Annotated in this window: 56 protein-coding genes (1 of these 56 running past the window's edge); 10 read left to right on the top strand and 46 right to left on the bottom strand. The window is 62.6% G+C overall.

Annotated elements, in window-relative coordinates; genetic code table 11:
- The 13 genes from WC739_RS02390 to WC739_RS02330 form a co-directional block, all read right to left on the bottom strand.
- A protein-coding gene (locus tag WC739_RS02390; RefSeq protein ID WP_372951408.1) for a DUF1349 domain-containing protein crosses the window boundary here: on the bottom strand, positions 1-153 show its beginning. It extends 423 nt beyond the left edge of the window; 153 of the gene's 576 nt are visible here — the first part of the coding sequence; it begins with the start codon at positions 151-153; its stop codon lies beyond the left edge, outside the window.
- A 76-nt stretch (positions 154-229) separates the two neighbouring features.
- Positions 230-1,258, bottom strand: a complete 1,029-nt coding sequence (locus WC739_RS02385) for a proline racemase family protein (protein ID WP_372951407.1) — start codon at positions 1,256-1,258, stop codon at positions 230-232.
- A gap of 90 nt (positions 1,259-1,348) precedes the next feature.
- A complete protein-coding gene (locus tag WC739_RS02380) occupies positions 1,349-2,032 on the bottom strand; it encodes a GntR family transcriptional regulator (RefSeq protein WP_372951406.1) in 684 nt (227 codons plus the stop codon).
- Between the two features lie 99 nt (positions 2,033-2,131).
- Positions 2,132-3,229, bottom strand: coding sequence for an ABC transporter ATP-binding protein (locus WC739_RS02375; protein WP_372951405.1), 1,098 nt, complete (start codon positions 3,227-3,229; stop codon positions 2,132-2,134).
- Between the two features lie 7 nt (positions 3,230-3,236).
- Complete coding sequence (locus WC739_RS02370; protein ID WP_372951404.1) at positions 3,237-4,028, bottom strand: ABC transporter permease; 792 nt, start codon at positions 4,026-4,028, stop codon at positions 3,237-3,239.
- Positions 4,025-4,906: an ABC transporter permease gene (locus WC739_RS02365; protein ID WP_372951403.1), complete on the bottom strand. Its 882-nt coding sequence runs from the start codon at positions 4,904-4,906 to the stop codon at positions 4,025-4,027. Before WC739_RS02365 ends, WC739_RS02370 begins: the two co-directional genes overlap by 4 nt.
- A 72-nt stretch (positions 4,907-4,978) precedes the next feature.
- Entirely contained in the window at positions 4,979-6,127 is a 1,149-nt protein-coding gene (locus WC739_RS02360; RefSeq protein WP_372951402.1) for a PotD/PotF family extracellular solute-binding protein, read from the bottom strand.
- 143 nt (positions 6,128-6,270) lie between these two features.
- Positions 6,271-7,917, bottom strand: a complete 1,647-nt coding sequence (locus WC739_RS02355) for a choline dehydrogenase (RefSeq protein ID WP_372951401.1) — start codon at positions 7,915-7,917, stop codon at positions 6,271-6,273.
- 88 nt (positions 7,918-8,005) lie between these two features.
- Positions 8,006-8,917: a dihydrodipicolinate synthase family protein gene (locus WC739_RS02350; RefSeq protein ID WP_372951400.1), complete on the bottom strand. Its 912-nt coding sequence runs from the start codon at positions 8,915-8,917 to the stop codon at positions 8,006-8,008.
- Between the two features lie 144 nt (positions 8,918-9,061).
- Complete coding sequence (locus WC739_RS02345; protein ID WP_372951399.1) at positions 9,062-11,212, bottom strand: N,N-dimethylformamidase beta subunit family domain-containing protein; 2,151 nt, start codon at positions 11,210-11,212, stop codon at positions 9,062-9,064.
- A 73-nt stretch (positions 11,213-11,285) separates the two neighbouring features.
- Positions 11,286-12,524: a sugar ABC transporter permease gene (locus WC739_RS02340; RefSeq protein ID WP_372951398.1), complete on the bottom strand. Its 1,239-nt coding sequence runs from the start codon at positions 12,522-12,524 to the stop codon at positions 11,286-11,288.
- Positions 12,525-12,534: 10 nt separating this feature from the next.
- A complete protein-coding gene (locus tag WC739_RS02335; protein WP_372951397.1) occupies positions 12,535-13,308 on the bottom strand; it encodes an ATP-binding cassette domain-containing protein in 774 nt (257 codons plus the stop codon).
- Between the two features lie 13 nt (positions 13,309-13,321).
- The gene (locus tag WC739_RS02330; protein ID WP_372951396.1) at positions 13,322-14,428 is read right to left on the bottom strand and encodes a sugar ABC transporter substrate-binding protein; all 1,107 of its coding nucleotides are present in this window, start codon (positions 14,426-14,428) and stop codon (positions 13,322-13,324) included.
- A 330-nt stretch (positions 14,429-14,758) separates the two neighbouring features.
- Between WC739_RS02330 and WC739_RS02325 the strand changes: the two genes are divergently transcribed.
- Positions 14,759-15,982, top strand: coding sequence for an ROK family transcriptional regulator (locus WC739_RS02325; RefSeq protein ID WP_372951395.1), 1,224 nt, complete (start codon positions 14,759-14,761; stop codon positions 15,980-15,982).
- A gap of 1 nt (position 15,983) precedes the next feature.
- Here the strand turns inward: WC739_RS02325 and WC739_RS02320 are convergent, their stop codons facing one another.
- The 10 genes from WC739_RS02320 to WC739_RS02275 form a co-directional block, all read right to left on the bottom strand.
- The gene (locus WC739_RS02320; RefSeq protein WP_372951394.1) at positions 15,984-17,279 is read right to left on the bottom strand and encodes a class II D-tagatose-bisphosphate aldolase non-catalytic subunit; all 1,296 of its coding nucleotides are present in this window, start codon (positions 17,277-17,279) and stop codon (positions 15,984-15,986) included.
- A gap of 17 nt (positions 17,280-17,296) precedes the next feature.
- Positions 17,297-18,124 (bottom strand): carbohydrate ABC transporter permease, encoded by an 828-nt coding sequence (locus tag WC739_RS02315; RefSeq protein WP_372951393.1) that lies wholly within the window; start codon positions 18,122-18,124, stop codon positions 17,297-17,299.
- A gap of 10 nt (positions 18,125-18,134) precedes the next feature.
- Entirely contained in the window at positions 18,135-19,010 is an 876-nt protein-coding gene (locus tag WC739_RS02310) for a carbohydrate ABC transporter permease (RefSeq protein WP_372951392.1), read from the bottom strand.
- A 10-nt stretch (positions 19,011-19,020) separates the two neighbouring features.
- Positions 19,021-20,259: a sugar ABC transporter substrate-binding protein gene (locus WC739_RS02305; RefSeq protein WP_372951391.1), complete on the bottom strand. Its 1,239-nt coding sequence runs from the start codon at positions 20,257-20,259 to the stop codon at positions 19,021-19,023.
- A gap of 41 nt (positions 20,260-20,300) precedes the next feature.
- Positions 20,301-21,383 (bottom strand): SIS domain-containing protein, encoded by a 1,083-nt coding sequence (locus WC739_RS02300; protein WP_372951390.1) that lies wholly within the window; start codon positions 21,381-21,383, stop codon positions 20,301-20,303.
- A gap of 1 nt (position 21,384) precedes the next feature.
- Entirely contained in the window at positions 21,385-22,302 is a 918-nt protein-coding gene (locus WC739_RS02295) for an ROK family protein (RefSeq protein WP_372951389.1), read from the bottom strand.
- A complete protein-coding gene (locus WC739_RS02290; protein ID WP_372951388.1) occupies positions 22,299-23,357 on the bottom strand; it encodes an ABC transporter ATP-binding protein in 1,059 nt (352 codons plus the stop codon). The genes WC739_RS02295 and WC739_RS02290 overlap by 4 nt, the downstream gene beginning before the upstream one ends.
- 234 nt (positions 23,358-23,591) lie before the next feature.
- Positions 23,592-24,437, bottom strand: coding sequence for a carbohydrate ABC transporter permease (locus WC739_RS02285; protein WP_372951387.1), 846 nt, complete (start codon positions 24,435-24,437; stop codon positions 23,592-23,594).
- Positions 24,438-25,319, bottom strand: a complete 882-nt coding sequence (locus WC739_RS02280) for a carbohydrate ABC transporter permease (RefSeq protein WP_372951386.1) — start codon at positions 25,317-25,319, stop codon at positions 24,438-24,440. It abuts the gene before it with no gap.
- 93 nt (positions 25,320-25,412) lie between these two features.
- Positions 25,413-26,681: an ABC transporter substrate-binding protein gene (locus WC739_RS02275; protein ID WP_372951385.1), complete on the bottom strand. Its 1,269-nt coding sequence runs from the start codon at positions 26,679-26,681 to the stop codon at positions 25,413-25,415.
- A gap of 297 nt (positions 26,682-26,978) precedes the next feature.
- Here WC739_RS02275 and WC739_RS02270 point away from each other — a divergent pair, with 297 nt between their 5' ends.
- From WC739_RS02270 to WC739_RS02250, 5 genes are all read left to right on the top strand, one after another.
- Entirely contained in the window at positions 26,979-28,067 is a 1,089-nt protein-coding gene (locus WC739_RS02270; RefSeq protein ID WP_372951384.1) for an ABC transporter ATP-binding protein, read from the top strand.
- Positions 28,068-28,135: 68 nt separating this feature from the next.
- Entirely contained in the window at positions 28,136-29,020 is an 885-nt protein-coding gene (locus WC739_RS02265; RefSeq protein WP_372951383.1) for a hypothetical protein, read from the top strand.
- Entirely contained in the window at positions 29,017-30,156 is a 1,140-nt protein-coding gene (locus WC739_RS02260) for a phosphosugar isomerase (RefSeq protein ID WP_372951382.1), read from the top strand. Before WC739_RS02265 ends, WC739_RS02260 begins: the two co-directional genes overlap by 4 nt.
- A 1-nt stretch (position 30,157) precedes the next feature.
- Complete coding sequence (locus WC739_RS02255) at positions 30,158-31,081, top strand: ROK family protein (RefSeq protein WP_372951381.1); 924 nt, start codon at positions 30,158-30,160, stop codon at positions 31,079-31,081.
- Between the two features lie 59 nt (positions 31,082-31,140).
- Positions 31,141-32,265: an N-acetylglucosamine-6-phosphate deacetylase gene (locus tag WC739_RS02250; protein WP_372951380.1), complete on the top strand. Its 1,125-nt coding sequence runs from the start codon at positions 31,141-31,143 to the stop codon at positions 32,263-32,265.
- Between the two features lie 107 nt (positions 32,266-32,372).
- Here the strand turns inward: WC739_RS02250 and ssuD are convergent, their stop codons facing one another.
- The 8 genes from ssuD to WC739_RS02210 form a co-directional block, all read right to left on the bottom strand.
- Positions 32,373-33,530, bottom strand: coding sequence for an FMNH2-dependent alkanesulfonate monooxygenase (gene ssuD, locus WC739_RS02245; protein WP_372951379.1), 1,158 nt, complete (start codon positions 33,528-33,530; stop codon positions 32,373-32,375).
- 41 nt (positions 33,531-33,571) lie between these two features.
- Positions 33,572-34,420 (bottom strand): ABC transporter permease subunit, encoded by an 849-nt coding sequence (locus WC739_RS02240; protein ID WP_372951378.1) that lies wholly within the window; start codon positions 34,418-34,420, stop codon positions 33,572-33,574.
- Entirely contained in the window at positions 34,417-35,229 is an 813-nt protein-coding gene (locus tag WC739_RS02235; protein ID WP_372951377.1) for a taurine ABC transporter ATP-binding protein, read from the bottom strand. The genes WC739_RS02240 and WC739_RS02235 overlap by 4 nt, the downstream gene beginning before the upstream one ends.
- Before the next feature lie 64 nt (positions 35,230-35,293).
- Entirely contained in the window at positions 35,294-36,301 is a 1,008-nt protein-coding gene (tauA, locus tag WC739_RS02230; protein ID WP_372951376.1) for a taurine ABC transporter substrate-binding protein, read from the bottom strand.
- A 323-nt stretch (positions 36,302-36,624) separates the two neighbouring features.
- The gene (locus tag WC739_RS02225) at positions 36,625-37,509 is read right to left on the bottom strand and encodes an MBL fold metallo-hydrolase (RefSeq protein WP_372951375.1); all 885 of its coding nucleotides are present in this window, start codon (positions 37,507-37,509) and stop codon (positions 36,625-36,627) included.
- Positions 37,510-37,580: 71 nt separating this feature from the next.
- A complete protein-coding gene (locus WC739_RS02220) occupies positions 37,581-38,084 on the bottom strand; it encodes a hypothetical protein (RefSeq protein WP_372951374.1) in 504 nt (167 codons plus the stop codon).
- 233 nt (positions 38,085-38,317) lie between these two features.
- A complete protein-coding gene (locus WC739_RS02215) occupies positions 38,318-38,671 on the bottom strand; it encodes a cupin domain-containing protein (RefSeq protein ID WP_372951373.1) in 354 nt (117 codons plus the stop codon).
- A gap of 88 nt (positions 38,672-38,759) precedes the next feature.
- Positions 38,760-39,779, bottom strand: coding sequence for a sugar-binding transcriptional regulator (locus WC739_RS02210; RefSeq protein WP_372951372.1), 1,020 nt, complete (start codon positions 39,777-39,779; stop codon positions 38,760-38,762).
- A gap of 157 nt (positions 39,780-39,936) precedes the next feature.
- Here WC739_RS02210 and WC739_RS02205 point away from each other — a divergent pair, with 157 nt between their 5' ends.
- Positions 39,937-40,740: a hypothetical protein gene (locus WC739_RS02205; RefSeq protein ID WP_372951371.1), complete on the top strand. Its 804-nt coding sequence runs from the start codon at positions 39,937-39,939 to the stop codon at positions 40,738-40,740.
- Positions 40,741-40,752: 12 nt separating this feature from the next.
- On the opposite strand, the gene ptsP is transcribed toward WC739_RS02205, so the two are convergent.
- The 5 genes from ptsP to WC739_RS02180 all read right to left on the bottom strand — a co-directional run bounded on the left by ptsP (position 40,753) and on the right by WC739_RS02180 (position 45,568).
- Complete coding sequence (gene ptsP, locus WC739_RS02200; RefSeq protein ID WP_372951370.1) at positions 40,753-42,723, bottom strand: phosphoenolpyruvate--protein phosphotransferase; 1,971 nt, start codon at positions 42,721-42,723, stop codon at positions 40,753-40,755.
- A gap of 56 nt (positions 42,724-42,779) precedes the next feature.
- Positions 42,780-43,160, bottom strand: a complete 381-nt coding sequence (locus WC739_RS02195) for a PTS glucitol/sorbitol transporter subunit IIA (protein WP_372951368.1) — start codon at positions 43,158-43,160, stop codon at positions 42,780-42,782.
- Positions 43,161-43,187: 27 nt separating this feature from the next.
- Positions 43,188-44,186: a PTS glucitol/sorbitol transporter subunit IIB gene (locus tag WC739_RS02190; protein WP_372951367.1), complete on the bottom strand. Its 999-nt coding sequence runs from the start codon at positions 44,184-44,186 to the stop codon at positions 43,188-43,190.
- A gap of 16 nt (positions 44,187-44,202) precedes the next feature.
- On the bottom strand, positions 44,203-44,964 hold the full coding sequence (locus WC739_RS02185) for a PTS glucitol/sorbitol transporter subunit IIC (RefSeq protein ID WP_372951366.1): 762 nt from the start codon (positions 44,962-44,964) through the stop codon (positions 44,203-44,205).
- A 166-nt stretch (positions 44,965-45,130) separates the two neighbouring features.
- Positions 45,131-45,568 carry a transcriptional regulator GutM gene (locus WC739_RS02180; RefSeq protein WP_372951365.1) on the bottom strand — a complete coding sequence of 146 codons (438 nt, stop codon included), beginning with the start codon at positions 45,566-45,568 and terminating at the stop codon, positions 45,131-45,133.
- Positions 45,569-45,759: 191 nt separating this feature from the next.
- On the opposite strand from WC739_RS02180, the gene WC739_RS02175 reads away from it, so the two are divergent.
- Entirely contained in the window at positions 45,760-46,401 is a 642-nt protein-coding gene (locus tag WC739_RS02175; protein ID WP_372951364.1) for a hypothetical protein, read from the top strand.
- 96 nt (positions 46,402-46,497) lie between these two features.
- Positions 46,498-47,172, top strand: coding sequence for an HAD family hydrolase (locus WC739_RS02170; protein ID WP_372951363.1), 675 nt, complete (start codon positions 46,498-46,500; stop codon positions 47,170-47,172).
- Here WC739_RS02170 and WC739_RS02165 read toward each other — a convergent pair.
- The 6 genes from WC739_RS02165 to WC739_RS02140 form a co-directional block, all read right to left on the bottom strand.
- On the bottom strand, positions 47,169-48,320 hold the full coding sequence (locus tag WC739_RS02165; protein WP_372951418.1) for a DUF930 domain-containing protein: 1,152 nt from the start codon (positions 48,318-48,320) through the stop codon (positions 47,169-47,171). The two genes, WC739_RS02170 and WC739_RS02165, sit on opposite strands and share 4 nt — an antisense overlap.
- A gap of 123 nt (positions 48,321-48,443) precedes the next feature.
- Entirely contained in the window at positions 48,444-49,202 is a 759-nt protein-coding gene (locus WC739_RS02160) for a 5'/3'-nucleotidase SurE (RefSeq protein ID WP_372951362.1), read from the bottom strand.
- Positions 49,202-50,365 (bottom strand): MBL fold metallo-hydrolase, encoded by a 1,164-nt coding sequence (locus WC739_RS02155; RefSeq protein WP_372951361.1) that lies wholly within the window; start codon positions 50,363-50,365, stop codon positions 49,202-49,204. The genes WC739_RS02160 and WC739_RS02155 overlap by 1 nt, the downstream gene beginning before the upstream one ends.
- On the bottom strand, positions 50,362-51,441 hold the full coding sequence (locus WC739_RS02150; RefSeq protein WP_372951360.1) for an ABC transporter ATP-binding protein: 1,080 nt from the start codon (positions 51,439-51,441) through the stop codon (positions 50,362-50,364). The genes WC739_RS02155 and WC739_RS02150 overlap by 4 nt, the downstream gene beginning before the upstream one ends.
- Positions 51,429-53,132 carry an ABC transporter permease gene (locus WC739_RS02145; RefSeq protein ID WP_372951359.1) on the bottom strand — a complete coding sequence of 568 codons (1,704 nt, stop codon included), beginning with the start codon at positions 53,130-53,132 and terminating at the stop codon, positions 51,429-51,431. The genes WC739_RS02150 and WC739_RS02145 overlap by 13 nt, the downstream gene beginning before the upstream one ends.
- A gap of 57 nt (positions 53,133-53,189) precedes the next feature.
- On the bottom strand, positions 53,190-54,176 hold the full coding sequence (locus tag WC739_RS02140) for an ABC transporter substrate-binding protein (protein ID WP_372951358.1): 987 nt from the start codon (positions 54,174-54,176) through the stop codon (positions 53,190-53,192).
- A 260-nt stretch (positions 54,177-54,436) separates the two neighbouring features.
- Between WC739_RS02140 and WC739_RS02135 the strand changes: the two genes are divergently transcribed.
- Positions 54,437-55,414, top strand: coding sequence for a sugar-binding transcriptional regulator (locus tag WC739_RS02135; protein ID WP_372951357.1), 978 nt, complete (start codon positions 54,437-54,439; stop codon positions 55,412-55,414).
- Between the two features lie 18 nt (positions 55,415-55,432).
- Here WC739_RS02135 and WC739_RS02130 read toward each other — a convergent pair whose 3' ends face one another.
- The 4 genes from WC739_RS02130 to WC739_RS02115 form a co-directional block, all read right to left on the bottom strand.
- Positions 55,433-55,801: a hypothetical protein gene (locus WC739_RS02130; RefSeq protein WP_372951356.1), complete on the bottom strand. Its 369-nt coding sequence runs from the start codon at positions 55,799-55,801 to the stop codon at positions 55,433-55,435.
- Positions 55,802-55,910: 109 nt separating this feature from the next.
- The gene (locus tag WC739_RS02125; RefSeq protein WP_372951355.1) at positions 55,911-56,354 is read right to left on the bottom strand and encodes a type II toxin-antitoxin system VapC family toxin; all 444 of its coding nucleotides are present in this window, start codon (positions 56,352-56,354) and stop codon (positions 55,911-55,913) included.
- A 2-nt stretch (positions 56,355-56,356) separates the two neighbouring features.
- Positions 56,357-56,608 carry a type II toxin-antitoxin system Phd/YefM family antitoxin gene (locus tag WC739_RS02120; RefSeq protein WP_372951354.1) on the bottom strand — a complete coding sequence of 84 codons (252 nt, stop codon included), beginning with the start codon at positions 56,606-56,608 and terminating at the stop codon, positions 56,357-56,359.
- A gap of 80 nt (positions 56,609-56,688) precedes the next feature.
- Positions 56,689-57,083: 2-oxo acid dehydrogenase subunit E2 (locus tag WC739_RS02115; RefSeq protein WP_372951353.1), on the bottom strand; the 395-nt coding region annotated here is incomplete at its 5' end.

Genomic DNA, 57,083 nt, shown 5'->3' with positions numbered 1-57,083 from the left:
ACTCCTGTGGAAAAAATGGCCATTGTCGCGCCAGAAACCGTAAAATGTCTCTCGCCAGAAATCCGTCTCGTGGCCCGTCACGACACGAAGCACGCCGCCATGGTTTGTGTATTTCGGTGGCTCGTTGAGCCATTTCAACTGTTCTTCCGCCATGTCCACCTTCCGTTCATGTGCGCCGTTGCATTGAGGCACCAAATCATGTGCCTGGGGCTCTAAAGATGTCTGTCGATCAATTGAACCACGTGTCGGATAGACGGTAGCCTTCCGGGAACGGATCCTCGGGATCCACGCCGTAATGGCTCACGCCCGTGAGCCAGGCACGACCAGAAACCTGCGGAATGACGGCGGGCACCTTGCCTGCCTTTGCTTCGGCGATGATCTCGCAATCGAAAACCGTATCGAGAATGGAGAGGTGTCTGAACTTCTCGCCGATCGCGAGTTCGCCACGCGCATGAAGAAGCGCCATGCGCGCCGACGTGCCAGTCCCGCACGGGCAGCGATCGAGGCGGCCCGGCGACACGACGACTGCATTTTTCGAGGTCTTGACCCCGTCGACGATTTCGACCGGGCCGGCAAATTCGGTCTGGTTTATTGTGTGGATGAGCGGATTCTCAGGATGGACCGAAGGCAGTTGGACGGAAGCCGCCGCCTTGATCCGCTCGCCGATTTCGACAAGCTGCCTGGCCTCGCTGCGTGCAAGCGTCAGGCCGAGATCCATTGAATTCACGATACAGTAGATCATGCCGCCATACGCGACATCGACCCGCAACGCGCCGAGCCCGGGGACGTCGATCATGCTGTCACGATGCATGACGAAGGAGGGGATGTTGCGGAAGGTGATGCTCCGGCACTTGCCTGCACGGCACTCGGCAACCACGTCGACCAATCCTGCGGGCGTGTCGACTCGGACGATCGTCCGCGGTTCCGTCATCGGAATCATGCCCGCCTCCAGCGCGACGGTCACCGTGCAGATAAGGTTCGAGCCCGACATCGGCACAAAGTAGTCCGACTCCATGACGATCATGCCGATATCCGCATCGGGATGGATGGGTGGCGTGATCAAGTTGACGGCCGCGTTCACGCTGCCTCGGGGATCGAACAGGAGCATGTTTCTGAGCCAGGGACTGTCGCGTTCCAGGTTCTCCATCCTCTCGAACATCGTCGCACCTCGCGGAGGGAGGACGCCGCCGGTGATGACGCGCCCGACTTCGCCTTCGGCGTGTGCTCCCACGACGGTAATGACCCGATCCAGCTGCATCTACGACTCCAACTGCCTTCTATATCCAATATCCAATATTTCCGTACGACAAGCAATCGCCATTGTCGGCTCGGAGCCGAAAACAATCGATCAGGTGTTTTCGAAGTCGGGGCTGGCCTGCAGGCCGGCCATCACATCGTCGCGCGCATCGGCGATATGCTTGCGCAGCAGCTTCTGCGCCAGGGTCTGGTTGCCGTCGGCGAACGCTGCCGCCAGCGCCTTGTGGTCGTCCAGGGCTTTGGCCTGCGCCGAGCGGGCATCGATCTGCAAGCGGAGATATCTGTCGGCTGAATTGTAAAGCGACGACAGCAAGGCCAGCGAGCGCGGACGCCTGGCGGGACGCGACAAAGCCTTGTGAAAAGACCAGTTCAATTCGCTGAGCTTGGCCGGGGATTCCTTAGCCTCGACCCCCCTCGTATAGTCGCCCAGGGCACGCAGCACATGCTCGACATCGGTCTCGGTTGCCTGTTCGATCGCTTTCTTCAAGATGAATGGTTCAAGCGCCAGACGCGCCTCGAATATATCGATGGCGTCATCCACCGTCAGCGTGGCGACGAGCGCTCCCTTGTGGGTGTGGATGACGACGAGGCCTTCTGCTTCCAGTTGAAGCAGCGCCTCGCGGATCGGGATGCGGCTGACACCGGCTTCCTCGGCGATCGCTTCCTGCTTGATCTGCTGACCGCCCTTGTAGAAGCCCGATATGATCCGGTCGCGGATGAGGTCAACGACAGACGATGTGACGGTTCGGCGCTTGATGGCGACAGAGGGATCCATTTACGACCTATCAGGGAGCATTCTTGGCATTTTGAATATAGGATATGAAATCGCCGCGCTAGTGCAGTGCATTGTCGAGACCGTCGTGCGGACCAGCCGTCAAGGCTGCAGAATGATCGCGCTGTCCTTGCGCCAGCAGACATGGACCATGTCGCCGGTTCCAGGAAGTTCAGCGCCTGGCAGGTTTTGAACCTGAACGCGGAATTTCTGGCCGCCACGGCTGACAAGATGGAAAAAAGAGCGGCTGCCGGAGAAGATCACGTCGTCGATCTCGGCCTCCAGCTCATGGTCGTCTTGCGACGCGCACCGCCGGAATGACATTGCCTCGGGGCGAACGGACATTACAGCCGTGTGGGCGCCGCCCATGGGCACCGCCCCGGCAGTGATGTCGAACGGTCCATCCGGGGTCTGCAACAAGATCTGTCCATCGCTGGATGCACCGGCTTTGCCCTCGAAGAGGTTGGTTTCGCCGAGAAACTTCGCCGCAAAAAGTGTCCTTGGACGAAAATACATGTCTTGAGGTTTGTCGACCTGCACGATCCGGCCGCGATCGATGAGAACGACCCGGTCGGACAGGATCATGGCTTCATCCTGATCGTGCGTGACATAGACGAATGTCGCTCCGGTTTCCATTTGGATCCGTTTCATCTCGGCAAGCATGTGCTGGCGGATCTTGAGGTCGAGCGCAGCCAGGGGCTCGTCGAGCAAGAGCACCCGCGGGCCATTCACCAAGGCCCTTGCCAAGGCGACGCGTTGGCATTGGCCGCCGCTCAATTCGCCGATGAACCGGTGCGCAAGGCTTTCCATCTGCACCGTCTTCAGCATTGCCTGGACGCGGCTGCGGCGCTCTTCCCTGGCGACGCCCTTGACCTTGAGGCCGTAGGCGACATTGTCGAAGACGTCGAGGTGCGGGAACAAGGCGTAGCGCTGGAAAACCATGTTCACGGGCCGCTTTTCGGGAGGCAATGCAGCAACATCCTTGCCGTCGATCTTCAGGCTCCCCGACGACAGCGCTTCGAAGCCGGCGATGATCCGCATCAACGTGGTCTTGCCGCAGCCGCTCGGGCCGAGCAGGGTCACGATCTCCCCCTCGTTGATGGTGAGGTCGATATTCGTGAGCGCTTGAAAGAGACCGAACTTTTTCTGGCCGTTGGACATTTCGATCAACGGCGTCTCGGAGGAAATTCCACGGTTCATTTGAGCCTCACGAGGATGCACGGTCTGAGAGGGCGGATGCGCGTTTGAACCGTCCGACGACAAAACCGATCGCCATGATCATCACCGAGAACAAAAGGGCGAGCGTCGAGATCGAATTGATCAGCGGCGTCACGGTGCGGCGCATCATCGACCAGATATACATGGGCAAGGTGGTCTCGGTGCCGGCGACGAATGACGTGACGACGAATTCGTCGAACGACAGGGCAAAACTCAGGATCGCGCAGGAGATCAATGTCGGCGCGATCAACGGTAGCGTTATCCTCCTGAATGTCCCGATCTGTGAGGCTCCAAGATCGCGGGATGCCTCCTCCAGCGTTCGATCGAAAAGCGCAAGCCGTGCCCGCATCGCAATCATGAGCATCGGAACCGACAAGACGACGTGGGAAACGACGATCGTAACCATCGACAGCCGGACGCCGAGTTGCGCGGCCAGGACCAGCAATGAAACGCCGAGGAACAGGCCCGGCAGGGCGATCGGCGTGATGCACAGGATTTCGAGAACGCTCCTGCCAAATCTCCCAAGCCGCAGCCAGGCGAGCGATGCAGCCGTGCCAAGGACAAGAGTGACGATCGCCGTCGCAGTGGCGATCATCAGGCTTTTGACGAGAGCCTGGCCGAGCTGCGGATCCTGGAAGATCAGCGCATACCAGCGGAAGCTGTAGCCGTTGATTGGAAAAGAAAACGACTGCTCGGCGTTGAAGCTGAACAAGACGATGACGACGAGCGGAATCAGCAGATAAGCCAGCACGGCATAGACGACAGCTTTGAGCAGCATCATGCCACCTCGCCGACGGGCTTGGCTTTGCGCCGTGCCGGAATGAGCCCCGTGAGGCGGCCCAGGGCGAGCACCAGCGCATAGATGAGCAGCGACACGAGAAACATGAGGAAGGCCTGGGCGGCACCAAGCGGCCAATTGCCGGTCTTGCGGAATTGGTCGGCGATCAGGAGGCCCGTCGTTTGACCTGAGGATCCGCCGACCATCTGCGGCGTGACATAGTCCCCCGCGACCAGGATGAAGGTCAGCATGAAGGCGCCGACAAGTCCCTGCGCGGCGTTGGGTGCGACAACCCGGAAGAAGGCCCCCAGAGCGGAAGTGCCGAGATCCCGCGACGCCTCGATAAGCTCGGCCTTGATCTCGCTCATCGCTGAAACGACCATCAATATCGCGAATGGCAAATAGATATGGGTCAGCGTTATGGCGACCGCGAAAGGACTGAACAGAAACGCCTGCACGGGTGTGTCGACGATGCGGAGCTGGAGCAGGACCGCGTTGAGCAGTCCGTTTGTGCCGAGCAAGGTGCGCCACGCGTAGATGCGCACGAGATAACTGGAGAACCAGGTGATGAGAATGAGATAGAAGATGATTTTGGATCGGGCAACATAGGTGAGGTAGTACCCGACGGGGATGGCCAGGCAGAGCGTAACGGCAGCTGTGATCAGGCCGATCACTATCGCATTGGTGGTCACCCGCAGGAACAGTGGCGATCTGATCGCCGAGAGATAATTCGTCAGCACGAAATCGGGGACGATGCGGAACCCCGTCGATGTCCAGAAACTGTAGGAAAACAGCAATATGGCGGGCATCACGAAGAAAAGCAGCATGTAGGCTGCCGTCGGCGCTGCCAGAATGCCTCCGGTCCTCTGTGATGATGTCATCCCATTTCCTTTGCCGAACGGCCGCAGGAAGAGAAGGCCTTGCCGGCCGCCCCTTCCCGCTGTCCCCGCAGATTAAAGGCCTGCCTTGAATTCCTGCCAGGCCTGGACCCAGTCCGCATAGGTCGCGTGCTCGCCATCCTCATCGACCGGGGGAATGCCCGGCAGGCCGGAGGCGAAAATCTCGTTGATCTTCGCGTAGTCGATCCGCTTGCGCGCATCCTCGTCGAGCAGTTCGACGGCCTTCTTGGAAACCGGCGCCTGCACCACCGCCGTCGCGACCTTGGCCTGGACCTGGGGATCGAGGGACTGGTTGATGAATGCGTGCGCGGTCTCGATATTGTCTGCGGATATGGGAATGAACCAGGCGTCGACCCACAGGACAGGGCCTTCTTCGGGAATAGCCATTTCGAGCGGCACGCCTTGCGTTCGGACCTGCGTGATGATCGACGGATCGGCCACCAGGACCGCCGCGACTTCCTTCGACGCGACGAAATTGGCGACGTCCCCCTGGTTGATCGAAATCAGACGGGCCTGGTTGCGGTACAACACGTAGTTCTCGAACGCCTTGGCCAGTTCGTCGCGCGTCAGCAGGGGATATTTGTCACCCAGGCCTACCAGACGCGCAATCAAAGGCCAATTGCCCGTTGCGTCGTCCATGATCGCGATCTTGCCTTTCAGGCTCGGATCCAGAAGGTCCTTGTAGGATGTCGGCTTCTTCATCATGTCGGAGTTGTAGAGAAGGGTGTTGAAGCCCCAGATGTAAGGCGATCCCCAATGCTTGCCGTCAGAGAACCATGTCGGCTTGTCGAAAAAGACATCGAACAGATTGTCTGCGTTGTAGTTCGGAATCTTGGACATATCGAGCGGCGAGACGATCTTCATGTCCTTGATGTAAAGCTTGCTGTAGGCCTGGTTGTACTCGGCAAGATCGATGGGGGGAGGATTGCCGGCAATAAACTTTGCCTGGACATCGTCCTGGGAAGCGATCGAGGAGGTTTCCACAGTGACACCATTCGCCGCCCGCCAGTCCTGCAGTTCATTCGTCATGTCGTAGCCTTCCCACGCCATGATCTGCAATGAGCCGCCTGAAGCCGCGCGGGCCGGTGTCACGAACAGTCGTCCTGTCGACACTCCAATGCCGGCGCCCGCCAGGCTGAGCAGCGCGGCACGTCGGGTGAGCTGTATTGCTTCAAGCATAGACGTCTTCGGTTCTTTCGCCATGTGATTTCCCCTTTTTGTTGCTTTACTCACGCTTCATAATGGATATTGGATATAATAAATCGACTGTCGAAGTGTTTGTGGTCAGGTCATCCCCGCGGTTCGCGTGGTGTCGGTCAGATTGCGGGCGGTCGGCCCTTTTGATTTCAGCCCGGACGTCCTTCGTCGGCGTAGTGAGCGATTTGCGGCGGCAGGGCCTGGCGACCGCGCACGCGATCGACCATTTTTTCGGCGATCATCATCGTAGGGCAGTGGAGGTTGCCATTCGGGATGCGCGGCATGACCGAAGCATCGATCACCCGAAGCCGCTCGACGCCATGAACCCGACCTTCGTCGTCAACGACAGCCATGTCGTCATTGCCCATCCGGCAGCTCGAGCATGGATGGTATTGGGTTCCCATATTCTCCTTGAGCCAGGAGAAAACCTCGTCGTCGGATTGCTTGCGCAAGCCGGGAACGATGGCTTCGCCACGGATGCTGTCCCAACCCTTTTGTTGGATGATCTCGTCGGTATGGCGAACGCCGTCGATCAGATTTCGCCTGTCTTGCTGCTGCTGGAGATAGTTCAACACGATTGATGGGTGCAGTCTGGGGTCCGCCGACTTGAGCGTCACCGCCCCCCGGCTCTCCGGCCGGCCCAGGCAAACCTGATACTGGAACCCTTCTTCGATATTGACCTTTCCGTGCATCAGTTCGCCGAGCATCGGCAGGAACTCGTGCTGGATGTTGGCATAGTCGACGGCATCGCTGCTTTTGAAGAACGAACCGACTTCCCAGAGATTGGTTATGCCCAGGCCCTTCCTGAAGAACAGCCATTGCGCACCGATGAACGCCATCTTGATGAGGTTCATGTCGACCGCGGGCGACACGCCTTTATGCGAGGCACGATATTTGATGGAGACGGCGACGTGGTCCTGCAGCCCCTTCCCCACGCCGGGAACATCCGCCACGCTCTTGATGCCATTGGCGGCGAGTTCGGCCGCTGGACCGATACCCGACAGCAGAAGCACTTGCGGCGAGTTGAAGGCGCCACCGCACAGGATGACCTCGCGCTCGGCTTCAACCGACTGGACGGCGCCGTTCTTCTCGAAGGTGACGCCGACGGCTTTCTTTCCGCTGAAATCCACCTTGTGAACCAGGGCATTCAAAACGAGCTCGACATTGCCCCGCTTGATGGCGGGGCGGAGATAGGCCCTGCCACCGCTGGCCCGGATACCGTTATCGATGTTGGCCTGATAGGCGTGGACGCCTTCCTGACGGTAGGCGTTGTAGTCTTCGTTGAGCGGGTGTCCTGCCTGCTGCCCGGCTTCCAGGAACGCACGGAAGGGTTCGAGTTCGGCCTTTAGCGTCGTGATCCGGATCGGCCCCTGACCGCCCCGATATTCATTGCTTCCCCTGTCATACGATTCCAGTTTCTTGAAGTATGGAAGGCAATGGGCATAGGACCAGTTGGTAAGACCATCTTCCGCCCAGCGGTCGAAGTCGCGCGGATTTCCCCGCACATAGACCATGCCATTCAGGGATCCCGAGCCGCCAAGCATCTTGCCGCGAAGATGGGTGACCATGCGGCCATCGAGGGCCGCCTCGGGCCCGGTTTCAAATTCCCATGTCCGCTTCTTGTCGGTCAGCGGATAGGACATCGCGGCCGGCATGCGAACATAGATCGAACTGTCGTGCGGCCCCGCCTCGAGGACCAGAACGCTGACATTGCGGTCCTCGCCGAGCCGGGCGGCAACAATGGAGCCTGCCGCCCCGGATCCCACGACGATGTAATCGTATTTCTTGGAACGCACCCTGCCCACTCCCGGTTCAAACTTCGGCGGCGAAGACGGCGGACATTTTTGGTGCAAACTGTCCGCTATCCTCATCACTATGGCGATCTCATGCGGCTTTCGGCAACGCGTAGTTTTCAAGCTTCTGGATCGCATCCTTGATGATACGCGTCACGAATTCCCGCTCTTCGCCAACGAGCGGCAGGCGCGGACCACGCACCCATTCGGGCGCGCCATAGACCAGGCTTTCGGAAAGCTTGATGTACTGGACGAGCTTCACATGCGTGTCGAGATGGAAAGCAGGCGTGAGCAATCTGTAGAGCTGCAGCGCCTCTTCCTTGCGCCCCTGGACGCACAGGTTGAACAGCGTGATGCATTCCTTGGGCCAGACATTCGTCATGCCCGACACCCAGCCGACCGCGCCGAGTGCGACGCTCTCGACGATCTGATCGTCAACACCGCAGAAGATCTGATACCGATTGCCGAGCGCGACATACATGTCGGTCACGCGACGGACATCACCGGTTTCTTCCTTGACGGCAACGATAGTCGGGGAGTCGGCCAGTTCCTGCAGTATCCGGGGCGTGACGTCGACGCCATAGGCGATCGGGTTGTTGTAGATCATGATCGGTAGCCCGCTGGCCTTGGCGAGACTCCTGTACCATTCGGTGGTCTCTCGGGCATCGGACTTGTAGCCCAGAGTGGGAAACGCCATCAGGCCTTCCACGCCAAGCTTCTCGAATTCACGAGCGCGCGAATTGGCGTCGGACTGGGTGATCTCGGCAAGCCCGGACAGCACTGGCACCCGGCCCGCGGCCGCTTCCTGGGCACTGCGGATAACCAGTTCTTTCTCGGAAGGAGTGAGGCAGGCATTCTCGCCGAGCATCGGCAGGACGATCACGCCCGAAACCCCATTGGTGATCAGCCTGTCGATGGCGGACTGATTGGCCTGCACATTGATCGAGCCATCCTGATTGAGTTTGGTGGTAACGGCGGGAAACACCCCAGTCCAGTTAGTCATGTCTTCCTCTTGCGTTCGATGATGCACTCTACATTCATCATTATATCCAATCTACAATATCCAATTTCCCAAGTCCAGCCCCGGCCCCGCCAATCTGACACCTCAGGACAAACAAACTTGGCTCCCGCCCACGACCGTGGCTGGCTAAACTTGCCGCAGAAAGTGCCGAAGTATGTTGCCTGTCAGCGTCGCGACGTTGTTGTCGTAGTTGTTATAGGCCAGCGATCCTGCCCAGCAGATCGACCCGACGGAGAAGATGCCGCCACCCGCACCGGTGTCGATGAAGACGACGTCGGACCTGACATTGGGATTGTTCGGTCCGCTGACATCCGGCTCGACCTGGGTGACGGATTCCAGGAAGGGGTAATAGGTGTCATTGTGCCGCGAACTCAGGATCACGCGGGCATTGCTGGGCGTGCCCGCCCCGAAGTCCGCGCTGTCCAGTTCATCGCCCGCGGCGCCGCCAAGGACATAGCCAAAGTCGCCGATCATTTCATCGCCGATGGCCTCGAAGATGAAGGCAAGGTCGGGGCTGTAGGAGTCCCGGGTGCGAGAATAGCCCGAGGCGTTGCCCCAGCCGACGCCGGCCGATGCGACGCCGAAAAACAGGCGGCTGCTTTGACCTCGGTGCGAATAGAGGCCTCCGATTTCTCCCGTCGTGGCATGCATCAGTTCAGCGGGATGAGACGTCCAGTTGCGCTCGCCCGAATAGCCGCGCCGGCACTCCAGCGTCCTGGTGTCGTCGCCATCATAGCTCGTCACCCAATACCAGCCATTGCCCCCGAGATACATGATGCTCCCGCCTTGCCCGGCATAGGCCTTCAGCGCGTCCATCTCCGACGAGGTTGGATATTCCGGGTGAGTGCCGGAGACGACGACGTCGTAGCGGGCAAGAAGCTCGCTGCCCATGCGATGCAGGTCTTCGTCAGTCGCCACATCGAAACCGACGCCAGATCTCTCCAGCCAGCCGGTGATGTAGAAGTCGGCCGCGAAATGGCGTCGGGCGGCATTGAGCCAGGTGATGTAGTTCGGCGAATAATTGACGACAGGCCGCTTCCATGAGGAATGCATGACGCCGCTGCCATCCGCATGCCGGTCGTAGATCGAAAGACCGAGCTCGGGATGCGTATGAACGAAAATGTCCGTCTCGTTCAGTTGGATCTTGTCGCGCATCCGCTTCTGGTGCGCCTCACCACGTTCACCATACCCCAGGTGCTCGTTGGCATAGGCGAGATAAGTGTTGGTGGGAGCCAGAAACAGGACCTTGTGTTTGGAATGCTCGGTCGGCTGGACATAGAACGGCAGATGTTCAACCTGATCGCCTTGCGTGAGCTTGGCGGCATAGATTCCGCTCGGCGTCGTCTCCGGAAAAATGGCGCTGAAATCCGTCTCCCATCCGGCATCGTTCAGATCGTCCTCATGGAAATGGATGGCGGACCACTCCGATGGATTTTCTTGATAGCGGACTTTCGTCCCCTTCCACAGATGACCCCGCACCCCACGGGCCGGCCGGTTGACGAGCGTCCCATGCAGGTCGTTGCCGGAAACATCGGTGATGATGAGCGTGTCGATCCCTGTCGCAAAATCCCATGAGGCGATCGGCCTTTGCCTGTCTCCGGGAGCCGACAGCACGGAAGGGTTGTCGATCCGGCCGTTGAAGCGGTCGACCGGATGGCCGTTCCCGTCAAGATTGGAACCGATGAGAATGCGTTCGACCCGAGCGGAGCCAGGCGCATCAGGCAGTGCGAGAAACGCCGCTTCCTCGAAACGCTGGGACGGCCACAGTCCATCGACGGCAAACTCAAGCGCGATGCCACGATCGGTCCGCCCGCCCGTGATATGGATCCACTTCCCCTCATGGTCATGGAGGCCCATGGAAAGAACCTTGGTGTCGTCTCCGGAGCCGATGCGCAGTTCCAACTGGTCCCTGGCAATGACGAGCGACCAGCAAGCCGCGGCCCGATCGGCGGCGACAGCCAGAATTGTCTGGCAGTCGCGATCCCCGAGGGTTGGCTGAACCCAAACGTCAAAGCCAAAAGTCGAGATCTCCGGGGATATCCTGGGAGCCACGATCGCATAGGAACCCGGGCAAAGGTCCTGCACTCGACCGTCGTAGCGACCGGCGGCGGCGTTGACGATGCTTTCCTCTCTAACGGCCTGCTCATCGCCATCGATTTCGACGCCATGCAGCCGGACGAACTCGACATGGTATGGCGCCTGCGCCGCGCTGATCTTGAAATCGATCGTATCGCCCGGGCGGATGCTCACATCACTTGCATAACCGAGAATCTTCACTGTGTGTCCTCGAAATAAACTGCCGAAAACTTGGCTGACGCCGCGGCCGAACCGCGTTGCACCGGCGAACCGCTCAGGATTTTGCATCCCGCGAGAGCAGCCCATCCGCGGTGACGGCAAGCACCAGGATCAAACCCTGAACCAGGTACTTGATCTCGGTGGGAGCGCTGAGCAGTGAAAGCCCGTTGGTGATGCTGCCGATGAGCAAGGCTCCCAGAAGAGCCGCCCAGACCGAACCACGGCCGCCGAACAGGCTGGCGCCGCCGATCACAGCGGCGGCCACCGCCTCGAGCAAGAGCGTGCCGCTGCCGGACTGCGCGGAAACACCCAGTGTGCGTGACGCGGAGATGATGCCGGCAATGCCGGCCAGCGCGCCGGCAATCATGAACGTGTAGATGCGGATCAGGCCAACATTGATCGCGGCGCGCCGGCTTGCCTCCACGTTGCCGCCAATGGCGTAGAGATAGGTGCCGAACTTCGTTTGGGTCGTGACATAGGCCATGATGGAGAGGAGAACGATCAGGATGGCCACGGGCGTTGGAACGCCCCGATCAAGGCTGAGAATGGCGACGAAGACACCGCCTGCGAGGCTCAAGGTCGCGATCGGAAGCAAGACATTGCTTGCGATCGACTGGGCGATGCCAAGCCGCCTCTTGTGGTTTGACGATTGCACAAGGAGGGCGGCAACCACCCCGATACCAACGGCCAGCAGTAGGTAGCCCGCCATCGGAGGCAGGAAGCTGTTGGCGATCCACTGGATGTCGGTTCCCGACAGGGGAATCGATCCGCTCCTCGGCAAGAGCATCAGCAACACGCCTTGCATGGCCAGCGAGGTGCCAAGCGTGACAATGAAAGCGGGCGCCCGGAACCTCGAGATGATCAGGCCCTGGACCAGCCCGACGACCGCTCCAGTGACAATTGCGGCCAACAGGCACAGCCACGACGGAAGCCCGAGCGTGACCAGCAGATAACCCATGACGGCGGATGTCACCGCACTGAGGGCGGCAACCGAAAGATCGATTTCCTTTACGATGAGGACGAGCACGAGCCCCAACGCCAATATGGCCGTCACCACGATCTGAACAGCGAGGTTCGTCAGGTTTCGCGGCGAGAGGAAGCGGTCGTTCATTGCATAGAAGAAAACCCAGATGAGCGCGATTGCGACAAGGACTGGGATAAACCGATACTTGCCGCTTATCCCGTTCAGGATCCGCCTCTGCAAGTCCTGGGAGCTTGCACGATCGTTCGGCACGTTGGCCCCCTTGGTCATCCGCAGGCCTCTTGGATTGTTCATCCCTCTTGGATTGTTCATCGGGGTTTTCCTAGGCGGCGGACGCGGACAGACCGGTGATGGCCGAGACCAGATCGTCGCGCGAGAAGGTTCCACGGCTGAATTCAGCCACTTTGCGACCAAGCCGCAGCACGACGACCGTGTCGGCCATCTCCTGCACATCGGCCAGGTCATGCGAAATGACGATAACACCATGATTGGTCTGACGAAGCCGAATGATCAACGCCATGACTTCCTTGCGTTGGGCAACCCCCAGCGCCGCCGTCGGCTCGTCGAGCAAGACGACTTTCGGCTCCCATAGCACCGAGCGGCAGATGGCGACCGACTGGCGTTGCCCTCCGGAGAGACTGCCCACCGGCACTGTGAGATCGCGCAGGGTCGTCACACCCAGCTCGCGCAGCACCTTGCGCGCCCGGCTCTCCATGTCGGCACGCCGCAGGCGGCCGGCAGCCAGGACCCCGCCCTGCAGTTCGCGCCCCAGAAACAGGTTCTGGACCGTATCGAGATTGTCGCACAGAGCGAGGTCCTGATAGACGGTCTGGATGCCAAGCCGCATTGCATCATGCGGCGCACTGATCCTGACTTTAGCGCCATCAACACGTATTTCCCCGGTATCGGGTATGTTGATGCCGGCAATGGTCTTGACCAAGGTCGACTTTCCGGCGCCGTTGTCGCCCACCAGCGCGACGACTTCCCCGGGACGAACCGCCAGGGACACGCCTTCGAGAGCGTGGACGCCCCCGAAGTGCTTGCTGATGTTCATGAGTTCAAGAACGGGCGGGCTTTCTGTATCTGCGGAACTCATGGCGCTGTCCGTGTCACTTGGTGCACAAGGCGCTCTTGACGGCGGGACCCGCGCAGACTTCTTCGCGCGTCAGGATTCCCTTATCGATCAGTTCCGCCTGCACATTGTCGCGGGTGATGAAGACGTTTTCGTTGAAGATCGCGGGCACTTCCTTCATGCCATTGTTGTAGGTCCCGTTCACCATCTTCTTTTCGTCGCCGCTCTTTTCGAGAAGCGCGACCACCAACTTGACGGCGCTGTCGGCCATCGCTTGGTATGGCGGCACCATGTCGTTCTCGATGTTGCCCGCCAGAAGATGCTGGATCGTTCCGGCCTGACTGTCGTAGCCGCCGAATACCTTGACTTTTCCAAGCAGGTTCTGTGCTGCCAGGGCGGCTATGGTGCCGTTCGCGGAACTGTCGTTGTGAACAAGAATTGCATCGATATCGCCACCGGCTTGCTGCAGGCAGCCGTCAGTCGCTACACGGGCATTTTCTTCCGAGAGCTGCAGGTTATCGCTCTTGCAGACGATCTCCACCTTGCCTTGCTGCACGAGCGGATTGAGTACCTTCTCGGTGCCAGCGACGATCTCGCGGTCAAAGAAGAAGGATGGGTCGCCGGTGATCAGGCCGATCCTGACGGGCTTCTCGGCATCCGCCAGTTCCTTGACCGCGAAATTGGCCGCCGCTTCGCCGATTGGCTCAAACGGCACGGTGACATAGTAGTCGATGTCGCTGTTATCCGAATTGTAGGCATATCCGACGACCGGAATGCTGGCGTCGTGCGCTACCTGCACGATCCCCTGGCTCTGATTTGGCACGGCCGGTGCCAGAATGATGGCCTTGGCGCCCTGTGTCACGGCCGCCTGGGCCTGTTCGAGTTGCCTCGACGGATCGTTGTCGGCGCTCAGAACAACGAGCTTCAGATTGGGAGCGTATTTCTTCAGTGCCTCTTCCATCCCCGGCTTGTCGTAGGCTTCGAACCGGGTGATCTGCGAATTGGGCGTCAGGAAATAGATGGTTCCTTCCGCCTTCGAAGCCGCGATGTCCTCCGCATGAAGAGGCGCAGATGTCAAAGCCACCATGGATGAAAATGCCACCGGCACAACCAGAAGACGCACTGCATTTCGTACGGATTTCATTTTGTTCCCTCTTATATTGACCTACCCTATAAAGGATATTGGATACAATCTGAAAGTTTGTCAAGCGCCTGTTTTCGGTTGACGACGCCTGTCGGTCGGCTTCCCGAACCCGGGCGGCGCACCTGCCCCAGCCGACGGTTTCGCCAGGCGAACCGCTTCGAGTTGAGCTTCCTGCAGGCGTTCGTGCGGACAGTCCCACAGCAACCATGGTGGGAAACGATTGCCTGGTGCGTCACTGCTTGGGCGAAGGCCACATCGCAAAACATGGCTTGGACAATGCCGGTCGAAGGCTGTATCCCAGCAAATGCAAGAACCGTCGCTGCTACGAAAATGATATTTGCCGGCACAAATCTCGACCAGGGCCAAGCCTATAACCGCCGGCTGCTGCTGGAAGCCATCAGGGTCCATGGCGCGCTTTCGCGCGCTGACCTGACCCGGCTGACCGGGCTGGCCCCGCAGACGATCTCGAACATATCCGCGACGCTGACCGAAGCCGGACTGCTCGTCGCCGAGCGGCGGAATGTCAACGGCCGAGGCCAGCCTCCGACGGATCTGCGCCTCAACCCCACCGGTGGCTATGCCTTCGGCATTTCCATCGACAATCACCGGCTCTTCGCGGTGCTGGTGGATATTGCCGGCAACAGGTTGGATGAGATCGAAGACCGGCTGGAGGAGACCTCGCCGGCCTATGTGTTGCCGAAAATGGCGGCCGCGATCGCCGCGATGCGGCGGCGCACACCGATACCGGACAAGCGTGTGCTCGGCACAGGGATAGCGATGAGCGGCCTCACGACCCATGGCAGCTTCATCGGCCTGGCACCCGACGAGATCACATCCGGATGGCACGGCTTTCCCCTGGAGAGCCAACTCGAATCGACGCTCGGCATGCCGATCTTCACCGACAACGACGCGCGCGCCGCCGCCGTCGGCGAAGCATTTTACGGCGAAGGACGCAAATACAGGGACTTCGTCTACATCTATTTCGGCGTCGGCGTCGGCGGCAGCATCATCAATGCCGGTCAACCCTTTCGCGGCAGCCAGGGTCGGGCGGGCGAGTTTGGCCATATGATCGTCGAGGCCGGCGGGCGGCCATGCCCATGCGGCAACAGGGGATGCCTGGAGCAATATGCTTCGGTGGGCTCGGCGCTGGCGGCGATAGAACGCAAATCCGCCGACCTCAGGGCCCAGGACCAGCTCGTGCGGGCGCTGGCGGATCTTGACCCCGGGCTGCTGCGCTGGGTTGAGGCAGCAGCCGTGCATCTGCGCACGGCAATCGTCAACCTCGAGAATATCTTCGATCCGCAGACCGTCCTGCTCGGCGGGATCATTCCTGAACCGGTTCTCGATGCGATCGTCGAGCGGATCGTGCCCCTGCCCCGAACCGTATCGAGCCGGCGCACGGGGGACTCCAGACGCATCGTGAAGTCCAGCCTCGGCCCTGCGATCCCCGCCATGGGCGCCGCCTCGCTGGCCCTCTTCGATGCGACCAGTGCCGATTTCTCGCTGCTCTTCAAGAAGAACGCCGTCTCGGCGGCCAAGCCGGCCGCGGCTTAGACTAGCCCGGACTTGAACTCGCCTCCCGATAGGTCCTCAGAACCGATTGGACCGAGGCGGCAAGCAGCGAGCGCGCGGTCTGCGGCAGGTCCGCCGCGACTGCGTCGTGATAGCGCGCGGCAAGGTGCTGGCTGATCAACGTCTGCGGTATGGACCTGTCGCCCAGCCTGTCGAGGAGCGCGTCGACGACCTTGCGCGCCGGCGGCAGGGGCCAGTAATAGCGGATGCGGTCGCTGTAGCTGAAATGGCGCTGCACACGCATGTGGTCGGCTGAGCCCCGGTAATAGGGAGCCCAGTATTTGGGCTCCTCCAGCATCAGCGCTTCCATGGCCGGCGCCAGCGACACGGGTTCGCCGGTGAGCACCGCGTGGATGTGGTCCAATCCGTACAGCGCCTCGCGCCAGGCGAATGTCAGCGCCGGACCCACCTTCAGGATGGCAAACCCGTCGCCGGCAAGGGCCCGCAGCCGCTTTGCCGGCTGATAGTCGGTCGAGTGCGCCTCGAACGCGATGCCTGGCAGCTCACGCAGCGCCTCCTTCAGGTGTATCGCCTTCTCCGGCCGATAGATCGCGATCCCGTCATCGCCGAACTCGACGCCGGGCTGAACGACAAGCCCGATCACCCGATCGAACGCCTGTCCCAGCCCATGCCGGGCGAAGGCCGCCCGGTGGACCTCGATCGTCCGCTTCGCGGCGGCGGGCTCGGTCACCGCAAGATGGTCCAGACTGTCGAACGCGCCGCCCGGTGGCGGCACCTCCGTTCCGACGATATAGACCGGAGCCACTCCTCCTTGAGTGGCCGAAATGGCCTCGGCGACCTTGGCCAGCCGCGCCGCGCGATCGGCAACGACCTCGTCGTCCAGCGCCACAGGCTCGCCGGCGCATCCCATGCTGGTGTCCAGGTGCAGCTTCCTGAAACCGGCGCGGACATAGGCGGCGATCATGGTTTCCGCCTTGGCCATCGCTTCGTCCCCGGGCAGGTTCTTCCAGGGATTTGGACCGAGATGATCGCCGCCGAGGATGAGGCGACCGGGCTTGAGCCCGGCTGCCTCCGCCATCACCGTGACCTGGTCAAAAAAGGCCTGTGGCGTCAGGCCGGTATAGCCGCCCTCCTGGTTGACCTGGTTGCAGGTCGCCTCGATCAGGATCGGCTCGTCATGCGCCGCGGCATCCTCGAGCGCGATGCGCAGCACCTCGGGATGGGCGGTGCATACCGCCGTGATGGCGAGACGGTTCTTGCCGTCCGATCCGCCAATGAGGCGTTCGAGCGCGGGACGGGCGGGAGATGAAGTGTTCATGCAAAGGGTCCAATGAGCTATTTGACCGCGCCGAGGGCCAGACCGCCGACGATCTGCTTCTGCAGCAGGATGAATATGACGGCAATGGGCACCGTTGTGACGAGCGTTGCAGCCATCACCTCGTTCCAGTCGACATGATATGTGCCGCTGACCAGATAGAACAGTTTCATCGTCGCGGTCAGCTTGTCGGGCGTCCGCAGCAGGGTGAAGGCCAGGATGAAGTCCGTCCATGCGGCGATGAAGGTGAAGATGGCGGTGACGCCGATCGCCGGCATCGCCAGCGGCAGGAAGATGTGCCTCAGGCTGGCGAACCAGCTTGCTCCGTCGATATGGGCGGCCTCCTCGATCTCGCGCGGAATGGTCTCGAAATAGGATTGCAGCATCCAGACGGCAAAGGCGACGCTGAATCCGGAATAGGCGAGTATCAGCGAGCGATGATCGTTGATCAGCCCCTGTGCCGACATCATGCGGAAGATGCCGATGATCAGCACGACAGGCGAGATCATCTGCGTCAGCAGCAGGAAGAGGCGCAGCGCCCCCCTCGCCGGCAATGTGTAGCGCGCCATCGCATAGGCGGCAGGGATCGCCAGCAGCAGAGTGAGGATCGTCGCGCCGACACTGACATAGAGGCTGTTGAGCAGTGCGCGTCCGAAATCGATCTTGCCCCAGATGACGGTAAAGTTCGACAGGTCGATCGTCTCGGGCAGCCAGCGCGGCGGGAAGGTGAAGACCTCCGTTGGCGGCTTCAACGCGGTGGACAGCATCACCGCGTAAGGAAGCAGTACCATGATCAGGAGCGGGGACAGCAGCAGCCAGAACAGTATGCTCTTGCGCGCGTAGCTCATGGCCGCCTCCTCACAAAGCCCGTTCGCGCATCGCGAAACGCGCATACAGGATGCAGAACACGAGCAGGAACGCGAACATCATCAGCGACATGGCCGATGCCTCGGCCATCTTGCCGTATTGAAACGCCACCTTGTACAGATAGGTGACGAGGATATCCGTGCTGTTGGCGGGGCCGCCCTGGGTCAGGATCCAGATGATGGCGAAGCTGTTGAAGGCATAGATCACGTTCAGCACGATGGCGATGTTGACGAACGGCCGTATCAGCGGCAGCGTCATGTAGCGGAATGTGTTTAGCGGTCCCGCGCCGTCGATCCGCGCGGCGTCGAAGACATCGCCCGGCAATGACGAAAACGCGCCGAGGAAGATGATGACGGTGAGCGGGACGGCCGCAAGTATGCCGATGAGGATGGCGACGGGAAACGCAACCTGTCCGGTCGCCAGGAATTCGATCGGCTGATCTGTCAGGCCGAACTTGAGCAGCAGCGCGTTGAGCATGCCGAACTGGCCGTTCAGCGTCCAGCGCCAGACGATGCCCGTCATGGTGGCCGATACCGCCCAGGGAAGCAGGACGATCAACCGGGCGAGGCTGCGCCCGGCGAAATCCTGGCTCAGGATCAGGGCAACGGGAATGGAGATCATGATGGTGCCGCTGGTGACGCATACCGTCCAGATGACGGTGCGCCTGAAACTTGCCCAGAACAGAGGGTCGGCAAAAAGCTTGCTGAAATTCAGTGCGCCGACGAAGTTCCCCGCCTGCCCGAACCGGTTGACGGCATGCACGGACATGCGCATCAGGTCGGCCACCGGATAGCCCATGATCCAGATGACGAGCGCGAAGCTCGGCAACAGCATGGCAAACGGCAAGAGCAGGTGGGGACGCGACATCAGATCCGTCTCATTGAGGTGCGATCAGCCCATCGATCTGGGTCGCAGCGGCGCCGAGCGCCGTTTTCGCATCCTGCTGGCCAAGATAGATCTGCTGCAGTGCGGCCGTGGTCGCCGCGACGACCTGTTCCCACTGCGGCATGAGCGGTGCGAACTGCGCAATGGGCAGCATGTCGGCGAATGCCTTCAGGGATGCGTCATTGGCCAGCCGCGAATCGTTCATTTCTTCCTTCAGTACGGGCAGGAATCCTTCGCTCAAGGTGAATTCGAGACGCGTCTCCGTGGAGAAAATTCCTTCCTGCATGAACTGCCAGGCGACCTCCTTGTTGGGGCTAGACTTGAACAGCATCATGCTGTCGGACCCGCCCCAGGTCAGCTGCTTGGTGGCGCCGGGCATCTGGGCGATGCCGTAGTTCAGCTTCGGCGCCTCGGAGGCGATCTGGCCGCGCAGCCAGGGACCGGAGACGAGGGCGCCGAGACGGCCCTGCTTGAACAGGGTTTCAATGTCCTGGCGGTTGGAGCCGGTCGGGCTCGGCTGGCTCAGCCCCGCGTCGATGAACGACTTGTAGAGATTTGCCGCCTGGACGCCCGCGTCGCTGCCAATGCCCGACTTGCCGTCCTTGACGATGTCGCCGCCGTAGGACCAGAAAGGGTAATACCAGTATGTGTCGGTTTCGATTTCCTTGCCCTGGATGCCGAAGCCATAGGCGCCGTCGCCCTTGGCCTTGACCTTCTCGGAGGCGGCCTTCAATTCGTCCCAGGTCTTCGGAGCTTCGCTGACGCCCGCCTTTTCGTACAGGTCCTTGTTGTAATACAGGGCGCGTGTCGAGGCCAGGATCGGCAGCAGGTAGGTCTTGCCGTCAACCGTGCCCGGCTTCAACAAATTCTCGTAGAAGCGGCTGCGAAACTCCGGCTTGATATAGCCGTCGAGAGGCTCGGCAATATCGTTCTGCACATAGTCCAGCACCCAGCGCGTGGCGATGACCGATATGTCGGGCGCGGTGCCGCCGGCAATGTCGGTCGCCAGCCGCTGCTGCAGATTGTCCCAGCTGACATCCTCGATGTTGATCTCGACATCCGGATGGGCCGCCTCGAAACGCTTGGCCGCATTCTGGAATGTGGTGAGCGTGTGGTCGCTGAAATGCGCCACGATGACATGGAGCTGGGTCTTGGCGAAAGCCGGCATGGCCGCGATGCTCATGGCCAATGCGGAAATGCCGAGAAGCGAAAGTCTGCTTTTTCTTTTCATGTTACCCTCCTTGCTGATGTTGATGAGCGTTCCTCTGAAGCTCACTTGTGGATGCTCTTGGAAATGAAAACCGGGTAGAGCTGGGGATAGCGCGCCGTGTCGATCGGCACGGCCCGTGCCGCGGCGAGATCGTGGGCGAGGACTTGGAAAGGCACCACGCCGAGGATGGCCCGCACCGCCGCGTCTTCGCATTCGGGCAGAACGAGATCGAAGGGGCCGTGGGTTGTCGCCACGGCGCCGCTGGCCGCGATCGTCGCCGATGCCGTGCCGATCAGTTTCACGCCGTCGAGGAAAGCGGTCAGCCGCTGGCCTTGCCGGATCTGGTCGGCGATCAGCACGATGCCGGTGGCCGGGCCCACTCCGTTGAAGGGACCGTGCATCATTTCCTCGAGTTCCTTGGGAACAACCGGCATCTTCGCCACTTCCAGCACCTTCAAGGCGCCTTCCAGCGCGGTCGGCACCTGGCTGCCGGCGCCAACGACGAACAGCGCATCGGCGTCGCGAAACTTTTCAACCCAGCCGGCGGCGACGGCCTGGCTGCCGGCAATCGCATCGTCGAACGCCTTCGGCAGTCCGGCATAGCGTCCGCGCAGCACCGCGGCGGCGTCAGTATGTCCGGCCAGCGCGACAGTGCGGCCGAGCAGCACGGCGGCAAAAGCGGTTGTGGTGAAACCCTTGGTCTTGCCCATGTTGGTTTCGGGCCCCGTATGGGTCTCGATGACGAAGCCGGCCTCAACAGAGATCGGGGCATCCGGATAGGCGCTGACGACGGCGGTCAGCGCGCCGCTCGCATTGGCGCGCCTGATCCCTTCAAGCAGGATGAGCGATGCGCCGCTCTGCGAGATGGCGATCACCAGGACTTCAGGGCCGAGCCCCCCAGCTTCCGTCTCGTCGAGGAATTCCAGCGAACTTGCCGCCTCGCAGTCGATCGCCAGTTCCTGTTCCCACGAGCGGGCGGCGATCATCGCCGCGTAGAGCGAGGTACCCGAGCCGACGATCCAGACCTTGCGGATTCCCCGCTGCCGGAAGGCGGCAACGAAGCCATCAGCCTTCAGACCATTGTCGAGCAGGCGGCGGATGGCGGCCGGCTGCTCGAGAATGGACTGCATCATCAATGTGGACATCTCAAACCTCGGTATTGCTGGACAGTTCGGCTTCGATGGTGAGCGCCGCGGCGCCCACCAGGCCTGTGAATGGAGCGGTGCGCGACAATCCCATGTCCTTCAGGCCGCTGATCGCCGTCGGCAGCGCATGCGCATGGACGGCGCGCCGGACCCAATCGGTCGCCGCCGGATCGCCGGTGAACATGCCGCCGGCAAGCACGATCGCGGCCGGGTTCATAAGGTTGACAAGCTGGGTCAGGCCGAGCGCGAGGTAGCCATATTCCCTCTTTGCCGGCGGCTCGATGCGCGGCAGGTAGGCTGGTACCGTGTCGCCTCCGGCGCGCGCCTCGAGCAGCAGTTTCTCCGTGCAGCCACTCTGCCCGCAATAACAGATCGTCGAGCCGCTCTGGTCGGAACTGATATGGCCGTTTTCGCCGGCGGCATTGCTGGCGCCGCGATGCAGCCGGCCGTTGAACACCATGCCCGTGGCGAGACCGGTTCCGGCATTGTAGAGCAGGAAGTCCCGGTGCAGGCGGCCGACACCGAAATAGATCTCGCCGACCGCGGCGGCATGCACATCATTGTCGACGAAAACCGGCAATCCGGTCGCCGCCGCCAGTTCCCTGCCGATCGGGATGTTGTTGATCCCCATGTTCAAAGAGCGAACCAGCATGCCGCTGGACCGGTCGACGAAACCGGTGGTGCCGACGCCGATGCTGGCAGCCGTCGCGCCGGCCTGCGCGAGGATGACCTTGGCGACAGACAAGATGTCCTCGAGCAGGCTGAGCCGATTGGTCGAGACCCTGTGTTCGAACAGGATTTCGCCTTCCCGGGAAACGAGGCCGCCGAGGATCTTGGTGCCGCCGATATCGATGCCCAGCAGGGGCCCGGCGGAAGCGCCGGTTGTTGGTTTGGAAGAATTGCGTGCTTGCGTGGTCATTGGATGCTCATCCGCTTCCTGTCGTGCGGATCGAAGAAATGGACTTTGGCCTCATCGAAGGCGATGCGGATCTGCTCGCCCCGGGCGAGCGGGAGGCGCTGCTGGACGACGATGGTCAGTTCGATCGGCCCGAGCTGTGCCGCAACCAGCGTTTCCGACCCCTGCACCTCGACGAAGCGCACGACGGCCGGCACGCCGGTTTCATCCAGCCGGATATGTTCGGGCCTGATGCCGCAGATGATTTCGGTCCCGGCGGCCAGGGCGGTGGCGATGCCGAGGATGGTTCCATCCTCGAGACGGACGTTTCCGCCAGCCGCGACCTTCACCGGGAAGATATTCATCGCCGGCGAGCCGATGAAGCCCGCAACGAAGGCGTTCGCAGGGCTGTCGTAGAGATCCAGAGGAGCCCCGATCTGCTCGATATCGCCGCTGCGCAGCACGACGATCCTGTCCGACATGGTCATTGCCTCGACCTGGTCGTGCGTGACGTAGATCGTGGTGGCGCCCAGGCGGTTATGCAGTTCGCGGATTTCGGCGCGCATCCGTACCCGGAGCTCGGCGTCGAGATTCGACAGCGGTTCGTCGAACAGGAACACCTTCGGGTCGCGCACGATCGCCCGGCCCATGGCCACGCGCTGCCTCTGCCCGCCCGAAAGCTGGCGCGGATAGCGGTCGAGCAATTCCTCGATCCCCAGCGACGCCGCGGCGGCACGGATTCGATCCTGCGCCTCGGCTGCGGGCGTCTGGCGCATCAGCAGCGAGAAGCCGAGGTTTTCACGCACCGTCATATGCGGATAGAGCGCATAGCTCTGGAACACGAAGGCGATGTCGCGATGCCTGGCGGATACGCCGTTCATCTGCCGCCCATCGATTTCGATCGTTCCCGACGTCAACGGGTCGAGACCGGCGATCAGCCTGAGAAGGGTCGACTTCCCGCACCCGGACGGCCCGACCAAGCTGACGAAGCTGCCGCGTTCGACGCCGAAGGAAATGCCCTTCAGAATTTCGGCAGTGCCGAATTTCTTGTGCAGGTTGGCGACGCTCACATAGCTCAAGGCAGGCATCCGGAAGGTGTGGTGGTTTAATTAATTCCATTCAATGGAATTTTTAGGCGGCTGTCAATACGAAAGCTGCAGGCGGCAATCATGAACCCGGAGTATCGACAGGGGGGCGGCCTCATTGGATGCCGCCGAGGTGGGTCAGCTGGCGGCGACGACGGCCTCAGCCGGCGCCTCGGCCCCATCAGAGCTAGGCATTTGCCTCCGCAAGGCCGACCGTCGCGGACGTGCCTATTTGACGCCGCCCATCGTTATGCCGCTGATCATGCGCTCCGACAGGAATATGTAGAGGGCGACCGTCGGCACCATGACGATGGTGACGCCGGCGAACAGGCCCGGCCAGTTGCCACCCGAATATTGCATCGAGGTGATCAGCGAGTAGATGCCGAGCGACAGGGTGCGGTTTTCCGGGCTGTTAATCAGCACCAGCGAAATCTGGTACTCGTTCCACAGCGCCACGAAGTTGAGGATCGCGACCGTCGCCGCGCCGGGAGCCGCCAGCGGCAGCATGACGTGCCAGAACACCTGCCAGTCGCTGCAGCCGTCGATGATCGCGGCGGATTCAAGCTCCGAGGGCAGCGACGAGAAGAACCCCTGCAGCACATAGATCGTGAACGGCAAGGCGATCGAGACGTAGACGACGCTCAGGCCGACAAGCGTATCGACGATGCCGAGTTCCGTCGTCAGCACCACCAGGGGGATGAACAGCAGCGGAATGGGAATGCCCATGCCGAAGATGAAGAAGTTGAGCAGCGTCCTGCGGCCCTTGAACTGCCCTCGGCTGAGCACGTAGGCCGCCGGGACAGCCACCAGCAGCAGCGCCACCACCGAGCACGAAACCACCAGGAAGCTGTTGAGGAAATAGTGCTCGAAACGGTTCGACACCCAGGCCTTCACGTAGTTTTCGAAGACCGGGCTGGTGGGCAGGCTCCAGGGCTTGCCAAACAGGCCGCGCGTCGTCTTGAGCGAAGCCATGATCACCCAGACGACCAGGAAGACCGACAGCGCGCTCCAGGCTCCCAGGATCAGATAGGCAAGGAGCTTTTTGGGCGAGATCTTCATCGCTGAACGGCGCATCTAGAACTCCACCCGTTCGCGGCGCGAAACGGCGCCCACAAGCAGCACGGCGACGATGGTGAAGACGAACATGGCAACGCCGATCGCGGTGGCGTAGCCGAGCTGGTAGACCGGATCGCGCTGCCCGAAGCCCATGATGAACAGGTAGATCGCCGGCGTGTAGAGGTTCTGGTCGATGTTTGGCCCGCCGAAGGCGTAGGGATATTCCATCATCTTGATGGCCTCGATCACCCACAGCACCATGGTGATGACGATGACGTCCCAGATCATCGGCACGGTGATCCACCGAAACATCTGCCGATTGCTGGCGCCCTCGATGCGCGCAGCGTCGAACATGTCGGTCGGGATCTTGTCCGCGCCGGCCAGCACGAGGATGGTGAAGAAGCCCGCGAAAATCCAGACGATGCCGACCAGCATCGCCCAGAAGACATGCTCGGGCGCCGTCCACGCCACGCCGGCCAGCGTGTCCAATCCGATCGACTTGAAGAAATTGGTCAACAACCCATAGCGTGGCATGAAGACGAAGGACCAGAAGGTCGAGAGCCCGACCATGGCGATGATGTTGGGCATGAAGATCAGGGCGCGGAACAGCTTCTTCCCCCACAGCCCCGAATTGACGAGCATGGTGAACAGGAAGGCGAAGCCGAACACCGCCACCCCGCCCACAAGCAGGATCAGCAGCATGTGGGTCACGGCGAGCCAGAAGATCGGGTCACTCGCCAACTGCACGTAGTTCCCGAGACCCACCCACTTTTCCTGGTCCTTGAACCCCGACGTCTGGAAGAAGCTGAGATAGAAGGCCTGCAGTGCCGGGAGCACCACGAACCCCAGGTACAGGATCACCGCCGGAGCCAGGAAGAGCGTCACCATGCGTCGGCGCATTCGATTATACCTTTGACGGGGTCCGTCGGCTGACCTTGGTTCGTCGATGGAGATGCCGCGGGGCGCCAAACGCCCCGCGGGCAGAAGACCGGGCTACTTGCCGGCCCAGTACGCCTTGGTTTCCTCGGACATCATCTTCACGAAATCCTCCGGCGTGATCTGGCCGAGAAACATCTTGTTGTGCTCGGGGGCGAATTTCGTCGTGTAGAAATCGGCATAGTTGATGCTCATGCCGCCGTAGATGTTGGTCAGCGTCGTGGCATTCTGCGCCGCTTCATAGGCATCGGTGAGCACCTCCGGCCAGGCAACGCCCTTGGCAGTGACACCAACGCCGCCCTTCTCGACCAACACCTGCTGCGCTTCAGCGCCCGTCAGATATTTCAGGAAGTCGATGGCTTCCTGCGGATGCGGCGCATCCTTCAGCACCATCATCGACAGCAACGCGACCTGCAGGTCGGTCTGCTTGCCCTTGCCACCCTCGACCTCCGGGAAGTTGAAGGCGCCCCAGGCGAAGTCGCTGCCGGTCGATGAACTCAATTCGGTCGGCAGCCAGGAGCCGACCAGTTCGGCCATCGAGTCACCAAGTGCGATGGTCTGCTGCCCGGCCGGGTACTGAAAGCCGCGCGCGTCGGCGGCAATGCAGCTGTCCCACAGGCTGTAGGCCTTCTTGGCGGAGTCGAGGACCGCAGGATCGAGCCAGGCCTTGCCCGACTTGTCCTCGAAGGTCTTGATGACCGCGTTCGGTCCAAGCTCGCGTTCGAGCAGGTTCGAGAAATACAAGAGCGTGTAAGCGGTGTCGTTGCCCTCGACGACGAGCGCGTGCTTGCCGGTTTTGCCGACCGCCTCGCACAGGGAAAGCAGCTCGGTCCATGTCTTGGGCGGCGTGCCGCCGGCCTCCTTCATGATTTCCTTGTCGTACCAGAAGTTGACGGTGTTGTAGACGTAAGGGATCTGGAAATGCTTGCCGCCTTCGGCATAGAGGTCATAGGCGCCGGGCAGCAGCGTGTCCTTGAAGCCCTCGCCGAGCGCCTCGTCCAGCTGATAGGCCTGGCCCTGCTTCTGCAGTCCGCCGGCCAGCTGGTCGCCGTCCTGGTCCATAAAATCGACCTTGGTGCCGGCCTGCAACGCGCCGCGCAGCTTGGTCTGGTTCTGGCGGCCGTTCCACACCACCTTGAATGTCGTTTCCGGATGCGCCTTGGTATAGGCATCCATGATGGCCCGCAGCGCTTCGGCTTGCGGCTCGGGTTCATTCCACATCGACCAGAAGGTGAGTTCCGAAGCCTGGCTGGCGCCCGAAAAGGCCGCCAGGCCCGACGCTATTGTCAGTACCGATAGAGCGAAACGCGACGCGGACGACTTCATGTTTGTTCCCTTGTTTTTGGCGATGGCGCATGCCGCGGCCCCCGGGCCGGTCCCTGCGCTATCTGTGTGACAGGCCGAAATCGTAATTTATTTTTGTAGTATTGCAACATAAAATTACACGGTCCGATTTATGGCTGCCTCTTCATATGCCGTAATCACCAGAGTTTGGGTGGAGAGGGTCACATCCTTGCCCTCATCAGGCGCATCCATCGCAATTTTCTGTTGTAATATTACAAAAATGAATTACAAAAATCGCCACCCGCTGCGGCAAGCGGGTTGAACCGAAGAGAGAGTGCGGTGGCAGGACTCGAACTCGAACACATCAGCAAGTCGTTTGGCGCGGTCGATGTCATCCGCGACGTCAGCCTTTCGATAAACGAGGGCGAATTCGTCGTCCTCGTCGGCCCGTCGGGCTGCGGCAAGTCGACATTGCTGCGCTGCATTGCCGGACTGGAGCCCGTGTCGTCGGGCCGGCTTGTCCAGGATGGCATCGACATCACCGACGCCGACCCCGTGAAGCGCGGGGTCGCCATGGTCTTCCAGTCCTACGCGCTTTATCCGCATATGACGGTTGCTGAAAACATCGGCTTCGGCCTGAAGATCGCTGGCGAGAAGAAGCCGGCCATAGAGGCGCGCGTGGTGGAAATCGCCCGGCTGCTGAAACTCGAGACGCTGCTGTCGCGCAAGCCGAAGGCGCTGTCCGGAGGCCAGCGCCAGCGTGTCGCGATCGGCCGCGCGCTGGCGCGCAGCCCCAAGCTCTTCCTGTTCGACGAGCCGCTTTCCAACCTCGATGCCTCGCTGCGCGCCGAGATGCGGGTCGAACTCGCCAAGCTCCACGCGACCTTGGGCAACACGATGATCTATGTCACCCATGACCAGGTCGAGGGCATGACGCTGGCCGACCGTATCGTCGTGATGAACGGTGGTATCGTCGAGCAGGTCGGTGCGCCGCTCGACCTGTTCAACCATCCCGAAAACAAGTTCGTCGCCGGCTTCCTCGGCCAGCCGTCGATAAACTTCGTCAAGGTGTCCTCGGGGCGGCTGGACGGCTCCAACGTCGTCGTTGCGCTGCCCGGCGGCGCGGAGTTGAAGGTACCGGTCGATCCCGCACTGGCCGGCGATCTGGAAGGTCTCGAACTCGGCATCCGGCCGGAGGACGTCACGGTTGCCGGTGACGGGCTACGGTTCACGGTCGACGTGGTCGAGCATCTGGGCAACGAGACGATACTTTATGGCCATCTCATGGACGCTCAGCCGATGACGATCCGCCTGGCCGGCCAGGCGCGATTTACGGGTGGGCAAGAACTGCTTCTCGACGTTACTGTCGCCAGCATCATGGTGTTCGATCGGAACGGCAGGAATATTCGGATGAAGGCGGCGGCGTGACATGACGGCTCTTGTGGATCGACCGATCCAGGACACGCATTCGAACAGCGTTGCTGGCATGGTGGACGATGAGCACCGCTGATCGCCTCCACTCCAGAAGTTCGCTGATCGAGAGGATCGCCGGCGATCGGCCTGCCTTGAGCAAGGTATTCGGCCGCATCGCCGACGTGCTGATCGACGCGCCCGCGGACTTCATGGGCCGTTCGATCCAGGAGATCGCCGCCTCGGCCGGCGTCAGCGAACCCTCGGTTGTCCGTTTCTGCCGGCACTATGATTTCGACGGCGTGCCCGATTTTCGCATCGCACTGGCGATGTCGATGGTGGCCGGGAACGCCAACCCGAACCATCCTTTCCTCGAGCCGACGATCGCCGACAAGGCGTTCGTCAACCGGGCGATGAAGATGGCGGTTGCCAGGGAAGCAGTTCAGCTGGTCGAAAGCGACCGCTCGCTGATCCTCGATTCGGGGTCGACGATCCAGTTCTTCGCCCAGCACCTGCGCTCGGCATCCGGCCGCACCATCCTCACCACCGGGCTCAACATCGTCGAGACCTTGTGGGGGTGCCGGCAGCACACGGTCATCCTGCCCGGCGGTACCGTGCGGTTCGACGCCCGTGCCTTGACCGGCCGGATGGTCGAACAGTCGCTGGAGAACATGCGTTTCGACACGGTCTACTTCGGCGCCGACAGCATCGATCCCGAACAGGGGCTGAGCACCTTCAACGAAGACGAGGCGCATCAGAACGCCGCCATGGCAAATGTCAGCCGCCGCGTCGTGGTCCTGGTCGATTCGACGAAATTCCGTGCGCCGAGCCTGCATCGATTCTGCGGCATCGAACGCATCGATACGATCGTGACCGATCGCAACATTCCGACCGAGATCGAAAGCAGCCTGCGCGAGCGCGGGGTCAAGCTTCTGATCGCCGACCATACTGGTGAAGACAGCATAAAATGAACGCAACGCAGCAGTCCGCCCGCGATCCCCTCGAGCAATGGACGACATTCAACGAAGCCATGGCGCAGCCGGCGATCTGGCGCGCCTGGGCGGATCCCCTCGCACAGCACGCCAAAGCGATATCGTCGTGGCTGCGGGCGCGCGACCACGAGGAAATCTGGTTCTGCGGCGCCGGCACCTCAGCCTTTATCGGCGACGCGCTTTGTCCCTATCTGAACGCGCCGCCGCGCCAGGCGCGCTTCCGCCCCGTGCCGACGACCGATCTCGTCAGCTGTCCAGGCAATTTCGTCCGGCGCGACAGGCGCATCCTTGTCGTTTCCTTCGGGCGCAGCGGCAACAGCTCCGAAACGATCGGCGCGCTCGACCTGCTCGATGCCCAGATGCCCGAAGCCGACCGGCTGCATTTCACCTGCAATGCCGACGGCGCGCTGGCCACGCGGCAAATGCCGGGCCCCGGTGAGCAGCGGGTGGTCGTGTTGCCGCCGGGAACCAATGACAGCGGCTTCGCTATGACGTCGAGCTACAGCACGATGTTGCTCAGCGCCCTCGCCTGCCTGGACGATCATCCGCCGCTCGCGCTCAGCGAAACACTCGACCGCCTGGCGGAGGCCGGCGAAGCCGTTCTCGGAGCGGCGCTGGCGCTGGCCCGGTCGAGCCCGAAGCCGCCTGCGCGCGCCGTGTTCCTCGGCTGTGGAGCGCTCACCGGATCGGCGCGCGAAGCCGCGCTCAAGGTGCTTGAACTGGCGCGCGGCAGAATCCCGACCGCGTGGGATTCGACGCTCGGCTTCCGCCACGGCCCAAAAGCCATCGTCGACGCCGAGACGCGCGTGCATGTCTTCGTCTCCGCCGATCCGCACACACGCAAATACGATATCGATGCCGCAAACGAGATCCGCCGCCAGTTCGGCGCCGAAAACGTCGTCGTCCTCGGCGCGGCCGGGACCGGTGTCGACCTGCACGTGCCGGCGATCGGCAACGATGCGTGGACCAGCGTACTCTATGTGCTGGCGGCGCAGATGCTGGCGATCGCCTGGTCGGGCGCGCTAGGGATCAATGTCGACAATCCGTTCACGGAAGGCAACCTGTCGCGCGTCGTCGAAGGGGTGACGCTTTATCCTTACGCAGCGGCCAGGTAGCATGTTCGGCGGCATCGACCTTGGCGGCACGAAGATCGAGGCGTGCCTGTTCGACACGGACCTTGCGGCGCTGACGCGGCGCCGGGTGCCGACGCCCCGGCAGTCGTTCGACGATCTGCTCGACGCACTCGTCGACCAGTACGAATGGCTGCGCGCCGAGGCGGGAACGAGCATGCTGCCGGTCGGCGTGGGCATTCCCGGCCTGATCGAGCGCGCCACCGGACTGTCGCTGACGTCCAACCTGCCGGCGACCAACCGGCCGCTTCACGACGAACTGTCGCGCCGGCTGGGCTTCGTCGTTCCGGTCGACAATGATTGCAAATGCTTCGCGCTGTCGGAGGCCAATGGCGGAGCAGGCGCAGGGTACGACACCGTCTTCGGCCTCATCCTGGGCACGGGTTGCGGCGGCGGCGTGTGCCGCAACGGCGAATTGGTCCAGGGCCACAACGGCCTGCCCGGCGAAGTCGGTCATTTCGGTATCGCCATGAACGCGGCGCCGCAGGTTACCCTGCCGCTGCGGCACTGCAATTGCGGCCGCTACGGCTGCTATGAAACGCTGGTCTCTGGGCCCGGCCTCACGGCGCTGGCCAAGAGCCTGGCCGGGCGGGACCTGTCGCCGGCGCAGATCGCGGATGGCGCCGCCGCCGGCGATCGCGACCTCACGGAAGTCCTCGCCGTCTGGGCCGATATCGTCGGTGAATTGCTGCGCACGATCCAGGGCACGGTCGACCCGGACTGCATCGTGCTGGGCGGCGGCCTGTCGCGCATAGAAGGCGTCGCCGGATTGCTGCTCGGCCGCACCCAGGACCATTTCATCGGCGGCATGCGCCATCCGGCGATCATGGTCGCCCGGTATGGCGACAGCAGCGGCGTTCGCGGCGCGGCCATGCTTGCCGCGCGCGGGCAGCCGACCGGGGCCGGCTGACCTGCGGACATAGGTGTCCTTGCCGCCGAAGCTATCATTCAAGTCGAAAGGTTCAAAAGATGTCCCCATCCCAGCAAACCTCGCCCACCGGCTATGTGCTGACCCCATCGGGCTGGGTTCATGGCCACCTCGTCTGCGAGGAGGGCCGCATCGCCAGGATCGAGGGGCAACCGGTAACGCTGACCGACAATGCCGAACTGCCCTACATAGTGCCCGGCTTCATCGACTTGCATGTCCACGGCGCGCAGGGCGTCGACTTCTCCAGCGGTGAGGACGCCATCCGCCAGTTTACCCGTTTCCATGCCGCGAGCGGCACGGTTGCGATGGCGCCGACCACCTCGACATCGACTGTGGAGGTCATTGAAAAAGCCCTGGCCGACATCGAAAAGGTGCGGCTGTCGCCACGGCCCGGCGAGCCGATCATCCTGGGGGCCCACCTGGAAGGGCCGTTCATCAACCCGGGCAAGCTCGGCGCCCAGCGCGACATCACGCGCCGGGGCGATGCCGGCCTTGCCCTGAGATGGGCCGACATGTGCCGGCTTGTGGTCGCCACCGTGGCGCCGGAAATAGAAGGCGGAATCGAGGTGATCGAGGCGCTCACCGCGCGCGGGTGCCGCGTGCAGGTCGGCCACAGCCTGGCCACGTTCGAGGAGACCGCCGCCGGCTTCGCCCGCGGCCTGAGCGGCTTCACCCACCTGTTCAACGGCATGTCGGGTCTCGATCATCGCAAGCCGGGCGTCGCCGCCTATGCCCTGGCCAAGGGCCGCTATGCCGAACTGATCTGCGACCTCAACCATGTGCACCCGGCCCTGGTGCTGGCCGCTTACCGGGCCATACCGCGCCTCTATGCCATCACCGACGCGACGACCGCTGCAGGCTGCCCGGACGGCGCCTATGATTTCGGCGGCGATCATCCGATCGTCAAGAAAGGGCTCACCATCATGCTTGCCGACGGTTCATCGCTCGCCGGCAGCGCCATCACGATGCTCGACGCGTTCCGCAACCTCGTGTCCCTGGGATTGTCGGTCGCCGAGGCATCGGATTTGTGCGCCACGCGCCAGGCCGAATATCTGTGCCTGAACGATCTTGGCCGGCTGATACCCGGAAACAGCGCCAGCTTCGTCGTCCTCGGCAGGGATCTTGAGCTGAAGGGCGTCTGGCTCCGAGGCCGCGAAAACACGTAGGCGATAGCGCCGGTTCGAGGGAGCGATCGCCTGGCCGCGCTCGGTTGAGGACACCGCGCAGCCCGTCGGCATAGCGCCACGCCCTCTTCGTTTTCACCGGCAATAGGTCAGGAAGCGGACGCGGCGGCCCGGGGCGGTGATCCGCGGCCGAACTCGACATCCCAGCTGCGTTCGGCGGGCGCGACTTCGCCGCTCAGCCCGAGTTTGGGGAAAAGCAGTTCAGCGACATTGAACGCCTCTTCCAGATGCGGGTAGGCGGAGGCGATGATCGTCTCGATGCCGATCTCCTGATATTCGCGAATACGCGCTGCCACATTGTCGGGATTGCCGACGAGGGCCGTTCCCGCGCCGCCGCGCACCAGCCCGGGCCCCGCCCACAGGTTCGGGCCGACAACCAGTTTGTCGCGCCGGCCCTGATGCAGTGCCGACATGCGCTTTTGGCCGACAGACTCCGAGATGTGGACAAATCCCTTCTGCGCTTCCGCGATCAGGTCGTCGGTGACATGGCTGATCAGCCGGTCGGCCGCAGCCCAGGCCTCGGCCTCCGTTTCGCGCACGATCAGATGAATGCGAAGGCCAAAGCGCATCGTCCGGCCCTGCGCCGCGGCAGCCTTTCTGACGCGATCGAGCTTTTCGGCAAGCTGGTCCACCGGCTCGCCCCAGCTCAGATAGGCGTCCACATGCTTGGCGGCGATTTCAATGCCGGCGTCGGACGAACCGCCGAACCAGAGCGGCGGATGCGGCTGCTGTACAGGCGGGAAGGAGATGTCGGTGCCGTGGGCGGACAGGTACTTGCCTTCGAAATCGGCCGGCTCGCCCGAGAGGATGCGCCGCCAGATCGTCAGGAACTCGTCGGTCTGCGCATAGCGCTCGTCATGGCCGAGCTTGTTGCCGTCGCCGGCAAGGTCGGCCGGATCCGCGCCGGTGACGACATTGAGCAGGACGCGGCCGCCGGAAATGCGGTCCAGCGTCGCGGCATGGCGCGCAAACAGCGCCGGCGTTCCGCTGCCCGGCCGAAGCGCCACGAGGAACTTGAGCTTTTCCGTGAGTGGAATGAGGCCGGCCGCTACGATCCAGGCATCCTCGCACCGCGTTCCGGTGGGCAGCAGCACGCCCTTGAAGCCAAGCCGGTCGGCGGCCTGGGCGATCTCCTTGAGATAGCCGAAGGTCGCCGGACGGTGCCTCTCGTCCGTGCCGAGATACGGTCCGTCGCCATGGGTCGGCAGGTACCAATAGAGATCGAGCGGTCGGGCATTGGTGGACATTGGATTGCTCCTTCAGCGATGCGGATTGTGGTGGGCAAGCATCACAGCTTGCCTTTCCAGGGGATGAGGCGGTGCTCGAGCCAGCGCATGCCGCTGGTGAAGGCGAAAGCGAGGATGGCGATGACGATGAGGCCGACGAAGACGACGTCGGTGGCGAGGAAATTGGCGGCCGACATGATCATGTAGCCAAGGCCGGACTGGGCCGCGATCAGCTCGGCCGCCACCAGCGTCGACAGGCCGGCGCCGATAGCGATCTTCAGGCCGGTCATGATTTCCGGCAAAGCGGATGGCAGGATGATGCTGGTGAACAGTTGCAGGCGGCTAGCACCGAGCGACAGTGCGGCATTTATGCGCTCATCGGGCACGGAACGGACGCCGGCCTGCGCGGCAAAGCAGATCGGCGCGAAGGTCGACAGCGACAGCAGCACGACCTTGGAGGTCTCGCCGATGCCCAGCCAGATAATCAGCAGCGGCAGGTAGGCCAGCGGCGGCAGGCCCCAATAGAGATCGATCGGGACGCTGAAGATGCCCTTGACCCAGCGATTGAGCCCCATCAGCAAACCGAGCGGAACGCCCAGCACGATGCCGACGCCAAGCGCGGCCGCAATCCGGCCAAGGCTTGCCAGCGTGTGGTCGAGGAGCGTGCCATTGGCATAGCCATCGGCCCAGACGGCGCCGAACTGGGTCAGCACCTCGGCCGGCGACGGCAGGAACAGCGGCGAAGCCCATTCGAAATGCGCAGCCAGGAACCACAACGCAATCAACGAAGCCAGCGTCGCCAGGCTGATGCCGAGCGTGCTTGTCGCAGCGGACCGGCGTGGCTTGCGAGACGGCGCGCGCGGAGCCGTCGAAGACGAAAATGACGTTCCGGAATTGGCGGCAAGGGTCATTGCAGAGTTCCTGTGCGGGGCGGGGTTCCCGTGCGGGCGCCGTCCGGCTGGTGGATGAGCGAGCGGATTTCCTGCCGCAGTTCGATGAAGCGCGGATCGGACTGGATCGGCCCGATGTCGCCGCTTTCGGCGAACTCGCGGACGAAGCCGGCGTCGAACCGGGCGACGATGCGGCCCGGCCGGGGCGACATCACGACGATGGTCGTGCCCAGCGTAAGGGCTTCCTCGATCGAATGGGTGATGAACAGGATCTGCTTTTTGGTCTTGGCCCAGATCGAGGCCAGGAGCTGCTGCATCGTCTCGCGCGTCAGGCTGTCGAGAGCGCCGAACGGCTCGTCCATCAGCAGGATCTTGGGATCGGTCGCCAGCGCCCGAGCGATGCCGACGCGTTGGCGCATGCCGCCGGACAATTCATAGGGTGGCTTTTCGGCAAAATCGGCGAGGCCTACCAGTTCCAGCAGGCGGCGTGACCGCTCATGGCGCTCGCCGCGTGGCACGCCCCGGTATTTCAGGCCGAGAGCGACATTGTCCAGCACGTTGGCCCAGGGCAGCAACGTATCCTTCTGGAAGACGACGCCACGATCGCCGCCCGGCGCGATGATCTCCTTCCCGTCAAGCGTGATCGAGCCTTCGCTGAGCGGCAGGAAGCCGGCGATCGCGTTGAGCAAGGTCGACTTGCCGCATCCGGACGCACCAACAGCGACGACGATGGAGTCCGGAGCGATATCGAGAGAGACGTGATCGAGCGCATGCACGTCCTGGCCGTCGGAAGCTGGAAAAATGACGTTGGCATCGCGGATTCTGAGCATGATGGGCTCCGGAAAACTTGGCTGGCGGGGTGTCCGCCAGCCAGGCGAATGTTCTTCAGGGATCTTAGTTCGAGGCCTTGGCGGCCGCCGCATATTGCGGATCGGCGGCTGCGGCGTAGCTGTCCTTGATGGCGGTGATTTTCTTCTGGTCCTTCAGGAAGCCCGCAGTGTCCTTGAGTATCTTGGCGACGGCGCTCTTGTCGCCTCCGCCCAGCCATTTGTCGGAAACCTGCTCGTCGAGCGGTGGGACAACCGTTGTCTTCAACTGTTCCGAATTCTCCGCCGCCGTACCACCCTGCAATTTGGCGATCGCCTTGGCGCTCTCGGAATCCGGCCCCCAGGCGGCGGGGTTGGTCAGGTAAGACGTGGTATAGCCGTCGATCAGACGGACATACTGGCCGAGGAAGTCGGGATTGGCCTTGGCGAAATCGCCGGTCACCACCAGTGCGCTGAAGGTCGGCGCGCCGCGATCCGCAACCTGGCCGGCGGTGAGCAGGACCTTGCCGTTCTTCTTGAGTTCGGAGAGTGCGGGATCCCAGACGAACGCCCCGTCGATGTCGCCGCGCTTCCAGGCGGCGACGATCTCGGGCTGGGGAATGGCGATGACCTGGGTTTCCTTCTCGGAAATGCCTTCCTGCTTCAGCACGGCGAGAAGCTGGTAGTGATCGGTCGAGACGGGTGCCGCGGCGAGCTTCTTGCCCCGCAGGTCAGCCGGGCTCTTGATCTCGGGCCGCACCACCAGGGCTTCGCCGTCACGAGAGACCGACGAGATGTAGAACGCCTTCACGTCGATGCCCCTGCTGACGGCAGCCGCAAATGGGCTCGATCCGACATCGCCGATCTGGACGTCGCCAGATGCGATGGCAGCGAAAATGTCGGCGCCGGAATTGAAGCGGCGGAACTCGATGTCCCAGCCCGTCTTCTTGGCAAGATCGCCATTGGCGATGCCCAGATTGTAGGGGTTGGCACCGGTCTGGTAAGCGATGATGACTTTCTTGTCCGCGGCATGCGCCGCGGCGGATATGGCTGCCAGGGCCAGCCCGGCAAGAGTGGCGGAAATCAGTTTTCGCATGGAATTCAATCCTTCTGAACGGAGGGCAAACCCCTCGATTGCCCGCCCTGGCCAGGAGCGTCGGATTAAAGTCCACTGAATTTATAGACTTAGACAGAAACGAAATTCTGAAATGCGGCTCGGCCGTGAAAAGAAACCGGCACGGACGAACGCTTTGTCGCGTCTGGCAATTGTCACGCGAAAATTTCGCCACTCGGTTCTCGGCGTAAGAAAACGCCGGGGCACGGCTTGACTGACTTCACAACGAGCCAAAAAACCAGCCGGATTGCGCCAGCGGGTTTCAGCAAGTCAGCCAGAGAGCACAAGCGCGAAGGAGGAAAAACCTACCGTGGTTCGTCGCTCGGCACCCATTTGAAATGGTCGGCATCGGCCTCGATGTGCCCGACGCCCGGGAACGGGAAGTGGGGCGCGAAGATCATCTCGTGGTTCTTGGCCAACACTCCGAGCGTCTTGGCTCTGTTCTGCTCCGCTTCCGGCTTGTCGCCATCGAAGGCCACCGCCCAATCCGGCCTGGCCAGCGAAATGATCGAACTGTGCGCCGTGTCGCCGATGTCGAACAGCTTCTCGTTGCCGGATTTGATCTGGTAGCCGACATGGCCGGGCGTGTGGCCACTCAGCCCCACCGACATGATGCCTGGCTCGACTTCGGACCCGGTCTCGAACGGCTTCACCTGATCGGCGATCACCTTGACGATGTCGGCAATGTCCTTGTTGGCCTTGGCGAAATCCCATTCCGTCTTCGACATCCGGATCGCGGCGTTGGGGAACGCCAGCTTGCCCTCCTTGACCAATCCGCCGATATGATCGGGATGCGAATGGGTGATGAGGATTTCGGTGACGTCGCCGGGCTTGACGCCGGCCTTGGCCAAGCTGTCCTGCAACGCGCCGCCGACGCCGGTGTCGATCAGGATCACGCGCTTGTCCGATTTCACCAGCAGGGCGTCGACGCTCAGCGTGATCGTGTCGGTGGCCGCCCCCGCCGCCTTCAGCAGGTCCGCAACTTCCGCGGGACTGTGATCGAGGCCGAACGTCTTGCCGTCATTGGGTTTGACGAATTGGGCGTCGTGCAGGACGACAATATCGAGCTTGCCGAGCTTGAACGATTTGGCGTCCGGCTGCTGGGCCGGCATCTGCGCCATTGCCGGGCCCTGATGGCCGACGATGAGCGCCGTCATTGCCATCATTGCCGCGAATTTGATCCTGGTCATGCTGGACATCCTCTGCTGCGGAGATGCGCGACCGGTCGGGACGCCCGTTTTGGCAGCCCTGGTTCGACCGGTCACGAATTCTCGAGCGAATATAGGGGCGCGGCCCGATGCGGCAACGGCGACACGCCGTTAATCCGCGCCAGCCTGGTCGCCCCCACGGCCTGGCACAGCGCGTAGGCCTTTGAAAGCGCGGCTTCGGCGTCTTTGTGCGCTTGCGTCTTCATGATTGCCCCCGCCTTGCCGATGACGCAGTCGAAATAGGCATCGTTGTCATCCGCGCGTGCCATTGCAGTCATTACCACCGTGGCGACCAGTGCGATCGCAACGATCGTTGACAGGCGGATGTGCAGACGGGCCACGGGATGGCTCGCGCGGCCAGTTCCTTCGGTCCCACTGGATGTGACTGACGGATAGACCATCCTCACCAACAGCGCGAAATAACCGAGTTGGATCACCGTTGCGCTCAGCGCGGTCCACGCGAGCGCGATCCACACCGAGCCGGTCGCCACATAGGCCCATGCCGCAACGCTGGCCGACACCACGGCCATGCCAAGAAGGAATCGGGGGAGATCCATCGCAGCCACCTGTGAAAGGCCACCGCTGCATCCATTTGTGACGAACCGGTGGGATCAAGCCGGCCTGTGCAGGCCCCTCCTCACCGCAGCAAATGCCGTGCCAGCAAAACTGCCCCATAGTGGCGCACCCGTCCGTGCGTCGCGCCTGCGCGACAGGACCGGAAGCGGCGTGGAAATGAAAAACCCGCCAGGACGAATCGTGGCGGGTTTCACGCTGATGCGATGCTCAGGCTTCAGCCGACGCGAACGACGAAATGCTTGGTTACCGGCTCGATGATCTTCCAGGTTCCCTTGAAGTCGGCTTCCACCACGAAGGCATCGCCGGGACCGACCTCGACCGCCGTACCGCCATCGGGCGTAATGATGATGCGGCCGGCGATCATGTGCACGAACTCGTAGTCCGTATAGGTCGCGTGATAAGTGCCGGGCGTCGCCTGCCACGTGCCCGACAACACCTTGCCGTCTGCGGTCGTGTGCTGGACGGCTGTTTTCATGGTCGGCTTGCCCTCGACCACGACCCAGCCGGCCAGGTCGCCGGCTTCCGCGTTTTCGACCGGGCCGAATTTGAGGATCGTCTTGTCTGTCATGTCAGGGGCTCCGTTTGATGACCGGTAATTCAGGCGTCACATGCCTGGGCGTCAGTATCCGATGCCCCCGGCCCCGGCAACCGGCGCGTTATTGCGAGGCTTGCGCCGCATGCATCTGCAGCATGCGCCTGGCGCTTTCCTCGTCGGTGATCAGGATCGTCGGCGCGATCAGGGTCATGGCGCCGAGCAGGGCTTCGACCTTTTCCTCGCCCCCGGAGGTGAGGATGCGGATCGGCGCCTTTCGCAACCGGTCGACGTCCACCGACATCACCAGGCTGTTGATCGGATGGTCGACCAGGTCGCCCTTGCGATCGAAGAAATGAAACAGGAGGTCGCCCACCGCGCCACGCGCTACAAGCGCTTCACGTTCTGCCTCCTTGAGGAAGCCGCCCCGATAGAAAGTGGTCGCCGAAGCGATGCCGCCGATGCTGAGCAGCACGGCGTCGAGCGTATCGGCCATCTCGAATATCTCCTGCAGGCCGCAGCGTTCGACAAGCGCGATCTTGGTCTGGACGCTGTCGACAACGGCGGGCGTCGGGATGAGATAGCCGTCGCCCTGGAAGGCCTGGGCGAAGCGCCAGGCGAATTCCGCCGGATTGAACTTGCGCGCCACGCCGACGCCGCCCAGCAGGGAGATGACTTTGAAGTCGGTGAGGGACTTGGCGCTGATGAAGGGCAGGCTCGAGAACAGCGTCCGGCCCCAGCCGACGCCGACGCGCATCCCGGATTTCATCGTGTCCGACAGGAAGCTGCCGGTCCTCGCGCTGATCGCCGGTATCGGGTCCGCGCCGGGCGTCGAAAGCGGCGCCACCAGCGCCTGCCGCAAGCCGAACGTCTTTTCCAGCGCGCGTTCGAGCCGCACGATTTCCGACAGCTCGCTTTCGATGGTGATCTTGACCTCGTTGCGGGAGCGGGCCTCCGCCAGCATGCGCACGATGGTGACGCGGCCGACACCGAGCACATCGGCAATCTCGTTCTGCGTCATCTGCTCGACGAAATACATCCAGGCGGCGCGGACCCGCAGTCGATCCGTCCGACTCTCATTGGCAAGCTGTTCGGTCACCTCGCCTTGATCATTTTCGCCTTCGCCCACTCGCCGCCTGCCCACGCCTGTCTCTCCCCCGCGGCGACGGACGAGCGCGCCATCGCCGATTATGCACGCTGGTCTAGTATCGCCTATTGATCTACCAATCGATAGGAACAATGTAGAATGGTGGCTGCCCCCCGCTTGCGGGCGTGCCATGTAAATTTCGAGGCGATCCGCGATGCTCCGACAAATCTCCGAAGATGTCCGTGTCAACCTGAAGGACCGCTTGCGGGAAGTGCGTGAAATCATCCGGCAAAGCCGCCATGATGGCACCGGCGAAGCCAGTGCCCTGCGCGAGGCGACCAGCCTTCTGCCGCCGTTTCCGGGCAAGGGCATCGAAGGCCTGCTCAGCCACGCCGCGAGTGCCGTCGACGAGGCGCTGTCGATAGCCGAGTCCTTCGTTCCGCACGAGCGGCCGATAAAGGTGGATGGCACCACCGTGAAAGGTCTCGGCACCTATTTTCCGGTTGGAAACGAGGACCGGCAATTGAGCGCGGAGCGACTGTTTCGCCGCGACATGTACTATCTGACCAAGGCGGTGCTTGCCGGGCTGAAGATCGACAATGCCCGCATCCACGAAGCCGATTTCGCGGCCGTCCATGCCACGATGCGAAAGCGGCATGGCGATCTGCTGGCGACGTTGAACACGTCCGACGCCGGATTGCGGGCGATCGCGGCGACTTGTTCCGCGCTGCTGGTCGAGTGTCTCAACCAGCGTCCCGTGCGCTTTACCGAATCCGCACTGGAAACGCCGACGGCTGCGGCTGACCGGACCCTCGATATCAGCTGCCTGGCGCCTCTGGTCCTGGCCTGCGGCCTGGCGACCACCGGCAGGGACGGGTCGCCGGAGCCGGATATGCTTGAGATCGCCATCCTGGCCGCCGATATTCGTCATGATCGCATCGTCCAGGCCTGCGCCAAGGCAAGGCCGATCGATGAACTGACACCCGTCTTCGTCACCTTGCTCGCCCATTTGCCGTGACTTTCGGCTAGACTAGGATTCGGCCGCGATATCCATGATCGTCTTCTTGGCGCGCTGGATCGACGCCGGGCTCATCGAGAACTCCGTCAGTCCCATCTTCACGAAGGTCGAGATAAGGTCGGGACGGCCGGCGGCCTCCCCGCACATGCCGACCATGATGCCTGCGGCGACTCCGGCTTTCGCCGTCAGTTCGATCGCCGCCATGACGGCAGGATTGGTGACGTCGTTGAGCTTCGCCACCGTCGGATTGAGCCGATCGGCGGCCATAATGTACTGGGTGAGATCATTGGTGCCGATCGAGAAGAACGCCACCTCCCTGGCCAGCGCCGGGGCGATCAGGACGGCGGCCGGCGTCTCGATCATCACGCCGAGATCGAACGCCGCATGCGGCACGCCTTCGGCGTCCAGTTCGGCCTCGCATTCGGCGACGAGAACCCGCGTCCGCCGCACCTCGTCGATGTCGGCCACCATCGGCAGCATGACCTTGATGTTGCCCTGCACGGCCGCGCGCAACAGCGCGCGCAATTGGCGCTTGAAGATGTCCGGACGGTCAAGGCACATGCGGATGCCGCGCCAGCCGAGGAAAGGGTTCTCCTCGTCAGGAAATTCGATGCCGGCGATCGGCTTGTCGCCGCCGATATCGAGCGTGCGCACGATGACCGGGTATGGTGCGAATGCCTTTGCCAGGGCCGTGTATGTCTCGGCCTGCATATCTTCCGAGGGAAGATGCATGTGGCGCATGAACAGCAATTCGGTGCGGAACAGGCCGACGCCCATGGCGCCTGCCTCCTGCGCCGCATCGATCTCCTCGAGCGAGCCGATATTGGCCGCGACCTCGATGATCCTGCCATCGGCGAGCGTTGGCGTTACCGTCTTGAAGACGGTCAGCCCGGCGCGCTCCTTCGCGGCGGCTTCGACGCGGGCCGCGAATTCCGCACGGGTCGCCGCGTTAGGGTCGATGATGACACGTCCGCTGTTGCCATCGAGCGCCACGTCGCGCGCGGTGCGCAAGGCATTGATCTGGTCGCCGAGGCCCAGCACCGCGGGGATGCCGTGCGAGCGGGCGATGATGGCGATGTGCGAGGTGGCGCCGCCATGCCCGCACACCACGCCGCCGATGCGCTTCAGCGGCGCCCGCGCCAGGTCCCAGGCGCCGATATCGTCGGCGATCAGAATGGCGCCTTCCGGGATGTTTTCAAGGCTGACATCGTCCTGCCCGAGCAGCACCAGGCAAATCTGCCGCCCGACCGCGTGGACGTCGTCCGCGCGCGCGTTGAGGTAGTGATCATCGACGGCGCTGAAATCGGCGGCGATGGTGGAGGCCGCGGTGATGACCGCCGAAACCGCGTCGTTGCCGCCCTTGATCAGGCGCTCGGCCTCGCCCGTGAGACTGTCATCGGCGGCGATGTCCCTGAGCGCGGCGACGATGCCGCGATCCCCGGCCGAAAGGCTATCCTGGGTCAACGCCCGATCCATCCGCGCCTGCACGGTGCCGACGGCGGCGCGGAACCTGTCGATCTCACCGGTGATCTCTTCGGCCTGCAACGTGCGGCCTTGTCCGGCGATATCGGGCGGGAAATGCGCGAAGGCCGGCCCTATGGCAAAACCTTCGCTTGCCGCCACGCCGCGCAGGCCGGTGATGGCCTCTGGCGCGGATTCGGCCGGCGGCGCGGCCACCGAGCGTGACGCGGCATCCTCGGAGGGCGGGCTGCCCTCATCGTCGAGCCCGGCCCTCGGATTCTCGAGATAGCCGATCAGCGCCTCGATCGCCTCGATGGCGTCGGCGCCATTCGCCCGCACGGTGACTTCCTGGTTTTCCTTGACCGCCAGCAGCATCAGCTTGACCGAGCTCTTGGCGCTGACCGCCTTGCCGTCCTTGACCAGTTCGACATCCGATTCGAAACCTTTGGCGAGCTTGACGAACCGCGTGGCGGGACGGGCGTGCAAACCTTCATGCACTCTGACGATGGTCGAGCGTTCCATGGCAAATACTCTGGTTTTGGGCGCCGCTCCCGACGAAGGCGGCGGCGCGGATACTGTCAGGCGGCGATTGTGATGATCGTGCCTGTCTTCAGGGCGGCCACGAGCGCTTGCGTGTCGACCAGCGACGCGCAGATCTCGCCCGGCCTCTCGGCCTCAGGGGCGCCGTTGAATGAAATGACCACATGGCCCATTTCGACGACCTTGCTCCAGGCGCTGGAGCCGACGGCCGTTATGACGGCGGAAACGGGCCCGAGGGTGATCGACGCGCCTTTTTGCGGCGCGCCGTCACTGGGTCCGTGCTCCGTCTTGTGGAGCACGGAGACCTCGGCTAGCTCGGGCGGCGAGCCATCCGCAAACAGGATGACCACGCCCCCTTCGGCAAGGTCCGCCACTTCGGGCCCGATGGCAGTGACCCGCGTTCTCAACAGAACAGTCATGTGGCGAACCTCATTTTCTTACTTCACTCAGAACACGATCAGGCTGACGACCCATGCGATCAGCACGGATATGGGGCCCATGATCTGGCGGCTGATAAGCACCGCCGGAACACCGATCTCGATCGTCTTCGGCTTGGCTTCGCCGAGCGCCAGGCCGACGGGGACGAAGTCGCAGCCCACCTGGGTGTTGTAGGCAAACAGCGCCGGCAGTGCCATCGCCGGCGAAATCGTGCCGTTGGCGATCTGCGGACCGATGATGGCGACGCCGATGACCTGTGCGATGACCGCGCCTGGCCCGAGGATCGGCGACAGGAACGGCAAGCCGCAGATGGCCGAGATGACCAGAAGTCCAACGATGTTGTTGGCCAGCGGACCCATCGGCTGGGCCAGCACGTCGCCGATGCCGGTGTACAGGATCAGGCCGATGAGCATGGTCACGAAGGCCATGAACGGCAGCACGTTGCGGATCACCTGGTCGATGGTGCGGCGGCCGGCATTGAAGAATATGCCGACGACGCGACCCATGACGCGGCCTATCGTGCTGATGAAGCCGATAAGGCCGCCTTCGCTCGGCAGCGGTGTCGGCGCCGCGGGCGCGTTGCTAGAACTCATCGATGCTGCTCCCCCTGCAGTCGTAACGGCTTCGGACCCGTCCGCCATTGTGACGTCGGCCGGCTTGACGCCCGAAACGTAGATATCCTCGGTGATGAACTGGGCGAGAGGCCCGGACTGTCCGACCGGCGTCAGATTGACGGTCGGGATACGCTTGCGCGGGTAGACGCCGCATCGTGCGGTGCCACCGCAATCGACGACGACAACCGCCATCTCGCTTTCGATCGGCGGCGCCTTGAAGCCGTCGACGGCCTCGGCGCCGGTCATGTCGGCAATAAGCTGGGCGACCGGATGAATGCCGCCACCAGTGACGGAAACAACCTTGCTGCGCTGTTCTGTCGGCTCGATCACGAGCGGACCACCCCAACCGGTCTTGCCCCGGGTGATGCGTACGGCTTTGTATGTCTTTGCCATGATGTCCTCCCCGCCCTTAAAGCTCGACGCCCTGGCGGCGTGCCATGATGGCGGTGATGCGCTCGGTCAGCATGCCCTTGAGCAGGATGACGACGAGGCCGACGATCGCGTACCAGATCGCCACCTTGACGTGGTAACCGGCAACGACGACGCCCTTCTTTTCCAGTTCCAGCAGCGCGACGAGAATGCCGCCCCAGACGAAATATTCGCCGGGATTGATGTGCGGGAAAAGGCCGAGCGGCGGATGCACGTAGGACACGGCCGCGTCGTAGAAGGCAGGCTTGTGCTTTTCTTCCAGGAACGATCCGAACGTGTAGGCCATCGGATTGGTCAGGAAGAACACGGCCAGCAGCGGCAGCAGCGTGTAGCGCGTCAGGGCGATCCTGCCGGCGCCGCGGGCAAGGCCGTGCACGCGCTCTTCACCGACCAGTTCGGTGACGGCGTAGAAGGCGGTCATCAGGACGACCAGCGTCGGAATGATGCCGGTGACGAAACCGGCGAAAACCTCGCCACCCTTCTGGAAGATACCGATGAAGTACTTGCCGATGGCGGTGAGCCAGCCGAGTTGCTCCTCCTGCTGGACGTCCTTCAGCTTTTCCTTGAACTGATCGACGGTGATAGGCCCGCTGTCCGCCTGCGCGAGGACAACGAGATGGTCAGAGGCATGCTCGACGGCGAGCTTGCCATGCAATGCAGCATCCGAGACCATGGCCCCTGCGACATGCAGGTGGTTCACGGCCATGTCGGCATGCTGCGCCAACAACGAAAATACAGACATTTCTCCTCCTTATGCCGCCCTGCCGGTAATCCCAGCCGACGCGCGGCGTCCTCTAGATCATGATGCCGAAAAGCGCGACGCGGCTTTCGGATGACATCATGCTCTATCCCTTTGATTTAGAGCCGGATTCAGATCTCAGGTCGATAAGCCCTGCAATCACCCGGTTCTAGGCCCTTGCTACGTTCAAACCGGATAGACCCGGCTTCTTCCCCGGCTCCGACCGCGCTTTGTCGATCTGTTCGATCGCCCGCTTCACGGCCTCGGCCACACCGGGTTCCCCCTCTCCCATGATCGCGGGATTGGACCGGATGCGCTCGAGAGGAACACCCTCGAATTCTTCGTGTCTGTTGAACTTGGTGAACACGGACCTGCCGGTCATCACCATGAGGCGGCGCACGATCATGTCGGGCGTCACCACGACAAGCGCGATGGTGCCCTTGGCAAATCGACCGCGAAAGTTGCCGGCTCCGACGAAGCCATCCTTGTACTGGTTGGTGACGCCCTTGAAGACGTCCGAATAGTGCCGCATCTGCAGCCAGACGCCGAGCGACTGCAGCGCCCACACAATAACCAGCAGGAGCAGTCCCCATTGCCAAATCGCCATTCGGTTCTCCTCCCGAAGCCTATGTCGATCCGCACTTTGCACCGATGCGTGACAACAGCAAAGTGAGAACATTTGTTTCCGGGAATGTCAATATGTATGATATTAGCCGTGATCACGGTCATCCACAGGCAGGCCAACGATTTCGGCAACGCCATGGCTGTGCTAGCCTGTCGGCAAACGGGATGGATGAAATGGATTTGCCCTTCAGGGACGAACTGGCTCTTATGCCCGATCTGCGGCACCGGCTGAGGCAATTGCGCTGGTTCCGCGCCACTTTCCGCGGCAGCGCCAAGGTGATGTCCGACACGTTCGGCGTGCGCTTTGAAATCGACGAGGCGAAGCTCACTCGTGCCTTTCTCGACTGGGTCGAGATCATGGAAGCACAGAAGCGTTTCGCCGCCATAGACCGTGCGGACTTCATCGTCTTCGCCGCCGGCCTCGTGCTGCGCGAACTGATAAAGCAGGCGCCGGCCCGGGAAATCTCCGGCCTCACCCAGCTGATCGAGACGGAGCGGAACGCCGGCACGCTGGAGATCGTCCGCTTCTGGCCTGAGGGTTTTCTCTACACGAACTACTGTGTCTCGGTGATTTCGGCGGTTCACGAACAGGAATTCGGCAATGCGCCGAGCATCGACAAATGCGCCGACGATTTGCGCACTTGGTGGTCCTACCGCGAGAACGTGACCGAGATGCCGGCCTATGCTGTGGCTTTCCTCGACCGTTTCCTCGGCGCCGAGCCCAACTGGATCACACCCGATCGCGCCCAGTCCCGTCAGGCCATGCAGCGGGCGCTCGGATCCGCCCGAACGCCTGACGCGATTCGCCAGCTCTGACTCCGCCAGGGTTGCTCGCCCCAAAAACACCGCACTATTGAACATTTGATTTTTTGCCGATAGCGATGTCCAAAAATCGGCACCCGGGAGAAGTGCGTGGCGCGTTCAAGAATGATCATTTTCGATTGCGACGGCGTTCTCGTCGATAGCGAGCCGCTGGCCGCGCGTGCCTATGAGCGCGTCTACGAAAAGCACGGCATGCCCGGCGTCCATGGCGGCATCATCGCGCAGTGCGTCGGCATGAAACAGTCGGACATCATCGTCAGGATCAGGGAATTGACCGGCCACCAGTTTCCAGCGTCTGCCGACGGCGACATCTGGGCCGAGACCAAGATCCTGTTTTCACAGGATCTGAAGCCGACACCAGGGATCACCACGTTTCTGGAAACGCTCGCCGGCGATCGCTGCGTCGCTTCGTCGTCCTCGGTCGAGCGTATAAACCACAGCCTGGCCGTCACCGGCCTGGCACGGTTCTTCGGCGAAGCGATCTACAGCTCCTCGATGGTCAGGAACGGCAAGCCTGCGCCTGACATCTTCCTGTTCGCCGCTGACAAGATGGGCGCCAACCCGGCCGACTGCGTCGTCATCGAGGATTCGCCCTTCGGCATCCAGGGCGCGGTCACCGCCGGCATGACGGCGATCGGCTACACCGGCGGCGGCCACACCTATCCGGAGCACGCCGCCCGGCTGACGGCGGCAGGCGCGGATTTCGTCTGCGCCGACTGGCATGACGTCAGCCGCCAGTTGTCGAGGCTCGGTGTGCCAGCCTAATCCAGAGGGAACTTCGGGGTGAACCCGCGACTGGCCCATTCGCCAGGCGGAATCAAGGCGCCGACGCGGAAGGTGAAGGACACAACCCTTGTTGCATCGGGGTCGACCTCGCATCGGAAACTTAGATTGTACCACTCATGTCGGGTGCTGAAGGCACTTTGCGGGGGGTTGAGTACGTTGCCTTTGTCCAATTCAATGGTTGGCACCCATTTGATCTCAAAATCGGCCCCCTGCAACTTCGTGCTCAGGACATTGCCGCAAAGATTGGCAACGCGCTGACCGCGCGAAACGTTGTCCATTGAACTCGTGGCCAGCGCTTCACCGGTCGCTCCCTGCGAGTAGAGTTTTCTGACGCCTGGCAGACCGGCAAAGACCGGAGATCCGGCGGCCCCGGTGGTCGCAGAACCCGGCTTCCTCGCATTCCGGCTCGGCGCCTTGAAAGCTTGCGCGGATTTGAAGCTCATGGTCTTTGCAGGCTTGGGCTTTGTCTTTTTGGGTGGAGATGGAGGCGCCGGCTCGGTGCCGGCCTTATCCGCCAATGGCTTTGGCGCCGCGGCCGCTTGCTTTTCGGCCGGTTGCGGCGTCGTTTCCGGTTTGTCCGGTTGCTGTTTTTCAGCCTCCTCCGTCGCCTGCTTCTCCTCGCTTTGCGCGGGCTCGGTCTCCGGCGGGGTGGTTACAGGCTTCTCGTCAGCCTTGCCGGCATCGGCCTGTTTGGGGGCCTCGCTCGGCGCGGGCGTGGGTTCTGCAGGCGGCTTCGCAGTCGCCTCCTTGGCCGGCGATTGCGTGTTGCCTTGAGCGCTGCTCCCATCAGGCGATTTCTCGGGCCCGGTGTCCTTGTCGCCATACTGGAAAACGCGCTTCAGGACCGGAATATCCACCGGCTTGGGCGGCTGCTCGGGCGGTTTTTCTGCCTTGGGTTCGGGCGGCTTTTCGGCTTTGGGAACAGGGGGCGGTGCGGGAGCGGGTTTCGGCTTCGGCTGCTCGGGCGGAGGCACGAGCGAGACATTGACGGGCTCCTCCTCGCGCGGCTGCTGGGGAGGCCTCGACAAGCCGTGCACCAGCAGCACCAGGATGAGCGCATGCAGGATCAATGATGCGGGCACGCCCCACAGCAAATTCCGGCGCCGTTCTCGTGCCTCGTCCGTCATCGTGACCGATGTGGAATGAAATAGCGGCGGCTTCAAGCTTCGGCAGCGAATTGGCGCGCTTTGCCCCCTGACAGTCTGGTGATGTCGATGACAAGGACGGCCTCTTCAGCCCTGGCCTTGGGATCAGCCGGCTTGGCTCTTTTGAGAAATCCCGTGCAACAACCGCTCGTCCAGCCGCGTCTCGCCAAACCAGTTCAGCCGGTTGATGGCCACGAAGCCTGCGTCGATCGCCGCGTTTTCGTCGCCCGGCTGACTGGCATGGGCCCGCCCGCGCGGGACTGTGATGACCGTGCGGTCGCCGTCGCTTTCCACGACCTCGGCCTTGCGGCCGATCTTGTCGCGGCCGATGCGCGGTTGCTTGATTTCAGCCGGCAGCTTGGTTGGCAGGTTTACGCTCAACCAGTGCCCCTCCGCCGCCCAGTCGGCGCGCGATTGCCAAAGCGAGGCGATCAGGGCGCCCAGCCACTGGTCGTCGACATCGGTGAAATCCGGATTTTTCACGCGCGAGAAGCCGATGGCCGGCACGTTCCAGAAGGTCGCCTCCCGGGCAATGCCGAGAGTGCCGGAATAGGCAAGATCCTCGGCGACATTGCGCCCGTCATTGACGCCCGACAGCACCAGATCGGGTTTCTTCGCATCCGCAAAAAGCCACGTCATCGCACTGACCACACAATCGGCGGGGGTTCCGGAGCAGGAATACCAGCCCGGCTTCGTGCGCCGCATTGTCAGCGGCCTGGCAATCGTCAGCGACGAGCCGGCGGCGGTGCGCTTGCCATCCGGCGCGACCACCCAGAGGTCGTCGCTCAACCCGCTCGCCGCATTGACGAGGCGGGCTAGCCCTGGCGCCTCGATGCCGTCGTCGTTGCAGATTAGGATTCGCATTATTTGCTCCTCGCCGGCACCTTGATGCGCTGGCCGGTGCGGCACTGCGCGAGCAGTGGCGGAATGTGGATTTTCAGGTCGGCAAGAGAATCGGCCGCGCAGGAATGCCCGAGTGCTTCAGGCCGTCCCGCCTTCTCCCAGATATCGACATTCCCGCCTAGCGTCGGGTGGGTCGGCATGCGCACCCAGTCTGCCCGCCCGGCCTTGTGCAGGCGATCGCCCGGAGAGCCCGATGGCAAATGCCCGGTGAGCAGCACGGGAAATCCGGCGGCGGCGGCACGGGGCAGCAGCCGCGACGATGGACCGGCCTCGCCCATGCCGTCATCGGCCAGCAGCGGCATTGACGGCAGGAGATCGGCATCGGTCCAGTCGGCCGCATCACGCAAGCGGCGTTGCAGCAAGCCGGATACACCGGGCAACAGGGCCGTTGACGCGCCGATCTGCGTTTCGAGGGAAGCGCGCATGCTGGCGTGGATGGCGAACGGACCCGGCAAGGCCGCGATCAGTTCCAGCGACCGGCCCGACAGCGGCGTCGGCAAGAGACATCCGTTTGCATGTCTCGTCATCCAATCCGAGATCTCGCGAGCCCGCGCCGCCCCGGATACCGGATCGGCACCATAAGACGCATCGAGAACCAGGAGATCGCATTGCGGGATCGTGTCCATGACAAAGACATTGCTGTCCGGCACGACGTCGGCCGAATAGGCGAGACGGCTTTCCCCATCATCCACGGCAAACCAGACGCCGCCAACGACGTGCCCCGACCGTCCCGTCCTGATTGAGAGATTGCCGCTCTTCAGCGTATCGCCGGGCTGGAAAAGCTCGATGCGATCGGCTGGAAAGGGAAACCGTTTGAGATCCTCGGCGTCGGCATAGCCGGCAAGCGTCGCCGGCGCCTCGTCGCGGGTCTCGGCGGTCATGAAAATCGGACCGGCATAGCCACGCGACAGCAGCCAGCTCAGCGCGCCGACATGATCCTCATGCGCGTGCGAGACAAACAGCGCATCGATATCGCCGGCCGAGCCAGCAAGCGCCGGATAGTATTCGGCGCCGGTTGCCCCGACCTTGATGCCGACATCGAGCAGGATACGGTCGTTGCCGCTGTTGACGGCAAGGCTGGTGCGGCCCTTTTCACCAAAGCCACCGAGCAGGTCGAGCATCATCCCTGGGCCGCTCCCGCGGGGATCAGCCAGCCGGATCTTATCCGCAGCCGCGCCTGCGATCCGCTCTGCAGCAGCACGGGGTCAGGCTGCTCAAAATGCAAGGTGAGATCGGGTCCGGCCGAAGGCGCGAATTCTATGCGCGCTGAACCGCCCTGGTAGACAACCCTCTTGACCAGGCCGTCGAAGCCGGGACCGTCCGGGGACACATCGAGATCCGCCGACCGGCAACAGATCTTGGCGCCGGTTCGCGGCCGTTCTCCGGCGCGGCAGCGAACAAGCAACTCCTGCCCCAGCACCCGTACCTTGCATTGGCCGGCCTGCTCCGCGCTCAGCACGTCGGCAGGCAGCAGGATGCCCTGCGAAATAAACGACGCCACCATTTCATTTGCCGGCTCATGGTAGAGCTCGCGCGGCGTCGCCAGCTGCGCCAGCCGGCCGCGATCCATCACCGCGATGCGATCGGCGAGCGCCATCGCCTCGGCTTGGTCGTGGGTGATGTAGACGATGGTCGTGCCTGTGCGCTTGTGGAAGGCGGAAAACTCGTCCTCCATCGACGCCCGCAGATGCACGTCGAGGTTGGCGAGCGGCTCATCGAACAACACCAGCGAGGGCGCGGCCACCAGGCAGCGCGCCAGTGCGACACGCTGGCGCTGGCCGCCGGAAAGATTGGCCGGCCTGCGGTCACCCAGCCCCTGCAGATTGACCAGGGCCAACGCTTCTTCCACCTTCTGGCGCGCGACAGCCTTGTCGAGCCTGGCCACCTTCAGCGAATAGCCGATGTTCTCGGCGACCGTCATGTGCGGCCACAAGGCATAATTCTGGAAGACGATGCCGACACGCCGCTTTTCCGGCGCGACATTGCCGCCCTTGCCCGACACGACTTCGTCGCCGATGCGGATCTCGCCCGACGTCACCTTCTCGAAACCGGCGACCAGCCGCAGCAACGTCGTCTTGCCGCAGCCGGAGGGCCCAAGCACGGCCAGGAATTCGCCGTCCGCGACATCGATCGAGACATCCTTGACCGCTTCGAAGTCGGCAAAGTTCTTGGTAACGTTGTCCAGGGTCAATCGCGCCATGGCAGCACTCCGCCGGGAAGGTATGGGGCAAGCAGATTGGTGACCAGCATCAGCACGAAGGTGACTGCCACCGTGATGACCGACATCGCGGCCGCGTAGTTGGAGTCACCGCCCTGCTCGAAGGAAAACATCACCACCCCGATCGTCTCCGACCCCGATGACCACAGCAGCGCCGAAACCGTGAGTTCGCTGAGCGCTGTCATGAAGATCAGCAGGCCGCCGGCGATGGCCGCCGGAGCGACAAGCGGAAAGATGATCGTGCGCATGCGCGTGAACAGCCCCGCGCCCGCGACTTGCGCGGCTTCTTCAAGGGCGCGGTCGATCTGGTGATAGCCGGCGATGGTCGGCCGCAGTGCCAGCACCAGGAACCGGGCGAGATAGGCGTACAGGATGATCCAGACGGTGTTGTAGAGCTGGATCCCGGTCAGCGGGATCGGCCGCAGGAACATCAGCAGCGCTGCGATCGCCAGCACCACCCCGGGCAAAGCGTAGGGCAGTTCGACCGACAGATTGAGCAGCCTCACCCAGCGCTGCTTGCCCCAGGCGATCAGATAGCCGATCGGCACGGCGACCATGACGGCGAAGAAGGCAGCCGCGATCGACAGCCAGAAACTGTTGAAGAAGGCCCGGCTGGCCGCCGCATGTTCGAACAGGACGAAGCGATAATTGTCGAGCGTTGCCGTCTTGGCATTGAGCGCGATGCCGTAGCCTGGCACCAGCGACGTCAGCACCAACCCGAATAGCGGCAGGATCAGCACCAGGATGATCAGCAGCCACATGCCGGCCTGCACCGCGGGCCGCCAGCGGCCGAGTTCATAGGGCTCGGCCGCCAGCGACGTGGAACTGATGCGGTAGTCGCGGCGCCGGCTCATGAGTTCCTGGGCGAGGATACCCGCCATGGCGATGACGCCGATCAGAACCGACAGGAACGCCGCCTCGCCCAGCACGGCCGGACCGCCGCCGGCCAGCCGCTGATAGATCAAGGTCGGCAACACCAGATAATTGGCCGGAATGCCGAGAAAGGCCGGAATGCCGAAATTGCCGACACAGGACACGAAGGCAAGGGCGGCGGCCGCCATGATCGAGGGCGTCATCAGCGGCAGCACGATGGTGACCAGCACGGTGAACCAGCCTGCGCCGCCGGCCCGCGCCGCTTCGACCAGCTCACGCGGCAGCTTGCGCAGGCCGGCGCGCACCAGCAGGAAGACCAGCGGCCCATACTGCACGCCGAGCAGCAGGATGATGCCGGAGGTGGAATAGAGCGGGTTTTTCGTGCCGAGCGGAGGCGCCGCGCCGAACAGCTTGAGAAATGGACTTGCCGGGCCGAACAACTGCAGCCAGGCGAGCGCCGTCACCTGCGGTGCGATCATCAATGGCATGACGTAGCATAGCACCAGGGCGCCGCGGCCGCGGATATCGGTCAACGTGATCAGCACCGCCACCAGCGTCCCCGACACCACCGCCAGGATGGTGCCGCCGATGCCGACGACCAGGGTGTGCCAGGTTGCGATCCAGGTCGACGGACTGGAAAGGCCGGTCTTGATCGCGACGGTCGACAGCGTGCCGCCAGGCGCGATGATCTCCTTGATCAGGCGCAGCATCGGCAGCAGCGACAGAAGCACGATGACGACGCCCACCGCCGCCGTCAGGGCCATTTCCTGGCCCCGACTTTCCCTGATGCGTGTTGACATGGTTGCGTTCCTGAGGTCCGGCATGCCGGCCGAACCGGCATCCGCGTGACTTCCGACTTAGCCGCCGAACAGTTCCGAGAACTTCGCCTTGTCGGCGTCGGTCTTGGCGACAATCGCCTTGGTGTCGAACGGCATCACCTTGACCTTGACGCCTTCCGGCAACCATTCGGGACGGCCGACAGAAGAGCGCGCCGGCAGATAGCCCATCGAAAGCGCCAGCTTCTGGCCGTCATCCGAAAGAATGAAGTCGACGAACTTCTTGGCGCCGTCGACATTCTTGGCGGTCTTCATGATCGCGACCGGCTCGGTCACCGCCGGCACGCCTTCGCTGGGGAACACGAATTCGACGGGCGAGCCCTTCTTCTTGGCGTTCATCGCCATGAAGTCGACGAGGATGCCATAGGGCTTCTCGCCCGAGGCGACCGACTTCAGCACCGCGCCATTGCCGCGCACGCTGACCGTGTTGTTTGTCTTGAGCTTCTGGAAGAAATCCCAGCCGTAATTGGTGTCGCCGACGAAGCCCGAAAGCAGATAGGCGGCCGCGCCCGAATAGAGCGGGCTTGGCATGACGAGACCATCGGCATAGGCCGGCTTGGCAAGATCGGCCCAATGCTGCGGCTTTTCGGCAGCCGCTGTGTTGTAGACGATGCCGGTGGTGATCAGCTTGCTGCCAAAATAGGTCTTGTCGGCATCGTAGGAACCCGCCTCGATCCCATCGAGCTTTGCCTCGGGATAAGGCAGCAGCCGGTCATCCTTCTTCAACAGCTCCATGCTGACCGCGTCGGCGATCAGAAGCACATCCGCCTGCGGGCTGCCGGCGGCGAATTCGGCCGCCATCTTGGTGAGGATGTCGCTCGTTCCGGAGCGATAGATGGTGACATCGATACCGGGCTGCGCCTTCTTGAAGGCATCGACGGTCTTCGCCGCGTCTGCTTCCGGCTGCGACGTGTAAAGCGTCAGAGTTTCAGCACTTGCCACGCCGCCGAACAGCGTCGCCGCGAGCGCGAGCTGGCTGGCGAACAACTTGATGAATAGCGTCTTCATGAGACCTCCTGATCTGTGTGTGCATGACCGGCCCGGCCCCTTGGCCGGCTCCCCGTCTCTTCCTCCCTGCACGGCGCGTATGACTGGTGGATGACACAGCGCGTGAAACCCACAGAATATGTTCATATGTACAATGTCAATTACAAATGAACAGGACTGTGTCACAATCCACCCGCCGGCAACCCGGCATCAGTTGACATCCGGCAGGCGTTTCTCCGATTTGGGCGCGACGGCCCACGGCTCACGAGGACGAGAACACGATGCCCACGGAACAGCCCAGACCGGTTCGCACGGGATTGCCGATGGTTTCGTCCGACCTCAACGTGAAGACGGCCTGGCTCTACTATGTCGAGGGCTTCACGCAGGAGCAGATCGCCGAAAAGCTCGGCGTCAGCCGGGTAAAGGTCATGCGAACGCTCGCCGCCTGTACCGCCGAAGGCATCGTCGTCACAATGATCAACGCGCCGACGGCGGAGCAGGTCGCGCTCGAACGGGCGCTGGAGAAGCGCTGGGACCTCAGCGCCGCCGTGGTCATCCCGACCCCGTCGGCCCACGAGCATCTGGAGAAGGCGATCGGCCACGCCGTCGCGGCCTATCTCGGCGAGCAGATGCGGGACGGCATGACGCTGGCGATCGGCGGTGGCGCCACGCTTCATTCCAGCCTCGGCTTCCTCGAACGCCGGCGGTTGAAGCGCGCCTCGGTGGTGGCGCTTGTCGGCAGCCTGCCGCACTCGCAATGGATCAACCCCTCCATCGTCGCCGCCAAGGTCGCCGATGTCTTCGAGGTCGACAGCTACCAGATCACCGCGCCGGTGACGGTCGACGAGCCGTCGCTTCGTGACCTCCTGTGGGCGCAGCCGGCGTTGCAGGATGTGCGCCGCCGCGCGGCCGCAGCCGACATCGCGCTGCTCACGGTCGGCGACATGTCGCCCGACGCCACGATCTTCCGACACGGCATCGTCCCCTCGTCTCTGATCCCCTCCTTGAAGGCGAAAGGCGCGGTCGCCAACATGCTGTGCTATTTCGTCGACGCCGCCGGCAGGCTGGTCGACCATGAGGTCAACGGACGCATCATGGCCATCGATCTCGACGTGGTCGGGCGGGTGCCGAACGTGGTGCTGGCCGCGGGCGGCAAGCGCAAGGTTCCCGCGATCCTCGCCGCGCTGAAAGCCGTCAGCACCAATGTGCTGATCACCGACAGCGAGACGGCCGCGGCGTTGCTCGCCAAGGGTGTCTGAGTTGGCTTTCGGCCGTGGCTAGATCAGGCCGCGTTCGCGCAGATAGTCCTCGACGCCGACATGGGTCATGGCTTCGAATTCGGCGATCGCCTCGGCCACCCGCTTGCGCTGCGCCGCCAGCAGCGTGAACACCTGTTTCATTTCGCCGGAAACGCCGAACCGGCTCCACCGCTCGGCGATATGCATGGGCAGGCCGATATCGGCGCAGAACGCGTCCAGGCTGTCATAGCCGAGGCTGACGACAAGCTGACTGGTTTCCTCCGCCGACATGCGCGGCTCGAAAGCGTGATCGTGCAGGCGCTGCGCCACCAGCTTGATATCGGACGGCGACGCACCCATGACCCTGCTGAACAGGGTCTTGACGTCGGATGGGTCGAAAGCGGGCATGTTGGCCTCCCTTGGATCGCAGTTCCCTCGAACATGGGTCAAGGGTCGGCGGCTGACAAGTCGGTTTCATTATAAGCCGGCGAATCATTTGGCGATGTCCGGCGCCCATCTATCCCGGTAGTCCGACAAACGGATTTTGGCACTTCACGCCCAATGGCCGGAAATGCTTTTCATTGGCCGTGAGCACGACCAGATCATGTTGGCGACCCGTGGCGGCAATCGCAATATCCTCGAACCCCGGCGAAATGCCTGCCGAACGTGCGACCGTCATGAGTTGGCCCGCGAGCGTTGCCGCTTCAAGGTCCAGCGGCAGGATACGGCGGTGATAATAATGCCGGATTTCTCCCCACCATTCGGTGAGCGCGGCGGCTTTCCTTGTGGCGCCGACCCGCGTGGCGTTCGCGATCCCGTCTTCTATTTCGGCTGCCGTAATGACAGACAGCCATAAGTCGGAAGACCGATTGACGATCCAGGCTACCAGTGCATCGTCGGCAGGCGTCCGATGCCTGGAGGGCGCCAGCAGACTGACGACATTGGTGTCAAGCAGATACACGATCAGAACGCAGGATCACGCAAGACACGTGCGGGTTTGTGCTCTCGCACAGACAGATCGCCCTCTTCAAGAGGCGAATTCGTCAACAGCCAACCGAGCGACGGCACCCGGGAAAGACGTTCATAGTCGGAGTAGCTGATGACGACGGCTTCCCTCTTGCCATGACGGGTCACGACGGTCGGTGTCCCTGCCACGGCCTCATCGACCACATGGGAAAACGTGGCTTTCACGTCTTTAAGCTGAGCTTCTTTCATCGGCTGTCGTCCTATGACCAAAGTAGTCATATAAAGTATGCAGCTCGTGCCAACAAGGCTCGAGACACGCCGACAATCCTTTAAACCAGCATGCCCATCGGGTTTTCGATCAGCCGCTTGAAGGCGACCAGCAGTTCGGCGCCGAGCGCTCCGTCGACGGCGCGATGGTCGGTCGACAGCGTCACCGACATCACCGTGGCTATCTTGATCTCGCCATCCTTGACCACCGGCCGCTGCTCGCCCGCACCCACCGCCAGGATCGTCGCGTGCGGCGGATTGATGACGGCGGCGAAGTCCTTGATGCCGAACATGCCGAGATTGGACACCGCCGTGGTGCCGCCCTGGTACTCTTCCGGCTTCAGCTTGCGGCTGCGCGCGCGGCTGGCCAGATCCTTCATCTCGTTGGAGATGGTCGACAGCGTCTTTTCATCCGCATGCCGAATGATCGGCGTGATCAGCCCGCCCGGGATCGACA

Origin of the sequence: Mesorhizobium sp. (assembly GCF_041661565.1) — a bacterium.
In the GTDB taxonomy this organism is placed as follows: Bacteria; Pseudomonadota; Alphaproteobacteria; order Rhizobiales; family Rhizobiaceae; genus Mesorhizobium.
Note: the sequence above shows the minus strand (reverse complement) of the source record. Positions and strands in the feature narration are given on the sequence as shown.

Bases quoted from the DNA above. Each gene is read 5' to 3' on its own strand.
- WC739_RS02385 (WP_372951407.1), bottom strand. From the start codon at position 1,258: ATGCAGCTGGATCGGGTCATTACCGTCGTGGGAGCACACGCCGAAGGC.
- WC739_RS02380 (WP_372951406.1), bottom strand. From the start codon at position 2,032: ATGGATCCCTCTGTCGCCATCAAGCGCCGAACCGTCACATCGTCTGTC.
- WC739_RS02375 (WP_372951405.1), bottom strand. From the start codon at position 3,229: ATGAACCGTGGAATTTCCTCCGAGACGCCGTTGATCGAAATGTCCAAC.
- WC739_RS02370 (WP_372951404.1), bottom strand. From the start codon at position 4,028: ATGATGCTGCTCAAAGCTGTCGTCTATGCCGTGCTGGCTTATCTGCTG.
- WC739_RS02365 (WP_372951403.1), bottom strand. From the start codon at position 4,906: ATGACATCATCACAGAGGACCGGAGGCATTCTGGCAGCGCCGACGGCA.
- WC739_RS02360 (WP_372951402.1), bottom strand. From the start codon at position 6,127: ATGGCGAAAGAACCGAAGACGTCTATGCTTGAAGCAATACAGCTCACC.
- WC739_RS02350 (WP_372951400.1), bottom strand. From the start codon at position 8,917: ATGACTAACTGGACTGGGGTGTTTCCCGCCGTTACCACCAAACTCAAT.
- WC739_RS02340 (WP_372951398.1), bottom strand. From the start codon at position 12,524: ATGAACAATCCAAGAGGGATGAACAATCCAAGAGGCCTGCGGATGACC.
- WC739_RS02335 (WP_372951397.1), bottom strand. From the start codon at position 13,308: ATGAGTTCCGCAGATACAGAAAGCCCGCCCGTTCTTGAACTCATGAAC.
- WC739_RS02330 (WP_372951396.1), bottom strand. From the start codon at position 14,428: ATGAAATCCGTACGAAATGCAGTGCGTCTTCTGGTTGTGCCGGTGGCA.
- WC739_RS02325 (WP_372951395.1), top strand. From the start codon at position 14,759: ATGATATTTGCCGGCACAAATCTCGACCAGGGCCAAGCCTATAACCGC.
- WC739_RS02320 (WP_372951394.1), bottom strand. From the start codon at position 17,279: ATGAACACTTCATCTCCCGCCCGTCCCGCGCTCGAACGCCTCATTGGC.
- WC739_RS02315 (WP_372951393.1), bottom strand. From the start codon at position 18,124: ATGAGCTACGCGCGCAAGAGCATACTGTTCTGGCTGCTGCTGTCCCCG.
- WC739_RS02310 (WP_372951392.1), bottom strand. From the start codon at position 19,010: ATGTCGCGTCCCCACCTGCTCTTGCCGTTTGCCATGCTGTTGCCGAGC.
- WC739_RS02305 (WP_372951391.1), bottom strand. From the start codon at position 20,259: ATGAAAAGAAAAAGCAGACTTTCGCTTCTCGGCATTTCCGCATTGGCC.
- WC739_RS02300 (WP_372951390.1), bottom strand. From the start codon at position 21,383: ATGTCCACATTGATGATGCAGTCCATTCTCGAGCAGCCGGCCGCCATC.
- WC739_RS02295 (WP_372951389.1), bottom strand. From the start codon at position 22,302: ATGACCACGCAAGCACGCAATTCTTCCAAACCAACAACCGGCGCTTCC.
- WC739_RS02285 (WP_372951387.1), bottom strand. From the start codon at position 24,437: ATGCGCCGTTCAGCGATGAAGATCTCGCCCAAAAAGCTCCTTGCCTAT.
- WC739_RS02280 (WP_372951386.1), bottom strand. From the start codon at position 25,319: ATGCGCCGACGCATGGTGACGCTCTTCCTGGCTCCGGCGGTGATCCTG.
- WC739_RS02275 (WP_372951385.1), bottom strand. From the start codon at position 26,681: ATGAAGTCGTCCGCGTCGCGTTTCGCTCTATCGGTACTGACAATAGCG.
- WC739_RS02265 (WP_372951383.1), top strand. From the start codon at position 28,136: ATGAGCACCGCTGATCGCCTCCACTCCAGAAGTTCGCTGATCGAGAGG.
- WC739_RS02260 (WP_372951382.1), top strand. From the start codon at position 29,017: ATGAACGCAACGCAGCAGTCCGCCCGCGATCCCCTCGAGCAATGGACG.
- WC739_RS02255 (WP_372951381.1), top strand. From the start codon at position 30,158: ATGTTCGGCGGCATCGACCTTGGCGGCACGAAGATCGAGGCGTGCCTG.
- WC739_RS02250 (WP_372951380.1), top strand. From the start codon at position 31,141: ATGTCCCCATCCCAGCAAACCTCGCCCACCGGCTATGTGCTGACCCCA.
- ssuD (WP_372951379.1), bottom strand. From the start codon at position 33,530: ATGTCCACCAATGCCCGACCGCTCGATCTCTATTGGTACCTGCCGACC.
- WC739_RS02240 (WP_372951378.1), bottom strand. From the start codon at position 34,420: ATGACCCTTGCCGCCAATTCCGGAACGTCATTTTCGTCTTCGACGGCT.
- WC739_RS02235 (WP_372951377.1), bottom strand. From the start codon at position 35,229: ATGCTCAGAATCCGCGATGCCAACGTCATTTTTCCAGCTTCCGACGGC.
- tauA (WP_372951376.1), bottom strand. From the start codon at position 36,301: ATGCGAAAACTGATTTCCGCCACTCTTGCCGGGCTGGCCCTGGCAGCC.
- WC739_RS02225 (WP_372951375.1), bottom strand. From the start codon at position 37,509: ATGACCAGGATCAAATTCGCGGCAATGATGGCAATGACGGCGCTCATC.
- WC739_RS02220 (WP_372951374.1), bottom strand. From the start codon at position 38,084: ATGGATCTCCCCCGATTCCTTCTTGGCATGGCCGTGGTGTCGGCCAGC.
- WC739_RS02215 (WP_372951373.1), bottom strand. From the start codon at position 38,671: ATGACAGACAAGACGATCCTCAAATTCGGCCCGGTCGAAAACGCGGAA.
- WC739_RS02205 (WP_372951371.1), top strand. From the start codon at position 39,937: ATGCTCCGACAAATCTCCGAAGATGTCCGTGTCAACCTGAAGGACCGC.
- ptsP (WP_372951370.1), bottom strand. From the start codon at position 42,723: ATGGAACGCTCGACCATCGTCAGAGTGCATGAAGGTTTGCACGCCCGT.
- WC739_RS02195 (WP_372951368.1), bottom strand. From the start codon at position 43,160: ATGACTGTTCTGTTGAGAACGCGGGTCACTGCCATCGGGCCCGAAGTG.
- WC739_RS02190 (WP_372951367.1), bottom strand. From the start codon at position 44,186: ATGGCAAAGACATACAAAGCCGTACGCATCACCCGGGGCAAGACCGGT.
- WC739_RS02185 (WP_372951366.1), bottom strand. From the start codon at position 44,964: ATGTCTGTATTTTCGTTGTTGGCGCAGCATGCCGACATGGCCGTGAAC.
- WC739_RS02180 (WP_372951365.1), bottom strand. From the start codon at position 45,568: ATGGCGATTTGGCAATGGGGACTGCTCCTGCTGGTTATTGTGTGGGCG.
- WC739_RS02175 (WP_372951364.1), top strand. From the start codon at position 45,760: ATGGATTTGCCCTTCAGGGACGAACTGGCTCTTATGCCCGATCTGCGG.
- WC739_RS02165 (WP_372951418.1), bottom strand. From the start codon at position 48,320: ATGACGGACGAGGCACGAGAACGGCGCCGGAATTTGCTGTGGGGCGTG.
- WC739_RS02160 (WP_372951362.1), bottom strand. From the start codon at position 49,202: ATGCGAATCCTAATCTGCAACGACGACGGCATCGAGGCGCCAGGGCTA.
- WC739_RS02155 (WP_372951361.1), bottom strand. From the start codon at position 50,365: ATGATGCTCGACCTGCTCGGTGGCTTTGGTGAAAAGGGCCGCACCAGC.
- WC739_RS02150 (WP_372951360.1), bottom strand. From the start codon at position 51,441: ATGGCGCGATTGACCCTGGACAACGTTACCAAGAACTTTGCCGACTTC.
- WC739_RS02145 (WP_372951359.1), bottom strand. From the start codon at position 53,132: ATGTCAACACGCATCAGGGAAAGTCGGGGCCAGGAAATGGCCCTGACG.
- WC739_RS02140 (WP_372951358.1), bottom strand. From the start codon at position 54,176: ATGAAGACGCTATTCATCAAGTTGTTCGCCAGCCAGCTCGCGCTCGCG.
- WC739_RS02135 (WP_372951357.1), top strand. From the start codon at position 54,437: ATGCCCACGGAACAGCCCAGACCGGTTCGCACGGGATTGCCGATGGTT.
- WC739_RS02130 (WP_372951356.1), bottom strand. From the start codon at position 55,801: ATGCCCGCTTTCGACCCATCCGACGTCAAGACCCTGTTCAGCAGGGTC.
- WC739_RS02120 (WP_372951354.1), bottom strand. From the start codon at position 56,608: ATGAAAGAAGCTCAGCTTAAAGACGTGAAAGCCACGTTTTCCCATGTG.